The 55,876-nt window shown below is 70.2% G+C and carries 57 protein-coding genes (1 of these 57 cut by a window edge); 15 read left to right on the plus strand and 42 right to left on the minus strand.

The genetic code is table 11. The features are described 5' to 3' along the window. The first annotated feature begins 108 nt into the window (after positions 1-108). The 4 genes from ACYVJ0_RS06920 (at position 109) to ACYVJ0_RS06935 (ending at position 3,389) form a co-directional block, all read left to right on the plus strand. Positions 109-1,113, plus strand: a complete 1,005-nt coding sequence (locus tag ACYVJ0_RS06920) for a tyrosine-type recombinase/integrase (RefSeq protein ID WP_460817128.1) — start codon at positions 109-111, stop codon at positions 1,111-1,113. After that, on the plus strand, positions 1,103-1,438 hold the full coding sequence (locus ACYVJ0_RS06925; protein WP_056207187.1) for a helix-turn-helix domain-containing protein: 336 nt from the start codon (positions 1,103-1,105) through the stop codon (positions 1,436-1,438). Before ACYVJ0_RS06920 ends, ACYVJ0_RS06925 begins: the two co-directional genes overlap by 11 nt. Before the next feature lie 5 nt (positions 1,439-1,443). After that, a complete protein-coding gene (locus ACYVJ0_RS06930; RefSeq protein WP_460816888.1) occupies positions 1,444-2,583 on the plus strand; it encodes a hypothetical protein in 1,140 nt (379 codons plus the stop codon). Between the two features lie 323 nt (positions 2,584-2,906). Then, positions 2,907-3,389, plus strand: coding sequence for a hypothetical protein (locus tag ACYVJ0_RS06935; RefSeq protein ID WP_460816889.1), 483 nt, complete (start codon positions 2,907-2,909; stop codon positions 3,387-3,389). Positions 3,390-3,396: 7 nt separating this feature from the next. Here the strand turns inward: ACYVJ0_RS06935 and ACYVJ0_RS06940 are convergent, their stop codons facing one another. From ACYVJ0_RS06940 to ACYVJ0_RS06990, 11 genes are all read right to left on the minus strand, one after another. After that, a complete protein-coding gene (locus ACYVJ0_RS06940) occupies positions 3,397-3,708 on the minus strand; it encodes a DsbA family protein (protein WP_056207192.1) in 312 nt (103 codons plus the stop codon). Positions 3,709-3,718: 10 nt separating this feature from the next. Further along, positions 3,719-4,243 carry a signal peptidase II gene (locus ACYVJ0_RS06945; protein ID WP_082483053.1) on the minus strand — a complete coding sequence of 175 codons (525 nt, stop codon included), beginning with the start codon at positions 4,241-4,243 and terminating at the stop codon, positions 3,719-3,721. Beyond that, on the minus strand, positions 4,240-4,845 hold the full coding sequence (locus ACYVJ0_RS06950) for a cadmium resistance transporter (protein ID WP_460816891.1): 606 nt from the start codon (positions 4,843-4,845) through the stop codon (positions 4,240-4,242). The genes ACYVJ0_RS06945 and ACYVJ0_RS06950 overlap by 4 nt, the downstream gene beginning before the upstream one ends. Beyond that, entirely contained in the window at positions 4,845-6,761 is a 1,917-nt protein-coding gene (locus ACYVJ0_RS06955; RefSeq protein WP_460816892.1) for a heavy metal translocating P-type ATPase, read from the minus strand. The genes ACYVJ0_RS06950 and ACYVJ0_RS06955 overlap by 1 nt, the downstream gene beginning before the upstream one ends. After that, positions 6,758-7,117 (minus strand): Cd(II)/Pb(II)-sensing metalloregulatory transcriptional regulator CmtR, encoded by a 360-nt coding sequence (gene cmtR, locus ACYVJ0_RS06960; protein ID WP_056207198.1) that lies wholly within the window; start codon positions 7,115-7,117, stop codon positions 6,758-6,760. Before cmtR ends, ACYVJ0_RS06955 begins: the two co-directional genes overlap by 4 nt. A gap of 109 nt (positions 7,118-7,226) precedes the next feature. After that, positions 7,227-8,411 (minus strand): glycosyltransferase family protein, encoded by a 1,185-nt coding sequence (locus ACYVJ0_RS06965; RefSeq protein ID WP_460816894.1) that lies wholly within the window; start codon positions 8,409-8,411, stop codon positions 7,227-7,229. A 40-nt stretch (positions 8,412-8,451) separates the two neighbouring features. Beyond that, positions 8,452-9,057: a response regulator transcription factor gene (locus ACYVJ0_RS06970; protein WP_460816895.1), complete on the minus strand. Its 606-nt coding sequence runs from the start codon at positions 9,055-9,057 to the stop codon at positions 8,452-8,454. Continuing rightward, positions 9,054-10,241, minus strand: a complete 1,188-nt coding sequence (locus tag ACYVJ0_RS06975) for a sensor histidine kinase (RefSeq protein ID WP_460816896.1) — start codon at positions 10,239-10,241, stop codon at positions 9,054-9,056. The genes ACYVJ0_RS06970 and ACYVJ0_RS06975 overlap by 4 nt, the downstream gene beginning before the upstream one ends. 86 nt (positions 10,242-10,327) lie before the next feature. Continuing rightward, entirely contained in the window at positions 10,328-11,092 is a 765-nt protein-coding gene (locus tag ACYVJ0_RS06980) for an ABC transporter permease (RefSeq protein ID WP_449854872.1), read from the minus strand. After that, entirely contained in the window at positions 11,089-12,030 is a 942-nt protein-coding gene (locus tag ACYVJ0_RS06985) for an ABC transporter ATP-binding protein (protein ID WP_460816898.1), read from the minus strand. The genes ACYVJ0_RS06980 and ACYVJ0_RS06985 overlap by 4 nt, the downstream gene beginning before the upstream one ends. Before the next feature lie 462 nt (positions 12,031-12,492). Beyond that, positions 12,493-12,909 carry an ArsR/SmtB family transcription factor gene (locus ACYVJ0_RS06990; protein ID WP_449854927.1) on the minus strand — a complete coding sequence of 139 codons (417 nt, stop codon included), beginning with the start codon at positions 12,907-12,909 and terminating at the stop codon, positions 12,493-12,495. Positions 12,910-13,020: 111 nt separating this feature from the next. Here ACYVJ0_RS06990 and ACYVJ0_RS06995 point away from each other — a divergent pair, with 111 nt between their 5' ends. The 5 genes from ACYVJ0_RS06995 (at position 13,021) to proC (ending at position 17,299) form a co-directional block, all read left to right on the plus strand. Further along, positions 13,021-14,424: a TrkH family potassium uptake protein gene (locus ACYVJ0_RS06995; RefSeq protein ID WP_460817130.1), complete on the plus strand. Its 1,404-nt coding sequence runs from the start codon at positions 13,021-13,023 to the stop codon at positions 14,422-14,424. After that, positions 14,417-15,088, plus strand: coding sequence for a potassium channel family protein (locus ACYVJ0_RS07000; RefSeq protein WP_460816900.1), 672 nt, complete (start codon positions 14,417-14,419; stop codon positions 15,086-15,088). Before ACYVJ0_RS06995 ends, ACYVJ0_RS07000 begins: the two co-directional genes overlap by 8 nt. 82 nt (positions 15,089-15,170) lie before the next feature. Next, on the plus strand, positions 15,171-16,091 hold the full coding sequence (locus ACYVJ0_RS07005; protein WP_460816901.1) for a hypothetical protein: 921 nt from the start codon (positions 15,171-15,173) through the stop codon (positions 16,089-16,091). Positions 16,092-16,142: 51 nt separating this feature from the next. Continuing rightward, positions 16,143-16,319, plus strand: a complete 177-nt coding sequence (locus tag ACYVJ0_RS07010) for a CsbD family protein (protein ID WP_449854924.1) — start codon at positions 16,143-16,145, stop codon at positions 16,317-16,319. 98 nt (positions 16,320-16,417) lie between these two features. After that, positions 16,418-17,299: a pyrroline-5-carboxylate reductase gene (gene proC, locus ACYVJ0_RS07015; RefSeq protein ID WP_460816903.1), complete on the plus strand. Its 882-nt coding sequence runs from the start codon at positions 16,418-16,420 to the stop codon at positions 17,297-17,299. Between the two features lie 14 nt (positions 17,300-17,313). On the opposite strand, the gene ACYVJ0_RS07020 is transcribed toward proC, so the two are convergent. The 13 genes from ACYVJ0_RS07020 to coaA all read right to left on the minus strand — a co-directional run bounded on the left by ACYVJ0_RS07020 (position 17,314) and on the right by coaA (position 28,296). After that, complete coding sequence (locus tag ACYVJ0_RS07020; RefSeq protein ID WP_460816905.1) at positions 17,314-17,718, minus strand: hypothetical protein; 405 nt, start codon at positions 17,716-17,718, stop codon at positions 17,314-17,316. Next, positions 17,715-18,830 carry a tRNA (adenosine(37)-N6)-threonylcarbamoyltransferase complex transferase subunit TsaD gene (tsaD, locus tag ACYVJ0_RS07025; protein WP_460816907.1) on the minus strand — a complete coding sequence of 372 codons (1,116 nt, stop codon included), beginning with the start codon at positions 18,828-18,830 and terminating at the stop codon, positions 17,715-17,717. The genes ACYVJ0_RS07020 and tsaD overlap by 4 nt, the downstream gene beginning before the upstream one ends. Beyond that, complete coding sequence (rimI, locus tag ACYVJ0_RS07030; protein WP_460816909.1) at positions 18,821-19,327, minus strand: ribosomal protein S18-alanine N-acetyltransferase; 507 nt, start codon at positions 19,325-19,327, stop codon at positions 18,821-18,823. The genes tsaD and rimI overlap by 10 nt, the downstream gene beginning before the upstream one ends. Beyond that, entirely contained in the window at positions 19,324-19,980 is a 657-nt protein-coding gene (gene tsaB / locus ACYVJ0_RS07035; protein WP_460816911.1) for a tRNA (adenosine(37)-N6)-threonylcarbamoyltransferase complex dimerization subunit type 1 TsaB, read from the minus strand. The genes rimI and tsaB overlap by 4 nt, the downstream gene beginning before the upstream one ends. A 47-nt stretch (positions 19,981-20,027) precedes the next feature. After that, positions 20,028-20,621: a hypothetical protein gene (locus tag ACYVJ0_RS07040; protein WP_460816913.1), complete on the minus strand. Its 594-nt coding sequence runs from the start codon at positions 20,619-20,621 to the stop codon at positions 20,028-20,030. Then, complete coding sequence (locus tag ACYVJ0_RS07045; protein WP_449854917.1) at positions 20,605-21,435, minus strand: prolipoprotein diacylglyceryl transferase; 831 nt, start codon at positions 21,433-21,435, stop codon at positions 20,605-20,607. Before ACYVJ0_RS07045 ends, ACYVJ0_RS07040 begins: the two co-directional genes overlap by 17 nt. Positions 21,436-21,439: 4 nt before the next feature. Then, positions 21,440-21,751, minus strand: coding sequence for a hypothetical protein (locus ACYVJ0_RS07050; RefSeq protein WP_449854916.1), 312 nt, complete (start codon positions 21,749-21,751; stop codon positions 21,440-21,442). Further along, the gene (locus ACYVJ0_RS07055) at positions 21,748-23,370 is read right to left on the minus strand and encodes a radical SAM protein (RefSeq protein ID WP_460816914.1); all 1,623 of its coding nucleotides are present in this window, start codon (positions 23,368-23,370) and stop codon (positions 21,748-21,750) included. The genes ACYVJ0_RS07050 and ACYVJ0_RS07055 overlap by 4 nt, the downstream gene beginning before the upstream one ends. A 63-nt stretch (positions 23,371-23,433) precedes the next feature. Further along, the gene (gene tsaE / locus ACYVJ0_RS07060; protein WP_460817132.1) at positions 23,434-23,874 is read right to left on the minus strand and encodes a tRNA (adenosine(37)-N6)-threonylcarbamoyltransferase complex ATPase subunit type 1 TsaE; all 441 of its coding nucleotides are present in this window, start codon (positions 23,872-23,874) and stop codon (positions 23,434-23,436) included. A 47-nt stretch (positions 23,875-23,921) separates the two neighbouring features. Continuing rightward, positions 23,922-25,037, minus strand: a complete 1,116-nt coding sequence (gene alr, locus ACYVJ0_RS07065; protein WP_460816916.1) for an alanine racemase — start codon at positions 25,035-25,037, stop codon at positions 23,922-23,924. Beyond that, positions 25,030-25,431: a holo-ACP synthase gene (locus ACYVJ0_RS07070; protein ID WP_449854913.1), complete on the minus strand. Its 402-nt coding sequence runs from the start codon at positions 25,429-25,431 to the stop codon at positions 25,030-25,032. The genes alr and ACYVJ0_RS07070 overlap by 8 nt, the downstream gene beginning before the upstream one ends. 16 nt (positions 25,432-25,447) lie before the next feature. After that, positions 25,448-27,301 carry a glutamine--fructose-6-phosphate transaminase (isomerizing) gene (glmS, locus tag ACYVJ0_RS07075; RefSeq protein WP_460816918.1) on the minus strand — a complete coding sequence of 618 codons (1,854 nt, stop codon included), beginning with the start codon at positions 27,299-27,301 and terminating at the stop codon, positions 25,448-25,450. A gap of 50 nt (positions 27,302-27,351) precedes the next feature. Beyond that, positions 27,352-28,296, minus strand: a complete 945-nt coding sequence (coaA, locus tag ACYVJ0_RS07080; protein WP_460816919.1) for a type I pantothenate kinase — start codon at positions 28,294-28,296, stop codon at positions 27,352-27,354. Between the two features lie 53 nt (positions 28,297-28,349). Between coaA and ACYVJ0_RS07085 the strand changes: the two genes are divergently transcribed. Both ACYVJ0_RS07085 and ACYVJ0_RS07090 read left to right on the plus strand, forming a co-directional pair. Continuing rightward, a complete protein-coding gene (locus tag ACYVJ0_RS07085; protein WP_460816920.1) occupies positions 28,350-29,285 on the plus strand; it encodes a Ppx/GppA phosphatase family protein in 936 nt (311 codons plus the stop codon). Between the two features lie 174 nt (positions 29,286-29,459). Beyond that, the gene (locus tag ACYVJ0_RS07090; RefSeq protein ID WP_460816922.1) at positions 29,460-30,218 is read left to right on the plus strand and encodes a sugar transferase; all 759 of its coding nucleotides are present in this window, start codon (positions 29,460-29,462) and stop codon (positions 30,216-30,218) included. Positions 30,219-30,407: 189 nt separating this feature from the next. Here ACYVJ0_RS07090 and glmM read toward each other — a convergent pair whose 3' ends face one another. From glmM to ACYVJ0_RS07110, 4 genes are all read right to left on the minus strand, one after another. Continuing rightward, positions 30,408-31,766 carry a phosphoglucosamine mutase gene (gene glmM, locus ACYVJ0_RS07095; RefSeq protein ID WP_460816924.1) on the minus strand — a complete coding sequence of 453 codons (1,359 nt, stop codon included), beginning with the start codon at positions 31,764-31,766 and terminating at the stop codon, positions 30,408-30,410. A 14-nt stretch (positions 31,767-31,780) separates the two neighbouring features. Further along, positions 31,781-32,260 (minus strand): 30S ribosomal protein S9, encoded by a 480-nt coding sequence (rpsI, locus tag ACYVJ0_RS07100; protein ID WP_449854908.1) that lies wholly within the window; start codon positions 32,258-32,260, stop codon positions 31,781-31,783. Between the two features lie 26 nt (positions 32,261-32,286). After that, entirely contained in the window at positions 32,287-32,733 is a 447-nt protein-coding gene (gene rplM, locus ACYVJ0_RS07105) for a 50S ribosomal protein L13 (protein WP_449854907.1), read from the minus strand. A 495-nt stretch (positions 32,734-33,228) separates the two neighbouring features. Next, positions 33,229-34,818: an HNH endonuclease signature motif containing protein gene (locus tag ACYVJ0_RS07110; RefSeq protein ID WP_460816927.1), complete on the minus strand. Its 1,590-nt coding sequence runs from the start codon at positions 34,816-34,818 to the stop codon at positions 33,229-33,231. A gap of 238 nt (positions 34,819-35,056) precedes the next feature. Here ACYVJ0_RS07110 and ACYVJ0_RS07115 point away from each other — a divergent pair, with 238 nt between their 5' ends. Together ACYVJ0_RS07115 and ACYVJ0_RS07120 are read left to right on the plus strand one after the other, a co-directional pair. Next, positions 35,057-35,509 (plus strand): VanZ family protein, encoded by a 453-nt coding sequence (locus ACYVJ0_RS07115; protein ID WP_460816928.1) that lies wholly within the window; start codon positions 35,057-35,059, stop codon positions 35,507-35,509. A gap of 63 nt (positions 35,510-35,572) precedes the next feature. After that, entirely contained in the window at positions 35,573-37,471 is a 1,899-nt protein-coding gene (locus ACYVJ0_RS07120; protein WP_460816929.1) for a DUF4012 domain-containing protein, read from the plus strand. Between the two features lie 59 nt (positions 37,472-37,530). Here the strand turns inward: ACYVJ0_RS07120 and ACYVJ0_RS07125 are convergent, their stop codons facing one another. The 14 genes from ACYVJ0_RS07125 to ACYVJ0_RS07190 form a co-directional block, all read right to left on the minus strand. Continuing rightward, positions 37,531-38,535: a glycosyltransferase gene (locus ACYVJ0_RS07125; RefSeq protein ID WP_460816931.1), complete on the minus strand. Its 1,005-nt coding sequence runs from the start codon at positions 38,533-38,535 to the stop codon at positions 37,531-37,533. Between the two features lie 179 nt (positions 38,536-38,714). Continuing rightward, on the minus strand, positions 38,715-39,932 hold the full coding sequence (locus ACYVJ0_RS07130; protein ID WP_460816932.1) for a hypothetical protein: 1,218 nt from the start codon (positions 39,930-39,932) through the stop codon (positions 38,715-38,717). Next, complete coding sequence (locus tag ACYVJ0_RS07135; protein ID WP_460816933.1) at positions 39,878-41,047, minus strand: glycosyltransferase family 4 protein; 1,170 nt, start codon at positions 41,045-41,047, stop codon at positions 39,878-39,880. The genes ACYVJ0_RS07130 and ACYVJ0_RS07135 overlap by 55 nt, the downstream gene beginning before the upstream one ends. Before the next feature lie 10 nt (positions 41,048-41,057). After that, a complete protein-coding gene (locus ACYVJ0_RS07140) occupies positions 41,058-42,272 on the minus strand; it encodes a hypothetical protein (protein ID WP_460816935.1) in 1,215 nt (404 codons plus the stop codon). A 39-nt stretch (positions 42,273-42,311) separates the two neighbouring features. Further along, a complete protein-coding gene (wecB, locus tag ACYVJ0_RS07145) occupies positions 42,312-43,433 on the minus strand; it encodes a non-hydrolyzing UDP-N-acetylglucosamine 2-epimerase (protein WP_460816937.1) in 1,122 nt (373 codons plus the stop codon). 1 nt (position 43,434) lies between these two features. Next, complete coding sequence (locus ACYVJ0_RS07150; protein ID WP_460816938.1) at positions 43,435-44,529, minus strand: polysaccharide biosynthesis C-terminal domain-containing protein; 1,095 nt, start codon at positions 44,527-44,529, stop codon at positions 43,435-43,437. Then, the gene (locus tag ACYVJ0_RS07155; protein WP_460816940.1) at positions 44,526-45,578 is read right to left on the minus strand and encodes an SDR family NAD(P)-dependent oxidoreductase; all 1,053 of its coding nucleotides are present in this window, start codon (positions 45,576-45,578) and stop codon (positions 44,526-44,528) included. Before ACYVJ0_RS07155 ends, ACYVJ0_RS07150 begins: the two co-directional genes overlap by 4 nt. Further along, positions 45,575-46,534, minus strand: coding sequence for a DegT/DnrJ/EryC1/StrS family aminotransferase (locus ACYVJ0_RS07160; RefSeq protein ID WP_460816942.1), 960 nt, complete (start codon positions 46,532-46,534; stop codon positions 45,575-45,577). Before ACYVJ0_RS07160 ends, ACYVJ0_RS07155 begins: the two co-directional genes overlap by 4 nt. 5 nt (positions 46,535-46,539) lie before the next feature. Continuing rightward, complete coding sequence (locus ACYVJ0_RS07165; protein WP_460816943.1) at positions 46,540-47,325, minus strand: GNAT family N-acetyltransferase; 786 nt, start codon at positions 47,323-47,325, stop codon at positions 46,540-46,542. Beyond that, positions 47,322-49,190, minus strand: coding sequence for a sugar transferase (locus tag ACYVJ0_RS07170; RefSeq protein ID WP_460816945.1), 1,869 nt, complete (start codon positions 49,188-49,190; stop codon positions 47,322-47,324). Before ACYVJ0_RS07170 ends, ACYVJ0_RS07165 begins: the two co-directional genes overlap by 4 nt. Next, entirely contained in the window at positions 49,190-50,239 is a 1,050-nt protein-coding gene (locus ACYVJ0_RS07175) for a GNAT family N-acetyltransferase (RefSeq protein WP_460816946.1), read from the minus strand. The genes ACYVJ0_RS07170 and ACYVJ0_RS07175 overlap by 1 nt, the downstream gene beginning before the upstream one ends. Further along, positions 50,236-51,369: a DegT/DnrJ/EryC1/StrS family aminotransferase gene (locus ACYVJ0_RS07180; protein WP_460816948.1), complete on the minus strand. Its 1,134-nt coding sequence runs from the start codon at positions 51,367-51,369 to the stop codon at positions 50,236-50,238. The genes ACYVJ0_RS07175 and ACYVJ0_RS07180 overlap by 4 nt, the downstream gene beginning before the upstream one ends. After that, complete coding sequence (locus ACYVJ0_RS07185; protein ID WP_460816950.1) at positions 51,366-53,183, minus strand: polysaccharide biosynthesis protein; 1,818 nt, start codon at positions 53,181-53,183, stop codon at positions 51,366-51,368. Before ACYVJ0_RS07185 ends, ACYVJ0_RS07180 begins: the two co-directional genes overlap by 4 nt. A 111-nt stretch (positions 53,184-53,294) precedes the next feature. After that, positions 53,295-53,786 (minus strand): GtrA family protein, encoded by a 492-nt coding sequence (locus ACYVJ0_RS07190; protein ID WP_460816952.1) that lies wholly within the window; start codon positions 53,784-53,786, stop codon positions 53,295-53,297. A gap of 70 nt (positions 53,787-53,856) precedes the next feature. On the opposite strand from ACYVJ0_RS07190, the gene ACYVJ0_RS07195 reads away from it, so the two are divergent. Together ACYVJ0_RS07195 and ACYVJ0_RS07200 are read left to right on the plus strand one after the other, a co-directional pair. Continuing rightward, positions 53,857-54,645: a glycosyltransferase family 2 protein gene (locus ACYVJ0_RS07195; protein ID WP_460816954.1), complete on the plus strand. Its 789-nt coding sequence runs from the start codon at positions 53,857-53,859 to the stop codon at positions 54,643-54,645. Next, positions 54,642-55,876, plus strand: partial view of an ArnT family glycosyltransferase gene (locus ACYVJ0_RS07200; RefSeq protein WP_460816956.1) — the 5' portion only. Its footprint extends 346 nt past the window's final position; the window shows 1,235 of its 1,581 coding nt (coding positions 1-1,235); it begins with the start codon at positions 54,642-54,644; its stop codon lies beyond the right edge, outside the window. The genes ACYVJ0_RS07195 and ACYVJ0_RS07200 overlap by 4 nt, the downstream gene beginning before the upstream one ends.

A 55,876-nucleotide genomic window follows, 5' to 3' on the forward strand; every position in this document is an offset into this window, starting at 1 on the left:
TCGTGATGACTCCATTCGAGTGAGAAGTAGAGAGCTTTCTCGAAGGATCACACGGTGACCGCGTCTACGTCAGGAACGACGAGCCAGACCACCGCGCGCTACACCACTATGCGGGACTCCACTCGGGGGCTTCGTGATCAGACGATCCGAAATCGGACGGCGACGGTGACCCGGTTCCGTGATTTCGTGGACAAGCCGCCGTGGAAATGGACGGTGGCGGATGTGGATGAGTTCACTGCGGAGTCCGGTGGCCGGACTCGGACGCTGTCGACGATGCGCGCCAATCATGGGTCGATCCGTGGGTTCTGTGACTACCTCACGAACCCGTTGTACGACTGGATGGAGATCTGCGATCGCGAGTTCGGGGACGTCCCCTCGCAAGTGTGTCTGCCGTGGAACACAGTGGCGCACCGGTTCGAGTTCGAAGGCGATGGGAAGCGTCGCCCGTTCACGTATGACGAGGTGGAGCGCCTGTTCGACACGGCCGACGCCCGCGTTGAGCTGCTCGTGGCGTCGGGCCGCAAGGGCGCGCTCGGCGCGCTGAGGGATGCCCAGTTGCTGAAGACGGTGTACGCGTTCGGTCTGCGCCGCACCGAGGCGGTGATGCTCGATACCGTCGATCTGCACCACAACGCGAAGATGCGCCAGTGGGGGCGCTTTGGTGCGATCCATGTGCGGTGGGCGAAGGCCGCGGGCGGCGGCGCACCACGACGGCGCACGGTGCTGCTGGTGCCGGAGTTCGATTGGTGGGTGCCCGGCATGCAGCAATGGCTCGAGCAGGCCCGGGAGCGCTTCGCGCCCGGAGATGACCTCGACGCGCTCTGGGTGACCGAGCGCCGCACGCGTCTGTCCGCCGGTTATCTCGACCGAAGATTCGCGGAGCTGCGGGACGAGGCCGGCCTGTCGAAGGATCTGACGCTGCACAGCCTCCGGCATTCCTATGTGACGCACCTGCTGGAGTTCGGCTACGCCGATCGATTCGTCCAGGAGCAGGTCGGGCACATGCACGCGTCGACGACCTCGATCTACGCCTCTGTCAGTTCGGACTACAAGAACCGGGTGCTCGCCGAAGCCCTGAAGGCCCTCATCGAAGGAGAAGCTGATGACCATTGAGCTCGATACCGGATGGAATCTGCGCAGTGTGATGGCCTCGCGCGGGATCTTCCAGACCTCCAAGCTGAAGCCTCTGCTCGAGGACCGCGGCATCGACCTGTCCCGAGAGCAGGTGTATCGGCTGGTGACGCAGCCACCCCAGCGGGTGCGTCTCGACGTCCTCGCTGCTCTGTGCGATGCGCTGGAGTGTTCACTCGACGATCTCGTGACGATCACTCGCCGGGAGGCCTCGGCCCCGGTTGCCGTGGGCGAAGAAGCGACGCGCGGGTCGATTGGCGATCTCCGCCCCGTTCGCGCGACGATCCGCCGGCCGCGGACGAAGTAGCCGCGGTGGCGAAGCCTCCGCAGCAGCCGCGAGTCGCGGAAGTCGTCGACCTCGTACGCCCCCTTGTTCCCGAGATCTCGCCCGAGCGTCTCGTCGAGATCGTGCATTCAGTCGCGCCGGTGCCGCTGACGCAGCAGCTTCTTGAGCTTGCGCTGATCAAGCAGCCGGGGGTCCTCGAGGGGCGGCATGCGAACGTGCCGGTGACTGTTCGGGACCTGGCCCGTGCGCTCGTCGACGACGGAGCAGGCATGGTCGTCCTGCCGACGTGCGAGTCGTGTGGCCGCGCGGTCCGTCTGCCACACAAGACACCGAACGGTGGTCGGCACTGCTCCCGATGCGAGCGGAACGCCCGGTCGGTTTCCTGCGCTTCCTGTGGCCGGGTCCGACCCGTGCAGCGCACGATCGACGGGCAGCGCTTCTGCCGCGACTGCTGGCGAGCCGACCCTCGATCGTTCGGCGACTGCTCGCGGTGCGGTCAGCATGCGACGATCATCGTCCGCCGCCCGGAACTTGTCTGCCTGGCCTGTTACACCGCACCGATCAAGACCTGCGGTCTCTGCGGAGAGCCTGGCCGCGTCGCCTCCCACCTTGACGGGCGAGGGGTCTGCGCGCGTTGCTACTACGCGATGCGCAGACCCCAGCCCTGCCCCGAGTGCGGGCGCAGGGTGTTCCTCACCGGGTTCATGAATGATCAGAAGGTCTGTGCTGACTGCGCGGGTGCGCCGGTAACGATGGCTTGTCCTGGCTGCGGCTCGATCGAGGAGATCCGCAAGCATCACCTCTGCGTCGAGTGCCGCAGGCCCATCGCGATCCAGCAGCTGCTCGCCGACGACACGGGAGAGATTCGGACGGATCTTCACCCTCTTGCGGACTACCTGCTCACGCATCACAGCAAGGCGGCGTCGCTGGAACGCTGGCTGCACAAGAGTAAATGCGCGAGCGTACTCCGCGAGCTCGCGGACGGAGCCCTGCCGCTCACCGCCGAGGCGATCATTACCCGAGCCCAGTCAGGACAGGCCGTCGCGTTCCTCCTCTCGCTTCTGGTCCGCTCAGGAGTGCTCCCGGCGCTCGACGTCGAAGCAACACGCTTCAACCACTGGCTCAACGACTGGCTCGACGACATCGACCACCCGAGGACCGGCTGATCCTCCGCCGCTACTGCACCTGGGAGCTCCTCCGGTCCACTCGAACCCGCAGCCAATCCAGCCCCGCCGCCGGCTTCCAGAGGCAACGAGCCGCGCTGAAGTACTGTGCCGCGCTCCTTGGGGAGATCCGGGCGCAACAGGAGACACCGGCGACGTTCCCGCAGCGCCGGCTCGACGCCTATCTGACCGGTTCGCCCAGCCAACGCGACGCGCTGGCACCGTTCACTCGCTGGCTCCAAAAGCACCGGCTGAGCACCCTTCGGGTCGAATTCCGAGCCCACCGCCTCGAAGGGCGAGACTACGCCTCCGACCACCGCTGGCAGATGGCCCGCAGGTTCCTGTCCGATCCTGACCTGGACCCGAAGACCCGGGCCGCAGGTCTCCTCGTGCTGCTCTACGGAATACAACTGACCCGCATCGTCACGATCACACGGACACAGGTCGATACGAGCTCGCAGCCCGTGACACTCACCGTCGGAGCCGAGCCGATCGAGCTCCCCGAGATCCTCGGCGACGCCATCGTCGAACTTGTCGATGCTGCCCAGCACCATCCAGAAGGATGGCTGTTCCCCGGCAGGAACCCCGGCCGTCACCTCACCCCGGGCCCGCTGAGCCGTCGTCTTCGTGCGAAAGGTTTGCTTGCCGGGAGTGCTCGCACGACAGCGCTCATCGAGCTCACCCGGCAATTGCATCCCCGGATCGTCTCGGATCTCCTCGGCATCACGCCGGCGTCCGCCGCATCATGGTCGCGTCTCGCCGGCGGTGAATGGTCCGACTACCCGGCGCTTCGTTCCACCCACGCCTGAACGAGCATCACACGTCCGAGCCGGGGCCGGAAATCGCTTCGCGCAGCTGATCGACGGTCGGTGACCCTGCCAGCCCGGCAGGGGTGCGGAACACTCGACAGGCGAGCCCCACCGGCGCACCCTCCTCCGCGAAGGGGTCCACGCCGTTGACGAGGACGGTCGGAGACCCGTGAAACCCGAGGCGGGCGGCGTCCTCGGCGGTCTCGACTCGCTGATGGGCGACGCGGACATCCGCTCGACCCTCGACGACCTGAGCAAGCCGGTGATCGAGCACCTCCCAGTTCGGGCAGCCGTCGAAGTACTGCAGTGTGATCTCCATGAAGGTCCTCTCAGTTCTCGGTGCCGCGGATCATCAACAGCGCTCCGGCGATCGCGGCGGTGACGATCACGATGTCGGCGACGTTCCCGATGAACCAGTTGCCATAGGCGAGGAAGTCCACGACGTGCCCCCGAGCGAATCCTGGGGCACGGAAGAGCCTGTCGCCGGCGTGCGAGGCGGCGGCCCCGCCGAGCGCGCCGATGACGATCGCCCACCCAGGGCGTCGGACGCGGAACGCGAATACGATCGCAGTGACGGTGGCCGCGACGGCGATGAGAGCGAACACCCAGGTGGAGCCCTCGCCGAAGGAGAACGCCGCTCCGGGGTTGTACGCGAGCTGCAGGCCCAGCAGATCGCCGACCAACGGGATCCGCTCGTGCTCCGACAAGGCGGCCTCGGCCCACGCCTTCGTCCCCTGGTCGACCAGGACGACGAGGACGGCGATCAGCAGCGCCCAGGCCGTGAGCCGCCAGCGCCCTCTCTGCGACTGCTCTTCCGACGCCCGCTCAACGTCAGTTTTCGCGTCCGGGGTCATGCGAGGACCTCGAAGAGGCGGACAATGACGCCGGATTCGATCAGGATGAACAGGCCCAGGCCGATGAAGACGACGGGAACGAGCCAGTGCTCGACGCGCTCGAGCGTCTCCGTGACGGCCTTGTGGGTCCCGATCAGTCGGCCAGCGGCGCACCAGACGGCGACGAGGATCAGGAACACGACGATCATGATCGCGACGTCGCCGGGGGTGCTGGTGAGGAAGATCGGCGTGTAGAGGGAGATGTTGTCCGCCCCGTTGGCGATGGTGATCCCCGCTACGCCCCACAGCCCGACCGCAGTGATCTTCTCGTCGTCATCGTCGTCGCCTTTGCGGCGCAGGCCGCACACGAGCGTCCAGATGCCGATGCCGAGCGGGATCAGGCCGAGGAACCCGACCCATTCGTCCGGGACGATCGTCAAGCCGAGGGCGGCGACCACGCTGATCACGACCAGGGCGATGAACCCGAGGTACTGGCCCGCGACGATCTGCCAGGGTCGCGGGCTCCCGCGCCGGGAGGCGAGGAAGAGGACGGTGAGCACGACGATGTCGTCGATGTTGGTCGCCGCGAACAGGCCGATCGCGGAGCCGATGGTCGCGAGCATCAGCTCTCCAACCGTGGCGTGCGGGTGCGGGCGGCGCGCAGGCCGTTGAGGATCACGATGACCTCCGCGATCTCGTGCACCAGGACCACGGCGGCGAGACCCAGCACCCCGAACAGGGCCAGCGGGAGCAGCGCGGTGATGATCAGCAGCGACAGGATGATGTTCTGGTTGATGATCCGCCGTCCCCGCCGTGCGTGGTCGAACGCCCGCGGGATGAGGCGCAGGTCGTGGCCAGTGAAGGCGACGTCGGCGGACTCGATCGCGGCATCGGAGCCGGTCGCGCCCATCGCGATGCCGATGTCCGCGGCCGCGAGGGCCGGAGCGTCGTTGATGCCGTCGCCGATCATCGCGACCGATCCCGCCTTCGACAGCTCGCCGATCGCGGTCGCCTTGTCCTCAGGACGCAGCTCCGCGCGCACGTCACTGATCCCGGCCTGCGCAGCCAACGCACGAGCGGTGCGGGCGTTGTCGCCGGTGAGCATGGTCACCTCGACGCCCTGATCTGCGAGGGTGCGGACGACTTCGGGGACTTCTGGTCGCAGTTCATCACGGACGCCGATCGCGGCAACAGGTGCCCCGTCACGGTGCACGATCACGACGGTCATCCCTTTCTCCTCGAGAACCGCCACCCGGTCGCCGAGCTCACCGGCGTCAAGCCAGCGGGGGCTGCCGACGGTAATCCTCGCCCCGTCGACGGTGCCTTCGATGCCGTGCCCCGCCTGTTCGGTCACGCCGGCAGCCGCCGGAACACCCGGCGCGGCTGCGGTGATCGCCGCAGCGAGAGGATGCGTGCTGTGCTGTTCCAGCGCGGCCGCCCAGGCCAGCGCCTGGGTCTCGGTCACGCCGTCCACGGTAAGGACGGCGGTAACTGTCGGCTCGTTGCGGGTCAGGGTGCCGGTCTTGTCGACAGCGACGTGCCGGACAGCACCAAACCGCTCGAACACCGCACCCGACTTGATGATCACGCCGAACTTGCTCGCCGCGCCGATCGCGGCCACGACCGTCAGCGGCACCGAGATCGCCAGCGCGCAGGGAGAGGCGGCGACCAGCACGACGAGCGCGCGGGTGATCCACACCTCCGGGTCGCCCAGCAGCGACCCGATCAGCGCAACCAGCGCAGCGAGAATCAGCACGCCCGGCACCAGCGGGCGCGCGATCCGGTCCGCGAGACGCGCCCGCTCACCCTTCTCCGTCTGCGCCTGCTCCACCAACTCGACGATGGTCGTGAGCGAGTTGTCGGTGCCCGCCGCCGTCGTCTCGACCTCCAGCGCGCCGGAGCTGTTGATCGCGCCGGCCGACACCGCATCCCCGGGCCCGACCTCGACCGGGATCGATTCCCCGGTGATCGCCGACGTGTCCAGGCTGGAACGCCCCGCACGAACGATCCCGTCGGTCGCGATCCGCTCGCCCGGACGAACGACCATGACCTGGCCGACCGTCAGCTCCTTCGCCTGCACCTCCACGGACCCGCCGTCGCGCAGCACGGTCGCGGTCTCCGGAACGAGCTTCAGCAACGCCCGCAGACCCCCGCGGGCCCTGTCCATCGCCTTGTCCTCCAGGGCCTCAGCAATCGAATACAGGAACGCCAGCGCTGCGGCCTCCTCCACGTAGCCGAGGATCACCGCGCCGACAGCGCTGATCGTCATCAGGAGTCCGATGCCGAGCTTGCCCTTGAACAGCTTCCGGATCGCACCGGGCGTGAACGTCGACGCACCCAGCAGGAGACCGATCCAGAACAGCACCAGCGCCGGGATCGCGAGGCCGGACCACTCAAAGACCAGACCGGCCAGGAACGCGACACCGGAGAACACCGGCACCATGACCCTCCGGTCCCTCCACCAGGGCCGCTCGGCCTCCTCGTGTTCCTCGCCCGCCGTGGCGGCAGGCTCATGCTCGCAGCCGCACGCCGCGCTCACGCGTCAGCCCCCGCTCCGCAGCACCCCGGCACCGTGCACGCCGAGTCCACGCACGGAGCGTGCTCGTCGACAGCCAAGGTGACATCCACCAACGCGACAAGCGCGGCGGCGAGGTGCGGGTCGGCGATCTCGTAACGGGTCTGACGACCCTCCGGTTCGCCGACCACGATCCCGCAGTCACGCAAGCACGTGAGATGGTTCGACACGTTCGAGCGCGTCAGCTCCAGCTCGCGCGAGAGCACAGCCGGGTAACTCGGGCCATCGAGCAGGGACATCAGGATCCGGGAACGCGTCGGGTCTGCCATGGCCCGGCCGAGCCGGTTCATGACATCGAGGCGTGAAGCAATGGTCAGCATGCACTGAACTATACAGTATGCGCTGATCAATCACGGATCGGCCGGTGGCCAGCCACCACCCGGAAGCCAGCCGACATCTGGTCAATTCGCGACTCAACAACAATCGGCGCTACCAGTAACGTTCTCGGTGTCGTTGAAGTAGCTCAGCGCGGCCTGCACGACGACGAGCTCCTCGCCGCCGTCGCGGAAGGCGACAACGGCCTTCTTGAGCTGGTCGGGCTCGGGCCGGTCCTCGGCGTCGAAGATCGCGAGGTACTCCCCCCGTGGCCACCTCGAGCCCCACGTTGCAGGCGCGCGGCTTCGTCTGCGGCTGCCCGCGCGGGATGACGATCGTGTGGAAGTTGGGAGGCGGATCCGTGTCGAGGATCGCCTGCCGGGTCTCGTCGTCCTCCTCCTCGACGAGGATGAGCACCTCGAGCTTGTGGGTGGGGTAGTCCAGGCGCCCGAGGTTGCCGAGCAGCTGGCCCACGATGTTGGCCTCGCGGAACACCGGCACGAGCACGGTGTAGACGGGCAGGTCCTCGTCGCGCAGCGCGGCCACCTTCTCGGCGTCGATGCGCTCGACGAGGTCGTAGCGCGAGCCGCGCAGGCTGATGAAGAACTTGAACGCCGCGGCGAGCAGGAACGCCACCGACATGGCACCGATCACCCAGACGAGGGTCGGCAGCGGCCACAGGAACAGGAGCACGACGAGCGCGACGAGCGCGACGGCGACGCCGACCTTCTGCGGCGTGCTCATGGTCGTCTGCGCGGAGTGGAGCGGATCGGATCGGCCGAGCGCGTTGGCGGCGTCGGCGGCGACCTCCGGGCCGAACGCCCGCAGCACCGTCTGCCGGAAGCCCCAGCGCTCCACGGCGGTGAAGGCGATGGCCGAGGTACCGAGCTCGGTCTCGACCTCCGCGCGCAGCGCGTCGGTCGGGCGCAGGAACGTGGCGACGAGGATCGTGCCGTCCTCGTCGCGGCGCAGCGGCAGCCAGCCGCGGCTCAGATACCCGCGCCAGGCCCGGCCGCGCGACAGCTCGGGGTCGATGCGCTCGGCGCGCAGGTCCTCGCAGGAGGGCGTGCCCCACGCCTCGCCGCGCGCCCTGGCGATCTGCCCCGCGCTGACGAGGCCCTCATCGAGCAGCAGGGCCGCGGCCCTCGTGTGCTCCTCGCGCGCCCGACGCTCGGCCTCCGCCAGCTGGTCGTCCGTGACGACTCCGGCGGAGACGAGCCACGACAGGTCCTCTGCCTCGGTGGCCTGGAACTGTCGGGTGGTGGCCCACCCGTCGCCACCGCTCACCCCGCCCGCCATGGCGCCATTATGTCAGCGGCGCCGCGGGGCGCAACAGGGGTCAGAGCCAGCCGCGCTCCTGCGCCGCGCGCGCCGCCACGACGCGGCCCGACGCGCCGGTCTTCGCGATCGCCGCGCTGAGGTAGTTGCGCACGGTGCCCGCCGAGAGGTGCACGCGCGCCGCGATCGCCGCGACCGGCTGGCCGTCGAGACAGTGCCGCAGCACCTCGCGCTCGCGCTCGGTGAGCGGATTCGCCCCGCCGAGGAGCGACTCGGTCGCGAGCGCGGGGTCGACGATCCGCTCCCCCGCCTGCGCGCGGCGCACGACGTCGGCGAGCTCGTGGGCGGGCGTGTCCTTCACGACGAACGCCCATGCCCCGGCGTCGAGCGCCCGGCGCACATAGCCGGGCCGGCCGAAGGTCGTCACGATCACCGAGCGCACGGCCGGCAGCGCGTCGCGCAGCGCCGCCGTCGCCTCGATCCCGTCGGCGCCCGGCATCTCGATGTCGAGCAGGCAGATGTCGGCCGCGGACTCGCGCGCGGCGGCCACCACCTCGTCGCCGCGGTCGACCTCGGCGACGACCTCGAGGTCGGGCTCGAGGCTGAGCAGCGCCGCGAGCGCGCCGCGGACGAGGGCCTGGTCGTCGGCCAGCAGCAGCCGGATCACCAGCGCACCTCTACTCGCGTGCCGCGGGCGCCGGGGATCCTCGCGCCGCGGGCGCCGGGGGTTTCCGCCCCCGGGGTTCCCGATCCGGCGGGACCGCTCGCGTCGGCGGCGACGAGCTCGCGGGCGGCGCCGACCGTGAGGGTCGCGCCCGCGGCCTCGGCCCGCTCGCGGATGCCGCGCAGCCCGGAGGCGGCGATGTCGGAGGGGGTGCCGACCCCGTCGTCCTCCACCACGATGCCGTGCGGCTCGAGCCGCACGGTGCACCGGCTGGCGCGGGAGTGCCGCACGACGTTCGTCACGGCCTCGCGCAGCGTCCAGGCCACGACGATGCGGTGCCGCGGATCGACCGTCTCGGCGTCGTCCGCCACGTCGGCCGCGATGCCCGCGTCGGCGAGCGCGGCCCTGGCCGCCTCGAGCTCGTCGGCGAGCCGGGCGACGCGCAGCCCCGCCACGGTGGCGCGCAGCTCGGCGAGCGCCTCGCGCGTGAGGCTCCGGATCTGCGCGAGCTCCTCCCTCGCCGCCGCCGGGTCGCGCTCGACGAGGCGCTCGGCCAGCTCGGCCTTGACGGTCACCACCGTGAGGCTGTGGCCCAGCACGTCGTGCACGTCGCGGGCCACGCGCTCGCGCTCCTCGACCACGGCGAGCTGCCTGACCAGCTCGTTGTGCTCGTCCTGGGCGCCGTCGACGATCCGCACCAGCCCGCAGGTGACGAGCACGAACGCCGCCGGCAGCAGGATGCCCCAGTAGTCGGTGAGCCGCCCGCTCACCGCGAGCGCGACCACGAGGGCGACGGCGATCGCGGAGGCGAGGGCGAAGGATCCGGCCCGCGGGCCCGAGAACATCGCGATCGCCACGAGGAACGGGGCAGCGCCGAGCGCGCCGACGCCGACGAGCGCGACGGCGATGAGCATCAGCACCGTCATGACGGCGAGCGCCGGCAGACCCCGGCGGCCGGCCTGCGCCCACGACCTCGACAGCGTCAGCCAGACGAAGGAGGCGACGTACAGCGCGGCGAAGAGGACGAGCAGCACGACCGCGGCCGCCCTGACCACCGGCGGGGCGTCCGATTCCAGGGCCGACGCTATGGGGAAGAACATGCACACGACCCAGACGACGCCGAGGGTCCACGAGAAGCGCGCCCACGGCCCCACATCCGGTCTGATCGCCCGCGTCACGCGTCCCATGCTCTCAGGCTCGCGCTCCGATCCCGGTACGCCGAGGGGATCCGGCACCCCCGCGGGAGCACCGGATCCCCTCGTCGTGTGCTCCGTCACTGACGCGACCGGCCCCGCCGCGCGACGAGCATCGTCGCCGCGATGAAGATCGCCGCCCACACGCCCAGGTTGAGCGCCGGCACCCACAGCGGCTCGAGCACCGACGCGTCGTCCGGGCTCTGCCGGACCGTCCACCCGTCGGTGAGCGGGTAGCGGGCGAGCGCGACGTACCCGTACAGCGGCGTGAACCGCGCGATGTCGAGCAGGAAGCCGGTGAGCGGGAAGTACAGGTTGCCGAGGAAGGCGAAGATCACGAGCGATCCGCTCGCGGCGCTCACGGCCGCCTCGCTGCGGAACAGCAGGCCCGACAGCAGCCCGAAGAACGAGAACACGGCCGAGCCGAGCAGCACGACGAGCCCACTGATCACCCAGACGTGCGGCTCCGCCTCCGCTCCCGTGAGGGCGCCGAGCGCGTAGATGAGCCCGACGGGCACGATCGCGACGACGAAGCCGACGGCCGCGCGCGTCACCACGCGCTGCGCGTCGCTCATGGGCGTGAGGCCGAGCTGGCGACCCCAGCCCTGCATCTGCTCGACGGCGGCCGTGCCGCCGACGCCGACCGTGGCGGTGACGGCGCCGTACGCGGCCATGCCGATCATCACGTAGAACGCGACGTTGCCGTTGCCCACGCTGTTCTCGCCGTACGACTGGCTCGCGCCGAAGATGAGGTACAGCACCGCGGGCAGGATCGCCACGAAGAACATCGTCACGACGTCGCGCACGATGCGCCGCAGCTCGATGGCGAAGTAGGTGGGGTTCATCGTGCTCCTCCGATCACGGTCGCGTCGGCGCGGTGCGCGCCGGTGAGGGCCTCGAACGCGTCGTCGAGGCTGCCGGCGGCGATCTCGAGGTCGTGCGCGCCGAGCTCGTTCAGCAGCAGGCGCGCCACCCCGTCGGAGTCGCCCGTGCGCACGAGCAGCCGCCCGGCGTCGGCCTCGACCTCGGCGCCGGCCGCGCGCAGGCGCGCGACGGCGGCGTCCTGGGCCGCGGCCTCGACGTAGGCCGTCACCCGCCGTCCGGTGGCGGTGGCGCGGATCTCGGCGGTCGTGCCGTCGGCGACCACGCGCCCGCCGGCCATCAGCACGATCCGCTGCGCGAACGCGTCGGCCTCCTCCAGGTAGTGGGTGGCGAAGATGACGGTGCGACCCGCGCGCGCGTCCTCGCGCATGGTGTCCCAGAACTCGCGCCGCGCCGTCACGTCCATGCCGGCCGTCGGCTCGTCGAGGATGAGCAGGTCGGGATCGGGCAGGAGGGCGAGCGCGAAGCGCAGGCGCTGCTGCTCGCCGCCGGAGCACTTCGACACGCGGCGCCCGGCGATGGCGCCGAGGCCGGCGCGCTCGATCGCCTCGTCGACCGGCAGTGGGGCGGGGAAGGTCGAGGCGATGAGCGTGATCGTCTCGCGCACCGTGAGGTCGCGCAGCAGACCGCCCGACTGCAGCACGGCCGAGACGCGGCCGGCGTGCACGGCCGCGCGCGGGGACTGCCCGAAGACCGACACGTCGCCGTCCGTGGGTCGCGTGAGCCCGAGCACCATGTCGAGCGTGGTCGTCTTGCCCGCCCCGTTCGGGCCGAGCAGGGCGACGATCTCGCCCTGCCGGATGTCGAGGTCGACGCCATCGACGGCCCGGAACACGCTGCCGGAGCGGAACTCCTTCACGACGCGGCGCAGCGAGACCGCGGGAGGTGCCTGTGTGTCCATGCCTCCACGATGGCCGCCCTCACCGCCCGCGCGCGATCCGCCCCCGTCACCTCCTCACCATGACATCTGTCACGGCGGCAGCTTGCGCTGGTCGCTTCATCTCCGCGGCTCCGCCGCTCCGTTCAGCAACCGATGGGCGCAACCGAACGGTGAAACCCCACGGTTGCTGAATGAAGTGAGCGAAGCGAACGAAGCTGAAGCGACCGCAGCAACTCCACGACGACTGCGGTGGTCGCTTCATCTCCGCGCCTCCCGCGCTCCGTTCAGCAACCGATGGGGTGCAACCGACGCTCACACCCTTCACACCAACCGATCACTGTGCGAGCGCGAAGCGCGAGCGTGCGGCCGCCAATGCGGCCGCCCCGCGGCGCGCAGCGCCGCCTCGTCGGCGCGGGAGCGCCGGCGCGAGCACGCGAGCGGCACCCGCGAAGCGGGTGCCCGAGCGGCGCAGATCCCAGAAAACTATGCCCCAAGCCGCTTCAGCGCGGACTGCACGACGTTCTTGGCCGAGGCGGCGGCGCGGCCGACGGCCTCGGCGGCGCGGGCGGCGGGCTCCGGCAGGGCGGGCGCCTGCAGCGAGGCGACCTCGTCGATCAGGTCGGCCTCGTCGACGAAGAACGGCACGAGCCAGTCGTCGACCTCCTCGAGCGGCGCCGACGCGAGGCTGTAGTAGCGGTGCTGGCCCTCCTCGCGCACGGAGACGAGCTCGGCCTCGCGCAGCACCTTCAGGTGCTTCGACACGGTGGGCTGGCTGACGCCGAGCTCCGCGACGATCTCCGACACGCTCGTGCCGCGGTCCCCCTCCGACGAGCGACGCAGCAGCAGTTGCAGGATGTCTCGCCTCGTGCCGTCCGCGATCACGTCGAAGATGTCCGCCATGTGGTCGAGGGTAGCGGGCGCGACGCGGGAGTACCATGAGGACGTTCTGGCTCGGAGGGGGATCGGATGTCGCAGGGCGCTTTCAGCGCGCGCGTCGATGCCCTCGGCGGCATGAAGCAGGTGCGCCGCCGCGTCGGCCACTTCTTCCGAGAGTTCACGACGTCGTCGCCGGCGCGCTTCGCGATCCTCGTGTTCCTGCTGCTCGTCGCCCTGTGGACGACGCTGCTGGCGCTGCCGATCTCGTCGGCGGGGCGCGAGACGACTCCGTTCGCGGACGCGCTGTTCACGGCCGTCTCGACGATCTGCGTCACGGGCCTCGTCACGGTCGACATGGCCACGCACTGGTCGGCCTTCGGCAACGCCGTCATCTTCATCGGCGTGAACATCGGCGGCATGGGCGCGCTCACGCTCGCGTCGATGCTGGGGCTCGTCATCTCCAAGCGGCTGGGGCTGCGCGCCAAGCTCATCGCGGCGGGCGACACGAACCCGCTGCGCGCCCACGGCGGGGCCGTGAGCGAGAGCCAGGCCGTGCGGCTCGGGGAGGTCGGCCAGCTGCTGCGCACCGTCGCCCTCTCGACGCTCGTGATCGAGGCCGGCGCGGCGATCCTGCTGTACCTGCCGATCGTCGGCGCGGGCTACACGTGGCTGGAGGCGGCCTGGTACGCGCCGTACTACGCCGCCATGGCGTTCACGAACACGGGCTTCACCCCGAATCCGGGCGGGATCGCGGTCTTCGCGCACGACTACTTCTTCCTCACCGTGATGATGGGCGCCGTCTTCCTCGGCAGCATCGGCTTCCCGGTGATCTACGCGCTGTCGAAGCAGCTGCTGCGGCCGCGGCGCTGGTCGCTGCACGTCAAGCTGACGCTCGTCACGACCGTCATCCTGTTCTTCGCGGGCGCGGCGGCGTTCCTCGCCCTCGAGTACGAGAACCCCGGCACCTACGGATCGATGAACGCGTGGGACACGATCTTCCAGTCGTTCTTCATGTCGGCGATGACGCGATCCGGGGGCTTCGCCGTCGTCGACATCGGCGAGCTGTACGGCTCGAGCATGGTCGTCGGCTCGATGCTCATGTTCGTCGGCGGCGGCTCGGCGTCCACCGCCGGCGGCATCAAGGTCACCACGCTCGCGGTGCTCGCGCTGAGCGTGTGGTCGGAGGCGAAGGGCCGCCGCAGCGTCGAGGCGTTCGGCCGGCGCATCCCGAGCGACGTGCAGCGCGTCGCCGTGGCGGTGCTCGCGTGGGGCGCGACGATCTGCGCGCTGTCGACGATCGTCATCGCGCAGATCACGCACGCGCCGATCGCCGAGGTGCTGTTCGACGTGATCTCGGGCTTCGCGACGGTCGGCCTGTCGACGGGGCTGACCGAGACGCTCCCCGATCCCGCGCTGTATGTGCTCTCGGCGACGATCTTCATGGGCCGCGTTGGTACAGTCACTCTTGCCGCGGCGGTCGCCGCGACGTCCCGCTCGCAGCTCTACTCGCTCCCCGTGGAAAGGCCGATCGTTGGTTGAGCAGATCCGCAACGACGCCCCCGTGCTCGTGATCGGACTCGGACGCTTCGGCGCGGCGTGCGCCGGCGAGCTCGACCGGCTCGACCGCGACGTGCTGGCCATCGACGAGAACCTCGAGCTCGTGCAGAAGTGGTCCGAGCGCGTCACCCACGCCGTGCAGGCCGACGCGCGCAGCATCGACGCGCTCAAGCAGATCGGCGCGGCGGACTTCCAGGTGGCGGTCGTCGCGGTCGGCTCGTCGATCGAGGCGTCGGTGCTCATCACGGCCAACCTCGTCGACCTCAAGGTGCCGCAGATCTGGGCGAAGGCGGTGTCGCAGTCGCACGGCAAGATCCTCGCCCGCGTCGGCGCGAACCACGTCATCTACCCGGAGCGCGAGGCGGGGGAGCGCGTCGCGCACCTCGTGGGCGGGCGCATGCTCGACTTCATCCGCTTCGACGACGACTTCGTGCTGACGAAGATGTACCCGCCGCGGTTCATCCGCGGCATCGGCCTGAACGAGTCGGGCGTGCGCACCAAGTACAACGTGACCGTGGTGGGCGTGAAGAGCCCGGGCCGCCCGTTCCGCTACGCGGAGGCGAACACGGTGGTGACCAACCACGACCTCATCATCGTCTCGGGCACGAGCGAGGACGTCGAGCGCTTCGCCTCCCTCGACCGCTGACGGCGGCGCCACAGGGTACGACCCAGGGGCCGCTCGCGCAACGGGGGTTCGCCGGGCCCGGCTTTCGTCCTACCGTGGCGGCATGAGCCAGGGAACGCAGGACGGCAGGGACCGCGACGTCCCGCCCGTGGACCGAGGCACCGCACCGGAGGATCGGCGCGAGCAGCCGCTTGAGCGGGAGCCGCTGCGGGACGACCCGGCCTATCGCGCCGGGGTCGAGGACGCCCGCCGCGGCGACGCGGTGCGGGGCGACGACGCGGTGACGCGCGACGACGCCGAGACGCGCGTGCTGGCCCGCGACGACGCCGAGCGCGACGACACGTCGCGGAACCGGGAGGACGCGCGACGCCGCCGCGACGCGGACGAGCGGGCGGCGACGAGGTCGGACGCGGACGCGGAGCCGAGCAGGCTCGACGCCGTGCCGGGCGACCGGCGCGCGCTGCGCGAGGAGATCGTGGACCGCGAGCGCGAGCGCTTCGGCGGGATCAAGTTCGGCTCGGCCTTCTTCGGCTGGCTGGCCGCGATGGGCACCGCGGTGCTCCTGACGGCCCTCGCGGCCGCCGTCGGCGCCGGCGTCAGCTGGGGCACGGGCACGACCGTCGGCGAGGCCGGCGAGGCCGCGGCCGACAACCCGACGGGCGCGAGCATCCTCGGGGCGATCGTGCTGGCGGTGCTGCTGTTCGTGGCGTACTTCGCCGGCGGCTACGTGGCCGGCCGGATGGCGCGCTTCAACGGCGCCAAGCAGGGGTTCGCGGTGTGGCTGTGGGCGATCGTCGTCGCGGTGGTCGTCGCGGTGGTCACCGCGATCGCCGGCAGCCAGTGGGACATCCTCGCGATGTTCAACGGCTTCCCGCGCATCCCCGTCACGCCCGAGACGGCCACGACCACCGGCATCCTGACCGCCGTCGGCGCCGCGATCGTGACGCTGATCGGCGCCGTCCTCGGCGGGATGGCCGGCATGAGGTACCACCGCAGGGTCGACCGCGTCGGCCTCGGTGGCTGAGAGAGACCCACACCGGCGGCACACACGCCGCCCCGACAGGAAGGAGCGCCCATGGGCCTCGGAGACGACATCAAGCACAAGGCGGAGGAGCTCGGCGGCAAGGCCAAGGAGCACACGGGCAAGGCGACCGACGACGAGTCGCTCGAGGCCGAGGGCCAGGGCGACCAGCTCAAGGCCAAGGCCAAGAAGGTCGGCGACGACGTCAAGGACGCCTTCACCGACCGCTGAGCCCTGCACCGATCGCTGAGCATCGTGTCCGCACGACAGCGGCCCGACGGCCCGCGCGCATCATCGCGCGCGGGCCGTCGGTTGCCTACGATGGGGTCATGAGCGACACCCTGCCCTCGATCGCGTTCATCGGTGCCGGATCGATGGGGGGAGCGATCGTGCGCGGGCTCGCCGCGAGCGGCACGACGGTGGACGGCGGGATCGTCGTCACGAACCGCACGGCCGCGCGCGCCGCATCGCTCGCGGGTCTCGACGGCGTGACGAGCGTCGCGCTCGAGGAGCGGCCCGAGGGCAACGCGGAGGCGGTGGCCGGGGCGCGCGTCGTCGTGCTCGGCGTCAAGCCGCACCTCATGCCCGAGCTGCTGCTCGAGATCGCCCCGCACGTGCGCGAGGACGCGATCGTCGTCACCCTCGCGGCGGGCGTGCCGCTGGCGGCATACGAGGCGCGCCTCCCGGGAACCGCGGTGGTGCGCGCCATGCCGAACACGCCGTCCACCGTCGGCCGCGGCGTCACGGGCATCGCGGCGGGCACGCACGCGACGCCGGAGGACGCGGCGATCGTGCGGCGGCTGTTCGAGACCGTGGGCGACGTGCTCGAGGTCGACGGCGACGACGGCATCGACGCCATCTCGACGATCTCGGGATCGGGCCCCGCCTACGTCTACCTCTTCATCGAGAAGCTCGCCGAGGCCGCGCGGCACCGCGGGTTCTCGGACGCCGACGCCCGCCTGCTGGCGGCCCGCACGTTCGCGGGCGCCACGGCGCTGCTCGACGCGGAGGGCGAGGCGCCCGAAGAGCTGCGCCGCCGCGTGACGAGCCCCAAGGGCACGACCGAGCGGGCCATCGCCGTGCTGCAGGACGCCGACCTCGGCCGCGTGCTCGCCGACGCCACCGACGCGGCCTTCGCCCGCGCCAGGGAGCTCGCGGGCACGATCGCCGCCCCGCCGACCGAGGCGATCATCCTCAAGTCCTCCGACTGACGCGCCGCCGCGCGTCAGCCGACGGGCGTCGCGCGGAGCTGGTCGACGATCCAGCCGATCCAGAACGAGGCGCACGCCGAGCCGAGGATGCCCAGGCCGAGGCCCCACCACGCGTGCGCCCTGCGCTCCCACGTGCGGCGCAGCGCGACGATCGCGAGCAGCGCGCCGGCCACCGACACCGGCATGCCCCACGGCACGAACCACGACAGCACGAGGCCGATCGCCGACGCGGTGAGCGACACGCCCGAGAGCGGGCGGCGCACCCGCACGGCGGCCGCGCGGCGCGGGGCCTGGGGCGCGGGATCGGCGGGCACGTCGTGCGCGAGACTCGCGATCAGCTCGATCGGGTCGGTCACGGCGCGCTCGAGCACCTCGCGCGGCCGCTCCCCCGCCTCGTCGTGACGCAGCGGGTCGCTCATCCGTCGCTCCCGGCGCCCTGCGCCTGGGCCACGGCGGCCGGCGCCGATTCGGCGACCTGGATCTCGGTCACCGGCAGCGTCGAGTCCGCGCCGAACGCGAGCGTCGACGGCCGCCGTCCGGACGCGATGAGCTCGGCCGCCAGGCCCGCGATCATCGCCCCGTTGTCGGTGCACAGGCTCAGCGGCGGGATGCGCACGGTCACGCCCTGCGCGGCGCCCCGAGCCAGTGCCACCTCGCGCAGCCGCCGGTTGGCGATCACGCCGCCGCCCAGCAGCAGCCGCGGCACACCGTGCGCGGCACACGCGTCGAGCGCCTTGGTCACGAGCACGTCCACCACGGCCTCGCGGAAGCTCGCGGCGACGTCGGCCAGCGGCACGGCCTCGCCCGCGGCCTCGCGCTGCTCGATCCAGCGCGCCACCGCCGTCTTCAGGCCCGAGAAGGAGAAGTCCCAGCGGTGCTTCTCCCGGTCGCTCGCGCGCGAGAGCCCGCGGGGGAAGCGGATCGCGTCCGGATCGCCGCCCTCGGCCGCGCGATCGATCTGCGGGCCGCCCGGGTACGGCAAGCCCAGGATGCGCGCGACCTTGTCGAACGCCTCGCCCGCCGCGTCGTCCACGGTCTCGCCCAGCAGCTCGACGTCGCTCGTCAGGTCGCGCACGAGCAGCAGCGACGTGTGCCCGCCGCTCACGAGCAGCGCCACCGTGGGGTGCTCGAGCGGCTCGGTGCCCGCGGTGAGGATGTCGGCGGCGATGTGGCCGACGAGGTGGTTGACGGCGTAGAGGGGCGTCTCGAGCGACACGGCGAGCGCCTTCGCGGCGCCCACGCCAACCATGAGGGCGCCGGCCAGGCCCGGCCCGCTCGTCACGGCCACGGCGTCGAGGTCGCCGAGCCGCACGCCCGCCTCGTCCAGCGCCCTCTCGATCGCCGGCTGCAGCGCCTCCAGGTGGGCGCGCGCGGCGACCTCGGGCACGACGCCGCCGTAGCGCGCGTGCTCGTCCATGCTGCTGGCGATCGTGTTGCTCAGCAGCGTGCGCCCGCGCACGATGCCGATCCCGGTCTCGTCGCAGCTCGTCTCGATGCCCAGCACGAGCGGCTCGCTGCGGTTCACGTGCATGCCCCCGCCTCCTGCGCGCGCGGCGCGCGCGCCGCGCGCCACGCGCGCACGTCGAGCCTCATGACGACGGCGTCGACGCCGTCGGGCTGGTAGTACCGCGGGCGCACGCCGATCTCGGCGAAGCCCTCGGACGCGTACAGGCGCTGCGCCACGGGGTTGTCGGCGCGCACCTCGAGGAACAGCTCGCGCACCCCCCGCCGGGCGGCCTCGTCGATGAGGTGGCGCAGCAGGGTGCGCCCCTGGCCGCGCCCGCGCACCGACGCGTCGAGCGCGATGGTCTGGATGTCGCCGTCGGCGGCGTTCGGCAACGCCCGCAGGCCGGCGTAGCCGACGATGCGGCCGGCCTGCTCGACCACCACGTACGCGCCGTGCGGGCCGCGCAGCTCCTCGGCCATCATCGCCTCGCTCCAGGCGTCGGTCGGGAACGAGGCGCGCTCGATCGCCATGATGGCGCCGAGGTCGTCGGGCGTGGCGGGGCGGATGACGGCGGCGCTCATGCGCTCACCCGCTTGGGCGTGTGCCCCTCGACCACGTCGGGCGAGCGCAGGTACAGCGGCTCGGCCATCGGCTCGACGCGCTCGGCCGCGATGAGGCGAGCGGCGAGCGCGCCGAGGGCGCCGGCGGAGACGGCGGTGGTGAGCTGCGGCACGTACCCCTCCGTCCGCGCCGGCTCGAGCTCCGGCCCGCGCGTGCGCACCGGGATGCCGTCGTCGTCGAGCGCCGTGTACGACGAGACCGCCCACTCGCGGCGCCGCGCGTCGGTGACGACCGTGAACGTCGGGTCGGCGTCGGCGGGGATCATCGGGTGGCCCGCGGCCGCCTCGTCCTCGGCCCGGCGCGTGAGGTGCGCGAACGCGATCGCGTCGTGGCTGACGACGGGGATCAGGGGGATCCCGCGACCGAGCGCGAAGGCGCGCGCGGCGGCGATGCCGATCCGCAGGCCGGTGAACGGACCCGGACCCATGCCGGCGGCGACGTGCGTGATGTCGGCGGGGGCGATGCCCGCCTCGGCGAGCGCGCGCACGAGCAGGTCGCCGATGACCTCGGCGTGACCGCGCGGGCTCTCGCTCTCGGCGCGGGCGTGCACCGCGCCATCGGCCCCGACCACGGCGACGGTCGAGCCGATCGAGGTGTCGACGGCCAGGATCATCCCTCCAGGGTAATCCGGCACCCTGACGCGAAGCCGTGGGCGCCGCGTCAGAGGCCGCCCGACAGCACCACGACGCACACCCCGAAGAAGATGATCGGGGCCGCCGCGATGCTGATGAGGGCGCCGATCCCGAAGCTCCGCGTGCGCGCGAAGCAGACCATGAGGATACCGCCGAGGATGAGGAGGGCGTACACCGGCGCCTGCAGCCCGGAGGCGGATCCCACCGTGAACCCGAGCGTCATCACGACGATCTGCAGGACGATCGCCCCGATCAGGCCGATCGTCACGCCCCACCCGAACGACACCCCGCCGAGCTGCCGGGGCGCCTCGGGCGGCACCGGGTGGCCGTACGGCACCGGGGATCCGTACGGCGGCTGCCCATAGGGCTGCTGGCCGGGCGGCGGCGCGTACGGCGGCTGGCCATACGGCGGCCCGTACGGCGGCTGGCCGGCGCCGTGCTGCCCGTGCGGCGGCGGCGCTCCCGGGGCGACCCAGCCCGTGGCGGCACCGGGCGCCTGCGGGAGCGGCGGCGGCGCCTGGCCCCCGCCCGCCGGCGGGACGAACGGGCCCCCGGGCGGGAGGGCCGGATCGGTGCCCTCGGGCGGCGCGGGGTCGGCGGGCTGGTCAGGCGGGTTGCTCATTCGGCACCGTCCTCTCGGGGGTGGCGGGAAGAGGCGCGGGGCCGGGGGCGCGGAACCGCCCGGTGCGGATCATCCACACGATCCGGGCGAACAGCAGCGGCAGGGTCACGAGCAGGAACAGCTGCGGCCGTGTGAACCACAGCCAGGCCACGTCGTTGCCGCGGACGAACTCGACGAGGAAGCGGAAGACGCCGTACGCGGCGACGTACAGCGTGAGGGTCTCGCCCGGCGCGATCGGGCGATGCCGCAGCCAGAACCAGAGCAGGGCGAACGCGACCGCGTGGAACACGATCTCGTACACGAAGCTGGGGTGCAGCGGCACCCCGGCCACGCTGCCGGTGTACGCCGCCGCGGCCTCGTCGAGCACGATGCCCCAGTGCGCGTGCGTGGGCGTGCCCGGCTTCTCGGTGAGCAGGCAGCCGCAGCGGCCCACGCACATCGCGAGGGCCACGGCCGGGGCGAACAGGTCACCGGTGCGTCCCGGGTACCGCACGATGCGCTTGGCGACGTGCACGCCGAGCCACGCGCCGACCAGCGCCGAGAGCATCGACGCGTTGCCGACCGACAGCTGCTCGACCAGGCTCAGGTTCTGCGAGGGGTCGAGGTGCTGCGCCCACGTGCCCAGGCGTGCCAGGAGGGAGGCCCCGGCGAGCGCGCCGAGCACGAGGTACCAGACGCGGTAGTCGGTGACGCCTCGCCGCCGCTTCTCGATGACGAACACGAGCCCCGCCGCGAGCAGTCCGAGGGCGACGAACGCCGAGTGCGTGTCGACCGGCGGCAGCCAGTCGGCCAGGTCGTGCAGGGTCGGGAACACGGCATCACCCCAGCAGGCGGATCCAGAGGCCGATCCAGAGCGGCACGGCGGCGGCCGCGAGCACCGCGATCACCCACAGGTACGCCAGCACGAGGCGGGTGTCGCCGAGCTTGCAGCGCGAGCGGAGCAGCCCCGCCCGCCGGGCGCGCGTGTAGCCGCCGATCGCGATGAGGGCGAACACGAGCACCGCCACCGGGCCGAGCAGGCAGGCCAGGAGCGCGACGGTGGTGTAAACGCAGAGCCGCAGCGGATCGAACGGGGGCGCGGGATCGCCGACCGTCGCGTCGTACCGGTTCAGCCCGTCGTACGCGCTCACGACGCCACCACCGGAAGGGTGCGGCGCACGGGGCCGAGCTGCGGGGCGAGCTCGCGCGCGCCCGTCGCGGTGGACAGCCGCGTGCGCCCGAGCGGCGCCCACGCCTGCACGGCGCAGAACGGGGCGCACTGGTGGGCGTCGGTCGTCTCGTTGACGGTCGCCACGTGCACGCAGCACTGCAGCAGCCGCTCCTCGATCATCGTGTTCATGTCCATGAAGGGCTTGACCGTGATGCGCTTGACGCGCGCGGCGAGCATCTTCCGCAGCCGCTGGTGCTGGCCGGGCAGCCGCGATGCGGCGAGCGTGGCCAGCGTGCCGATGCCGAGGTCGCAGGCCTGGCAGATGTCGCGCCAGATGTCGATCATCGAGGGGTGCGACAGCGAGGACTGCTCGCTCAGCAGGTCGAGGAGCGAGGCCTTCACGACCTCGCGGATCTTCTTGTTCACCTGCGAGTCGGCGATCCGGTTGGCGATGAGATCCGGCTCGAGATCGAGGAACTGCTTGAGGCGCTCGTGCCCGATCAGCCCCACGAGCGACTTCCACTCCCCGGCGTCGTCCTGCAGCAGGTAGCCGACCGAGCAGCAGTGCGGGTGACTGCACGGCAGCGCGGTGAGGTCGTGCCACGTGACGAGGTCGTCGGTCTGCGGGCCGAGCCGCGCGAGCACGCCCGTGTGCGTGAGCCGGTCGTCCGGATCGATCCCGGCCGAGCGGCCCGATCCGAAGACGGGCTGGATCGTCACCCCGCCGACGAACGGGGTGTCGAGCGCGCGCCGGATGACCGCGCCGATCTCGTCGTCGTTCACGCCGAGGGCGGCCGTCATGGTGAGCGTCGTGAACACGCCCGCCTCCGAGAGCCGCTCGAGGGCGCGCTCCTTGAAGCGGCGGATGTCGGCGCCGCGGTGATAGGCGGAGGACTCCTTCGACTCGCCGTCGTACTGCAGGTAGATCTCCACCCGCTCCCTGTGCTTCTTCAGCACCTCGACGAACGCGTCGTCGCCTGCGATGCGCAGCCCGTTGGAGTTGATGAGGATGCGCACGACCGGCCGCGTGACGAGGTGATCGAGCAGCTGCTCGAGCCAGGGGTAGAGCGTGGGCTCCCCGCCCGAGAGCATGAGCACGTCGATCCGGCCGTTCTCGCGGGCCAGCCGCGCGTCCACCGACGCGAGCACCTCCGCCAGCGGCGCGACGGCCGCCTGGGCGGGGCTGGACTCGGCGAAGCACGTGGGGCAGCGCAGGTTGCAGTGGTCGGTGATGTCCTCGAGCAGGATGCACGTGTGCTGCGTCTGCATCTGCGGCAGGCCGTCCTCGTACGCGCTGGGCACGGGCTTGAAGTTGCCCCTCACGTCGGGCTCGTGCATCTTCGTCGGCGCGGTCCACTGCTCGAGGTACGACAGGATCTCGGCGGACTCGTCGTACAGCGTGCGGATGAGGCCGTGGTCGGGGCATCCGCGCTCCAGCCAGATGCGCCCGTCGCGGTTCGCGAGCCAGCCCGACAGCCGCCGCACGTCGGCGAGCGGCCGATCCGGCTCCTCCTCGTGGCACCGCGGGCAGAACGCGTTGACGTACCGGTGGATGCGGTGATCCCGCAGCGGCATCCCCGCACCCGGCTGGCTCCCCATGCCGTCAGGCTAGCGGCGATGCGCTCCCGCCATGCGCTTCTCCACAGGCCGCGCGCCGCGGCGTCACGGCCGGCGGGCGATGGTGACGACGCGGGGCGCGTCGGCGTCGAGGTCCTCCGCCGAGCGTGCGGGGCCGGCGTCCGCTCCCCCGTCGCCGACGGGCCGTTCGATCTCGACGTCCCACCACGTGTCGCGCAGGCCCTCGACCTTGCCGCGGCCCCACTCCACGATGACGACCGACGCGTCGGCGTCGATGTCGAGGTCGTCGAGCTCCATCGCGTCGCCCACCCGGTAGGCGTCCGCGTGCACCAGCGGGGCGCCGCCGGTGAGCGACGGGTGCGTGCGGGCGATGACGAACGTGGGGCTCTGGATCGGCCCGCGCACCCCGAGACCGGCCGCGATGCCGCGCGTCAGCGTGGTCTTGCCCGCGCCGAGCGGGCCGGTCAGCACGATGAGGTCGCCCGCGCCGAGGCCCGCGCCGAGCCGCCGCCCGAGCTCCTCCATCTCGGCGGCCGACGCCACGTCGTGCCGCCCGAGCAGCGCGTCCGGGATCACGATGCCTCCGTCCGCGTCACGCGGGTGCCGATGCGCGTGACGATCTCGTAGTTGATCGTGCCCGCCGCCGCGGCCCAGTCCTCGACGGAGGGGGCGCCGGAAGCCGGATCGCCGAACAGCACCGCCTCGTCGCCCACCTCGACGGGGGCGTCGCCCACGTCGACGACGAACTGGTCCATCGCGATCGTGCCGGCCACGCGGAAGCGGCGGCCGCGGATCGCCACCGGCCCCGCGTTCGACGCCTGGCGCGGGATCCCGTCGGCGTATCCGAGCGGGACGAGCGCGAACGTCGTCTCACGCTCCGCGCGGTAGCGGTAGCCGTACGAGGCGCCGTGCCCCGCGGGCACGCGGCGGACCGCGGCGACGCGGGCGCGCAGCGTCATGGCCGGCCGCAGCCGCAGGTCGGCCGAGGTCGTCCCCTCCAGCGGCGAGAGGCCGTACAGCCCGATGCCCACCCGCACGGCGTCGAACCGCGCCTCGGGCAGCGTGATCGCGGCCGCCGTCGCGGCCAGGTGCCGGATGGCCGGGCGCACGCCGCGCGCGGCGGCGAGCGCGAGCCCGCTTTCGAACGCGCGCACCTGGGCGCGGTCGTCCTCGGAGGACGTGCCGCTGAGGTGGCTGAACACGCCCTCCACGCGCACCTCGCCCCGCGCGACCAGCTCGGCGGCGAGGTCGAACAGCGCCTCCCACTCCGCGGGCGCGGCGCCGTTGCGGCCGAGGCCCGTCTCGAGCTTGAGGTGCACGGCGGCCGCGCGGCCGCCGGCGCGCGCGGCCTCGGCCACGCGCCGCAGCTGCGCCACGCCCGAGACGCCGAGCTCGATGCCCGCCGCGACCGCGGGCGCGAAGTCGGCGTCCGGCCCGTGCAGCCACGCGATCACGGGCACGTCGACGCCCGCCGCGCGCAGCGCGTGCGGATCGGCGAGGTCGGCAACGCCGAGCAGTCGGGCGCCGCCCGCGAGCGCCGCGCGCGCGGCGGTGAGCGCGCCGTGCCCGTAGCCGTCGGCCTTCACGACGGCGATGAACTCGCGCGTGTGGGCCAGCCGCCGCAGCGTGCGGGTGTTCGCCTCGATCGCGGCGGCGTCGATCAGGCCCTCGCGCAGCGGTTCAGTCATGCCCCTCACCGCCCGCGCCGGGCCCCTCGAGCGCCTCGCCTGGCCCCTCGAGCACCGCGTACGCGACGGCCAGGCCGGCATCATGCGAGAGCGAGAGGTGCGTGTGCGTCACCCCGCGCGCCGCGAGGGTGCGCGCCGTCTCCCCCGTCACCACGTACGCCGGCGCGCGGCGCTCCGCCAGGCGCGGCACCTCGATCTCTCGCCAGCTGACGCCGTCCGATCCGCCGAGCGCCTTGATGAGCGCCTCCTTGGCCGCGTACCGGGCGGCCAGCGAGCGCAGCGGCAGCTCGCGCTCGTGCGCGCTGAACAGGCGCTCGGCCAGGCGCGGCGACCCCTCGATCTGAGCCTGGAAGCGGTCGATGTCGACCACGTCCACGCCGATGCCGATGATCACGCCGCGCCCGCTGCATTCACTCGACCGTGACGGACTTCGCCAGGTTGCGGGGCTGGTCGACGTCGAGGCCCTTGGCGTTGGCCAGGCCCATCGCGAAGATGTGCAGCGGCACGACGGCCAGGATCGGCTCGAAGATCGGCCCGGCCAGCGGGATGCGCAGCACCTCGTCGGCGAACGGCAGCGCCGCGACGTCGCCCTCCTCGGCGATCGCGATGACGCGGGCGCCGCGGGCGCGGATCTCCTCGATGTTCGAGACGACCTTGGCGTGCAGCGTGGCCGCGCCGCGCGGCGAGGGCACGACGACGAACACGGGCTGACCCGGCTCGATGAGCGCGATCGGGCCGTGCTTGAGCTCGCCGGCGGCGAAGCCCTCGGCGTGGATGTACGACAGCTCCTTGAGCTTGAGCGCGCCCTCGAGGGCGATCGGGTAGCCCACGTTGCGGCCGAGGAACAGCACCGACCGCGTGTCGGCCATCCAGTGCGCGAGCTGCTCGATGTGCTCCTGCTCGTGCTCGAGGATCCAGCGGATCTTCTCGGGCAGCGCCTCGAGCTCGTGGATGCTGCGCGCGGCCTCGGCCGGCGACACGGTGCCGCGGATGCGGCCCACGTGCAGGGCGAGCAGGTAGAGCGCCGTGATCTGCGCGACGAACGCCTTCGTCGAGGCGACGGCGACCTCCGGGCCGGCGTGCGTGTAGACGACCGCGTCGGACTCGCGCGGGATCGTCGCGCCCTGCGTGTTGCAGATCGACAGCGTCTTGGCGCCGAGGCGCGCGGCCTCCTTGACCGCCATGAGCGTGTCCATCGTCTCGCCCGACTGGCTGATCGACACGACGAGCGTCTCGGGGTCGACGATCGGGTCGCGGTAGCGGAACTCGTGCGCCAGCTCGACGTCGACCGGGATGCGGGCCCACTTCTCGAGCGCGTACTTGCCGACCGTGCCGGCGTACGCGGCCGTGCCGCACGCGATGACGATGATCCGCTGGATGCCGGCGAACAGCTCGTCCATGCCGTCGAGCTCGGGGATGACGACCTGGCCGTCCTTCGCGCGGCCGAGGATCGTGTTGGCGACGGCCTCGGGCTCCTCGGAGATCTCCTTCGCCATGAAGCTGGGCCAGCCGCCCTTCTCGGCGGCGGACGCGTCCCACATCACCTCGAACGGCGAGGCCTCGACGACGTTCCCGTCGAAGTCGGTCACGGTGACGGTCTCGGGCGTGATCGCCACGATCTGGTCCTGGCCGATCGCGAGCGCGCGGCGGGTGTGCTCGACGAACGCCGCGACGTCGGAGCCGAGGAAGTTCTCGCCCTCGCCCAGGCCGATCACCAGCGGCGAGTTGCGGCGCGCGCCGACGACGAGGCCCGGCTGGTCCTTGTGCATCGCGAGCAGCGTGAACGCGCCCTCGAGGCGCTTCGCGACGCTGCGGAACGCCGCGACGAGGTCGCCGTCGTGCGCCTGGTACTCGCGGCCCAGCATGACGGCGGCCACCTCGGTGTCCGTCTCGCTGCGGAAGGCGTAGCCCTGGGCGAGCAGCTCCGAGCGCAGCTCGGCGAAGTTCTCGATGATGCCGTTGTGGATGACCGCGAGGCGGTCGTCGTCGGCCAGGTGCGGGTGCGCGTTCTGGTCGGTGGGGCCGCCGTGCGTGGCCCAGCGGGTATGGCCGATGCCCGTGGTGCCCGCGGGGATCGGCGCCGCGTCGAGCTGCTCGCGCAGGCGGGCGAGCTTGCCCGCCTTCTTGGCGGCGTGCAGGTCGCCGGCGCCGTCGATCACGGCGATGCCCGCGGAGTCGTAGCCGCGGTACTCGAGACGGGCGAGGCCTGAAAGAAGGATGTCCTGGCTCTCACGGGGCCCGACATAGCCGACGATTCCACACATGCGAACGATTCTAGGTTCGCGCGCCTGGGAAACCGGACCGCGCGCGCGGATCAGACCTTGCGCAGCAGCACCGTGTCGACCGCGTGCGAGGCGCCCTTGCGCAGCACGAGCGTGGCGCGGTGCTTGGTGGGCAGCACGTTCTCGATGAGGTTCGGCATGTTGATGTCGTTCCAGTAGCCGAGCGCCGTCTGCACCGCCTCGTCGTCGCTGAGGTTCGCGAACACGTTGAAGTACGACGAGGGGTTGGAGAACGCGCCCTCGCGCAGCGCGAGGAAGCGGTCGACGTACCAGGAGGCGATGTGGTCGGTCTCGGCGTCGACGTAGATGGAGAAGTCGAACAGGTCGCTCACCGACACCCCGTTGGGCGACGGCGGCGGCTGCAGCACGTTGAGCCCCTCGACGATGACGACGTCGGGGCGCCGCACGGTCACCTGCGCGTCGGGCACGATGTCGTAGCGCACGTGCGAGTAGAACGGCGCGTGCACCACCTCGGCGCCGCTCTTGACGTCGGTGAGGAACTTCACGAGCGCGCGGCGGTCGTACGACTCGGGGAACCCCTTGCGGTCCATCAGGCCGCGCCGCTCGAGCTCGGCGTTCGGGTACAGGAAGCCGTCGGTCGTGACGAGCTCGACGCGCGGGGTGTCGGACCACCGGCTCATCAGCTCGCGCAGCAGGCGCGCGATCGTCGACTTGCCGACGGCGACCGACCCGGCCACGCCCACGACGAACGGCGTCGTCTGGTCCTCCTCCCCGAGGAAGCTCGTCACGTCGGCGCCGATCCGGCGGTGCGCCTTGGCCCAGATGCTCAGCAGCCGGCTGAGGGGCAGGTAGACCTCGCGCACCTCGTTCAGGTCGAGCCGGTCGCCGATGCCGCGGATCTGCACGATCTCCTGCTCGGTGAGCGGCTGATCCATTCCGGCCGCCAGCCGCGCCCAGTCGGCGCGCGCGATCTCCCGGTACCGGGAGTGCGGGAGGGAATCGACTGCGGCGCTCATCCGCATCATCGTAGCCGCGGGCGCGGCCGCCACCGGCGCGCTAGCGTTCTCCCATGCGTCTCGGCGTCCTCGACATCGGCTCGAACACCGTCCACCTTCTCGTCGCCGATGCCCACGCCGGCGGCCGACCGCTCGCCACGACGAGCGAGAAGTCGGTGCTGCGGCTCATGCGGTACCTCGACGAGAACGGCGCCATCACGCGCGAGGGCGTCAGGGCCCTGCTGCGCGCGGTGCACAAGGCGAAGGAGGTCGCCGAGAAGGAGGGCGTGGCCGAGCTGCTCGCCACGGCGACGTCGGCGGTGCGCGAGGCCAGGAACGGGCGCGACGTGATCGCCGCGATCGAGGACGCGCTGGGGCAGCCGCTGCTCGTGCTCGGCGGCGACGACGAGGCGCGGATGACGTTCCTCGCGGTGCGCCGCTGGTTCGGCTGGTCGGCGGGGCGGATCCTGCTGTTCGACATCGGCGGCGGCTCGCTCGAGATCGCCAGCGGCAGCGAGGAGCTGCCGCACGCCGCCCACTCCGTGCCGCTGGGCGCGGGCCGCATGACGGTGCGCTTCCTGCCGAAGGACCCTCCCGGCGAGGGCGCGCTCGCGAAGCTGCGCGAGCACGCCGCCGAGTCGCTCGCGCCGATCGCCCGGAAGTATCGGCGCCTGCCGCGCCCCGATCACGTCGTCGGCTCGTCGAAGACGATCCGCTCCCTGGCGCGGCTGGCGGGGTACCGCCGGCCCGGCTGGTCGGGCACCGAGCGCTGGATGCTGCCGCGCGAGTCGCTGGCCTCCTGGATCCCGGTGCTCGCGCGCATCCCGGCATCCGCGCGCCAGGAGCTGCCCGGCATCACGGCCGACCGTACCTTCCAGATCACGGCGGGGGCCGTCGTGCTGCACGAGGCGATGGCGGCGCTCGACGTCGAGGAGCTCGAGATCAGCCCGTGGGCCCTGCGCGAGGGCGTCATGCTGCGCCGGATCGAGGATCTCGCGAGCCGCCCCTGACGCGACCGTTCGCCGGCACGCGGGCGTTCTGATCCCGCCGCCGCGCGCCGCGCCGCCGCCGTGCCGGTCGCGTGCCTCCCCGGGCACCCGGCGCCGCCCGGTATCAGCGCGTGCGCATCCGCCTCTCCCCCTGTCAGCGGAATGATCCCGGACCGGTGAGGAGGGCGCAGCGTCATGCACGCCATGTACACCGGCGCGGTCCCAGGGGAGATCGCGCCCTTCGATGGCCTCGCCTCGCCCGCGCCCGCCGGGGTGCCGGGCGGCGCGGCGCGGCTTCGGGCGGCGCCGCCCGGCACCCCGCTCGTCGTCGCGCGGGGTGCCCGGCGCGTGGAGGCGGCCCTCAAGCGCGCCGTCGACGTGTCGCTGGCGATGACACTGATCGTCGTGCTCAGCCCGCTGCTGGCGGCGCTCGCGCTCGTGGTGCGGGCGAGCTCGCCCGGCCCGGCGCTGTTCCGGCAGGAGCGCGTTGGCCACCTCGGGCGCACGTTCGAGATGCTGAAGTTCCGCTCGATGGTGGTCGACGCCGAGGAGCGCCTCGACGAGGTGCGGGCGCTGCAGGACACGGGCAACATCGTCATGTTCAAGCTGCGCGAAGATCCGCGCGTGACGCGGGTCGGCGCCGTGATGCGCCGCTACAGCCTGGACGAGCTGCCGCAGCTGTTCAACGTGCTCGCGGGCGACATGAGCCTCGTCGGGCCGCGGCCGCCGCTGCCGCGCGAGGTCGCGGCCTACGAGCCGCACGTGCACCGCCGGTTCCTCGTGAAGCCGGGGATCACGGGGCTGTGGCAGGTGAGCGGGCGGTCGACGCTGTCGTGGGACGAGACCGTGCGGCTCGACCTGTCGTACGTGGAGAACTGGAGCGTGATCGGCGACCTGCGGCTGCTGCTGCGCACGGTGAAGGTGGTGGTGGCCCCCGGCGACACCGTGGCCTGACAGCGCGACGCTGCGGTGGTCGCTTCATCTCCGGCGCTTCGCGCCTCCGTTCAGCAACCGATGGGTGCAACCGATCGGTGCGACCCCACGGTTGCTGAACGAAGTGAGCGTCAGCGAACGAAGATGAAGCGACCACAGCAAGATCGCTCGTCGGCCGGACGAGCGAAGCGAATCGAGGCCGTGCGGCGTCTACAGCGCGAGGCGGTCGCGGACGACGGCGGCGAGCTCGTCGGCGTGGCGCTGTGCCGTCGCCTCGTCGGCGGCCTCGACCATGACGCGCACGAGCTGCTCGGTGCCCGAGGCCCGCAGCAGCACGCGCCCGGTGGAGCCGAGCTCGGCCTCCACCGCGCGCACGGCGGCCTGCACGCCCTCGTCGTCGGCGCAGCGCGCCTTGTCGACGTCGCGCACGTTCACGAGCACCTGCGGGTACACGGTCATGATCGACGCGAGCTCGGCCAGCGAGCGGCCCGTGCGCGCCATCTCGGCCACCAGGTGCAGGCCGGTGAGCACGCCGTCGCCGGTGGTGGCGAACTCGCTCATGATGACGTGGCCGGACTGCTCGCCGCCCAGGGCGTGCCCGCCCTCGCTCATCGCCTCGAGCACGTAGCGGTCGCCGACTGCGGTCTGCACCACGGTGATCCCGCGCTCGCGCATCGCGACGTGCAGGCCGAGGTTGCTCATGACGGTGGCGACGAGCGTGTCGTTCGTCAGCTCGCCGCGCTCGTGCATGGATGCGGCGAGGATCGCCATGATCTGGTCGCCGTCCACGACGCGACCGTTCGCGTCGACGGCGAGGCAGCGATCCGCGTCGCCGTCGTGCGCGATGCCGACGTCGGCGCCGAGGCGCACGACGGCGTCGGCGAGGGGCTCGAGGTGCGTCGATCCGACGCCGTCGTTGATGTTGAGCCCGTCGGGGTCGGCGCCGATGACCGTGACGCGGGCGCCGGCGTCGCGGAAGACGTCGGGCGAGACGCCCGAGGCCGCGCCGTGGGCGCAGTCGAGCACCACGTGGATGCCGTCGAGCCGGTTGGGCAGCGACGCGAGCAGGTGCATGAGGTAGCGGTCCTCGGCGTCGGAGAAGCGCCGGATCCGCCCCACGTCGGCGCCCGTGGGCAGCCACCGCTCGCGGTCGAGGTAGCGCTCGATGCGCTGCTCGACGACGTCGGGCAACTTGACGCCGCCGCGCGCGAACACCTTGATGCCGTTGTCGGGCGCGGGGTTGTGGGACGCGGAGATCATGATCCCGAAGTCGGCGTCGAAGTCGCCGATGAGGAACGCGAGCGCGGGGGTCGGGATCACGCCGGCGTCGTAGACGTCGACGCCCGACGAGGCCAGGCCCGCCGACACGGCGGCCGAGAGGAACTCGCCCGAGACGCGGGGGTCGCGCGCGATGACGGCGCGTGCGCGGCGGCCGGCGGCGCGACGCGCCTCGGCCGACCGCCCCTGGCCCAGGACGACCGCGGTCGCCTGGGCCAGGGAGAGAGCAAGGTCGGCGGTGAGGGTGCCGTTGGCAAGCCCTCGCACGCCGTCCGTGCCGAAGAGCGGCATCGGAGCCGGTCCGATCAGCGCTTCGAGAACTGCGAGGCCTTGCGGGCCTTCTTGAGGCCGGCCTTCTTGCGCTCGATGACGCGGGCGTCGCGCGTGAGGAACCCGGCCTTCTTCAGGGTCGGTCGGTTGTTCTCGCGGTCGATCTCGTTCAGCGCACGGGCGATGGCGAGGCGCAGCGCGCCGGCCTGGCCCGAGGGGCCGCCGCCCGAGATGCGGGCGATCACGTCGTACGCGCCCGTGAGGTTGAGCACGGTGAACGGGTCGGTGATCAGCTGCTGGTGCAGCTTGTTCGGGAAGTAGTCCTCGAACGTGCGGCCGTTGATCGTGAGGGTGCCCGATCCGGGGACCAGGCGCACGCGCGCGATGGCCTCCTTGCGGCGGCCCACGGCCGCGCCGGGGACGCTGACGACCGGACGGGGAGCCTCGGCGGCGACCTCGGCGTCCGGGGTCTCGGTCGAGTAGTTCTGCGGGAAGTCGGTGGTGTCGTTCGCCACGATGAAGTCCTTAGCTGCGGCGGCGCTTACTGCGCGACCTGGTCGAGGGTGTACGTCTTGGGCTGCTGGGCGGCGTGCGGGTGCTCGGCACCGGCGTACACCTTCAGCTTGGCGAGCTGCTGACGACCGAGGGTGTTCTTCGGCAGCATGCCGCGGATCGCCTTCTCGACGGCGCGGACGGGGTTCTTCTCCAGGAGCTCGGCGTACGAGACGGACTTGAGGCCGCCCGGGTAGCCGGAGTGGCGGTAGGCCAGCTTCTTCTGCAGCTTCTGACCCGTGAGCGCGACCTTCTCGGCGTTCACGATGATCACGAAGTCGCCCATGTCCATGTGGGGGGCGAAGGTCGCCTTGTGCTTTCCTCGCAGGAGCGCGGCGGCGTGCGAGGCGAGGCGGCCGAGGACGACGTCGGTGGCGTCGATCACGAGCCACTCACGCTGGGCCTCACCGGCCTTCGGGGTGTAAGTGCGCGTCACAGTAGTGCTGCTTTCTGTTCGAACGGAGACGTTCGTGAATCCCGCTCCTGTGGCTGTTCCGGACCGGATGGATCCGGAACCCGCACGGTGGAGGGCTCACGTTCGCGGTGCCCGCAGTGGACACCAAAGAGTCATCCTATCGCACGAGGGCCCGATCCGCGAACCGTCCCCGCGATGCCCTGGCGCTTCGCCCCGCGCCCGTGTCCGCCCCCGGGACGCGCGCCCCGCACCGAAGACCCCGCCCGCCCGCGCCGGCACCCGCCCGCGCGCCCGCGCCCGCACTCTGCGCGCCCGCCCCGGAGACACCGGCACCCGCCCCAGAGCCCGACCCCCTGCCCGTCCGCGCGCCGGCCCGACGCGGCGCCCCGCCCCCGGGCCGATGCGCGCGGCGCCCGCACCCGCGCCCGCACCCGCGCCGGAAACCGCGCCCGGGTTGCTGACCCGCGGCGGTCACGCGGCCCGCGTCGGCGCCTCACGCGGCCCGCCCCCGGCGCCTCACGCGGCCCGCGTCGGCGGTCCCCATCGCCACCGCAGGGGCGACTGGGGGCGCAGCTCGATACCCGGCCCGTCGGGCGGATGCAGCATCAGCGGACCGGTGCCATCCCGCCGGATGCGATAGCCACGGTGATGCAGGTTCATGTGGTGGTATCTGCACAGCAGCACGCCCCGCTCGACATCGGTGCGCCCCTCGTGAGCCGCCCATTCGTCGATGTGATGGGCTTCGCAGTACGACGCGCGCATCACGCAGCCCGGCCACAGGCACCCACCGTCGCGCACGGCCAGCGCGATCCGCTGCCTCGGGGTGAACAGCCGCTGCTCGCGCCCCACGTCGAGCGGCTTGCCGCAGCTGTCGACGGTCACCGGCACGGTGCCGGCGCTGCAGATCGCCTGCTCGACCGCCGCCGCCGGCACGGTCTCGCCGCCGTCCTCGAGGTGCCCCACGCCGGCCGGCCGGCCGGAGGCGTCGCGCGCGGCGAGCTCGTCCTTCACCACGACGAGCCGCACGCCGGGCTGCCGCGCGCCGAAGACCTTCTCGGCCTCGGCCGTGGCGCCCGCCTGGAGCACGTCGATCAGCAGGTCGTAGGCGAGCTGCTCGTTCGAGCGGGGGTCGTCGACCAGGGCGCGGGCCTTCTCGGCCTCGGCGGCGTCGACGAACCGCGGCCCGCCGCGCCGCGGCCGCAGGGCGGAGTCCATCATCGCCCGCATCCACGCGCCGCCGTGGTCGTCGAAGCGCAGCTTCGCGTGGTGGATGCCGTCGCCGTCGGTCCACATGCGGAACGAGCGCGCCTCGTGTCGCGCAAGGTACCGCGCCTGCGCTCCCGATGGGTCGAGCCGGTCGCGCATCTGCCGCCCGGCCGCCGCGAGGTCTTCCACCGTGCGGATCGCCGCCTCGTCGAGGAGCTGCTCGGCCGCGACGCGCCACGCCTCGATGGTTCCCGCCGTGGCACCGTCGGCACCCGGCTCGACGGGCGGCTCGCCCAGCCCGCGCAGGATCGCATCGGCCTGCGCCGTCGTCACCCGCCCGCCGAGCAGCGCCGCGTCCACGGGCGCGTGCCAGGGCAGCTCCATCCCCGCTCCCGCAGAACCGCCCTCTCCCGCCGAACCGCCCGGCCCTTCCGCCCCATCCCCGAACACACCGGGCTCGCCGGCACCCGCACCCGCCGATCCCGCACCCGCAGCACCCGCCGATCCCGCCGCACCCGCATCCCCCGCACCCGCCGATCCCACCGCCGAGGCGAGACGCGGGTCGTCGGCCGCCGCCGTCTGCAGCAGCGACTCGCCCACCCGCACCCGCTTCGCCGCGTCGGCGCGGGACGACCCCGACACCTCCTGCAGCAGCGCCACGGCGTTCCGATGCCCGCGCGCCTGCGCGAGGCCGCCGTGCCCCGCGTCGCGCGTCGACCTCGACGCCGCCACGCCCGCCGCGATCGTCTGCAGCCGCTCGCCCACGCGCATCAGCTCGGCTCCGAGCTCGGCCAGGCGCACCACCACCTCGTCCGACTGCCGCGCGGCATCGGCGACGTCGATCGCGGCGAGCGCCGCCACGGCGTCGATCCGCTGCTCGAGGTCGGTGAGGAAGTTCATGCTCCGATTCTTCCCCGGACCTCCGACATTCGAAGCCGGATATCCCCACGCCAGAGCGGAAATCGAAGATCCGTGGATAACTCATCCCGATCCGCCCCTGTGGACGAACCCCGACCCCTCACGGCGCCCGACCCCAGCCATCCGAGCGCACCCCCGCCGCACACCGCGATCCGCTCCCGCGGTCGACACCCGGAAGCCCCCACCGAACGATCCGCCCGGCGCGGCTACCCTGACCGGGATGCCCTCCCGACTCGCCCGAACCCGCATGCTCACGCTGACCGCGCGCGCGGCGCTCGCCCCGTACCTCGTCGCGCTCGCGCTGATCGTGTGGCTGCCCGCCGACCAGGCCGGCCGGGTCACCGGCGTCGTCGCCGAGGCCGCCCGGGTGCTCGTTCCCCTCGGCGTGCCGTTCGACGTCGGCTACACCGTGCTCGAGATCCTGGCGAACATCGCGCTGTTCGTGCCGTTCGGGGCGCTGCTCGTGTGGAGCTGGCCGCGTCTGCGGCCCTGGCACGTGCTCGTGCTCGGCCTGGGCACGAGCGTGGTGATCGAGCTCGTGCAGTTCGCGATCCCCTCCCGGTTCCCCACGCTCAGCGACGTCGTCGCGAACGGCACGGGCGCCCTCGTCGGCGCCGTCCTGGCCCGCCTGCTCACCCGCACCGCGCCTGCCCACACCACCCCCGGCCGGTAACGGGCAGCCCCCGCGCGCACCCACCGGCGGCGTCCGCCGAGGCGGGCGTGCTTGAATACCCCGGTGGACAGCGAGAACCGCCCCGTAAGCCGCCGCGAAGCACGCCAGCAGCGTCGGGACGTCGAGCCCGCCCCGGCCCCGCGAGACGACGACGCCGAGACGACCGCGCTCCCCGCCGAGCACGACGCATCCGCCGCCGACGCATCCCCCGACGCATCCGCCGACCGCCCGGAGCGATCCCGCCGTCGCCTGTGGATCTGGCTCACGGTCGTCGTCGTCATCGTGGCCCTTCTCGTGGCCGGCGGCCTCGCGGCCAAGCGCCTGTACGACCAGGCGATGGGCGTGCGCGCGCAGCTCGAGTCGGCGATGACGGATGTCGCCGAGGCGCAGCGGGCGGTGCTCGCGGGCGAGTCGGATGCGGCCACGGCCGCGGCCAGCCAGCTGAGCACGAAGACGCGCGCCGCGGTCGCGGGCTCCAGCGGCACGCTGTGGGGCCTGGCCGAGGCCGTGCCCTTCATCGGCGACGACCTCGCCGCCGTCCGCCTGGTCGCCGAGGCGACGGATCACCTGGCCGCCGAGGTGGTCACGCCCGCGGCGTCGATCAGCCTCGACACCTTCCGCCCGCAGGACGGCCGGATCGACGTGCAGGCGGTCGCGGATCTCGTCCCCCTCATCGACCGGATCGACGCCGGCGTGAACGACGCGGTCGACACGCTCGAGCCGATCGACCGATCCGCCCTCATCTCGCAGGTCGCGGGCGGCGTGAAGCAGCTGGACGACGCCCTCTCGGAGATCCAGCCGATGATCCAGCCGGTGCGCGACGTGGCGAGCGTGCTGCCGAACGCGCTGGGCGCCAATGGGCCGCGGAACTACCTGCTGATGTTCCAGGGCAACTCGGAGGCACGGAGCCTGGGTGGGAACGCGGCCGTCTTCACCGTGATGCGAGCCGACAACGGCGTCATCAGCACGACCGCGAATATCACCAGCCAGGACTTCCATAACGTGCTCGCTGAGCCGGTGGTCCCGCTGGATCCCGAAGCGGTCAACATCTACGGCGACAAGATCGGCCGCTATACGGCGGACTTCACCATGGTCCCCGACTTTCCGACGGCGGTCGGGATCCTCGACGGCTGGTGGGACCGGGAGGGCTTCCCCGACACCAGCGCCGTCGTCTCGTTCGACCCCGTCGCGCTGTCGTACATCCTCGCCGCGACGGGGCCCATCGAGCTGCCCACCGGAGACGTGCTGACGCCGGAGAATACGGCCTCGCTGCTCCTCAACGAGGTGTACTTCAGGTACACCGACCCGCAGGAGCAGGACGCTTTCTTCACCGCCACGGCGGATGCGGTCTTCGCGAAGGTCACGAGCGGAGACTTCGCGCCGCCGGCGTTCTTCGCGGCGCTTGGCCGAGCCGTGGAAGAAGGCCGACTGATGTACCACAGCGACGATCCGACCGAGATGAAACTCGTCGCGCAGACACGGATGCACGGTGTCATGCCCGAGGACACGGCCGATCGCACGATCCTCGGCGTGTACCCCAACGACAACACCGGGTCGAAGATGAGCTACTACCTCGATATGGGCGTCAACTCCTGTGTCTCGGGTACCAGCCTGCGGGGCGACGTCACGCTGACCTCGAGCATCTCCCCCGAGGAGGCGGCCACGCTGCCGCGCTACATCTCTGGCCCCTACTTCACCCCTGGAGAGATCAGCACGTACGTGACCATCTACGGCCCGCAGGGTGCCGAACTATCCAGCATCACCGTCGACGGAGGGCCCGCCGCGGTCCTCAGCTCAGGCCAGCACCTGGGCAGGCCTGCGTTCAAGGTCGAGGTTCTGAATCGCTTCGCTGACTCGCACGTCGTGTCATTCGAGTTCACCGGATCAACCGAACTCGGACCAGTGGAGGTCTGGCACACACCGATGGTGCGGGACACGGAAGTCGATTCATCCTGCGAATAGCGGGCACGTCCTGCCTCCGACGCGCTCGCATGGCCTGCGACGGAATCGACTACGAGCCCCTAGCCCACTCCCTTCACGGGAGGCGTCATGTCGCGGAGCAAGTCAAACACGTGGGCCCCACCGGCCTGCGAACGCCAACTCTCGTACGCGGCGGCCGCGGCGCGACGCCGGTCCAATCTCTGGGCAGGCGACATCGCAGCAATACGGACGACGACAGCACGCCAGTCACCCACTGACGGCGAGGGCACGACCACGCCGGCACCTGCGTGCAGCAACTCGGTCCACGGCGTAGTGTCATTCGTGACGACCGGACATGCAGCTGACAGAGACTCAGCGATGACATGCCCGAAGTTCTCTCCGGCGGTCGGGAAGAGCATCGCGTCATAGTCGTGCAGCGTGGCTCGGACGGCCTCCGGCCGGAGCGCTCCGCGGAATCGGACCGTGACCGTCTCGGCGATCCTCTCAGCGGCGGCCCGACATTCAGCCACGTATCGCGCGTCCTCTACCGGACCGTACACATCGAACTCCATCGGGATGTCCACGTCCCGCATCGCTTGCAAGGCCGTGAGCAGCCCCTTCTTCGGAGACAGCCGGCTCACAAAAACCGCGCGCAGCGGACCACCACGCAGACTCGGCGACAAGGCTCGCTCGGGAAGCAACGTCTCGTTCTCCCGCACCACAACAGCCGCATCCGCGCCATGCACGGAACGGATATGACGCTCCTCGCGCGTAGACGATGCGTGCCACGTCACTCGCGCGGCGAGGCGCAGCACACGATCTGCCGCATTGAATACACGCTTTTTGAGTGCCCGAATCTGAAGAGCCCCGGGATCGAGTTCTCCTCGGGGTGCGAGAAGCACCTTCATACCGCGACCCCAGAACCCGGAGGCGACGAGCAGCCGAGGGAGAACGGAAAATGGCACGTTGTACAGGCTGTTGAGGTAGACGACGTCGGGCCGAATACGTCGGATCTCAACGTACATCGCCCAGAGGTCGGATAGCCTATCGACCGACGCGTAATAGACCTCAAGGCCGAATCTCTTCGACCACTCATTACTCTGCACTGGGAGCCTCAGGGCATCACCTGCGTCTCGGTCGGGCGCAAAGACCCTCACGTCGTACCCAGACGGCGCCGATCTGGTAAGTGCGTCCAAAGTTCTCGCTGGACCGCCGCCGCGAAAGGCGGGGGGAAAGGACGGAGCGAGGACCGCGACGACAACGTCGCCTCCGCGTGGCGAGAGTTTCATCGATACGCCCCCCCGCGATCAGACGAATCAGCGGGCAGTCCCATCGTTCTTTTTCGGTCGTCTCCGCCGCGCGCATTACGCGGATTCCGCCAAGCGGAGCCCGTTTCACCCGTGACATGTCGATCCTCGGCGTCCATCTTCACTGCCGCAACAATCGACACAAAGAACACCAGGAGCATCGGCGCTGAGAACGAGAGAATCCAGCTCTCGAATACCGAGTGAACCGCCGCAGCCAGCACGAGCGAGATCCCACGCGGACGCGACGAGGAGAAGTTCACAATAAGGCCGAGGTACATAACAATCAAGCCAGCAAGCCCGATGAATCCGCCCATGATCCCAGCTGCGAACGGAGATCCCGCGATCTGAATATCGAGAGGCAACTGACCGACTCCGGTCCAGAAGGAGGTGTCCAGTGTCTGGGACATGACATCGAATCCCACTGATCTGGTGTCCGTCGTACGGAACAACGCGACGTTCGCCAGAAAACCGGGGTTGATGATCCACATGAGGGCGCCGAGCACGAGTCCGACCAGCACGCACCAGCGAGCCCTTCGGACGCCAGCCACTGCCAGGGCGATAACCGCAACACCCAAAGCGAGAAGACTCGCCCGACTTGCACTTAGCAAGAGACAGAGAGAAACTACTACGACGCCTATCACCCACGTGCGCGTCCTGGTGATCAGCAATGCAACGCCAAGCGCAAACGCTACATATCCTAGTCCGTTCGCATTCTCCATTACACCACGTAGCCGATCATGCTCGATCGTCACCGCGGGCGCAACGTAATAGCCCACAAGCGAAGCTATGCATATCGCGTACAGCGCCAGGACGAGGCCCTGACTCACTTGAGTGACGCTGTAGTAGCCGAGGAGAACGACGACGAGAGCCGCGACCAGAGCGAAGGAGACCAGCCCATAGAAGAAGCCAGCAATTTGGCCATGCGCGAACTCGGCGCCAATGAGGTAGACGAAGTAGCCTATACCGACAGTCAGCATCGCCCTTGCGGGCCCAGGGAACGAGGCGCGCGCGGCAAGGCGCTTTCTCCACAGAACCGGGACGAGCACGACAACCAACCCAGCGACCCGGAACGGGATACTCAGCGTTTCAGACCCCGGAATGCTACTGCTCGCCAGCAGGAAGAGAACCGTCGCAAGGGCGACTACGAACACGATGTACCTCCGCCAGCACCGTTGTGCCCGCTCGTCTGCAGCCACGGAGCGACGTCGCTGGGGACGCCTTCCCCGGCGTAGCTAGACGAAAGTAGTCTGAGCAGGTACTTTCCCGCGCGCTCGGACGCGATCGACTCCGAGTAGCGCGCCGCCCGTTCGCTCCATGTCTCGACGGCCTGCGGACGGTCGATCACACGTTGCATTGCGCGCGCTAACGCCCGCGCGGAGCGCCCTGCGACGACTTCGCCCGCGCCGCTGGCTTCAACCAGTTCATGGCTTACGGCTTCGTCCGTCGCTATGACACCCCTCCCCGCCGACAGTGCCTCGTTGACGACCACGTTCCAGCCATCGAAGCGGCTCGGCACGACCACGACGTCGTGTTGCACGATCGCAGACCATACCTCGTCAGGACTGGCAGATCCGGGCGCGTCCACCCGCTCCTGCCGTCGCGCCCATTCGTTCACAGCAGACACCAGATCGCCGTGCCCGCCGACGAGCGTGAGATGCCAGTCTCCGCGCAGTCGCCTAGTGGCGTCCATGAGGATATCCGTCCCCTTGGTGTAGCGCGACAAACGGCCGACGTACAGGAACCGAACCGGTCGTCCGCCCCCATGCGGGGGCCTCGCTGGACGTCCTCTCGCAACCGGCACGTACATGAAGGGGGCCATCGCCCGTTCCGGCCAGCCGTAGCGAGCAAAGGACAGCACGCCGCGCTTTCCCAACGGCAATAGCAGACCGACGCGTCGCCTGTACCGCCGAACGAGCCACCAGTACTTGAGCGGGACAAAGAACCGTCCAGCAGTCCGTTTCAGGAGAGGCCCGTAGGCGCCTGGACGCTCCGTGAACACAGCGACACGCTCAGGCGGGACCGCGCGCACCACACGCTCCAGCGCTCGCCCAGTCGAGCTCGAGAGGCCCGCGACCAAGTGCATCGCGTTAGGTGTCGCGCGGATGATCTCGTCAGCGAACTCCGCGATCACCCGCTCGCCTCGGAACCACACGTGGCGGGCATCATCGTCCGCCGGCGTGTTCCATCCCATTGCGACTCGTTCCTGGCGCAGGGAGCCCAGGACCGCATAGCGCACGCCGGTGGGCCAGTGGGATTCGAGATACGCGAAGGCGCCCTTCTCGACGAACGGCGGCGAGTTGACCCAGATCACGAGTGGTCCATCAGGCATTGCAGTCCGCCCTCCTACGCTCGAGTAGCCGCGCCGATGCTGACGTCAGCACACTCGTGACCTCGGCCCCGAGAAGACCCCAAGCCAGTACCTCGATCGAACCATTCGCCAGCGCAACGATGCCCCCAACAATCCCGACCGCAGTCGCCGCGGTGCGCGACAGCATTGCGTGCTTTGTCTGGCCGGCCGCCATGAACTGGAACTCGAACATCCTGGACGCCACAGCGGCCGGGATCAACGCAGCCAATGCTACCCAGTACGCCTCCGGCCGGGACATCGCCGCCAGGCCTAGGAAACTGGTCAACGGCTCTCGCCACACCACCATCACCACGGCGGCGAACAGGGCAGCAGCCAGAAGCAACGCGTCCACACGACTCGCCCACTTTAGGTTGAGCCGGTGCTGCGCACGCACCGCGAGAGTGGTCTGCAGCCCGCTGACTAACGCTCCAGAAGCGTTCTGCTGAGAGCTCAGGACGGCTTGAAATCCTCCCGCAACCGGAATGGGAGCGACGAGAGGACCAATAAGCGACCCGAGCCGGTCGCATGCCGAGTACAAGATCGATGTGCTTGTCAGTTTGGTCTCGTACGCAAGAGTGAGGACCTTCTTATGAAGGAGCTTTGGCCCGGGGCGCGCCGGGTCGTTACGCGCCGCGAAGTACAGCATCCCGGCCCGCAGAATTGCGCCTCCCGCCATCGCGTACGCGAAATCGACCCCACCCACAACAATGACGAGAGACATGAGACGCCCCGCGATGTCCGCCGCCAGCAGGTGCCAGGTGCGCAAGTGGCGCCGCAAGTATGCTGCGTCAAGCTCTGCGCCCACGCTCGCCAACGTGGACAGCCCTCCGGCTAGCACGCCAAGCAGATGCAGCGCGCCTAGTCCGGCGTATAGCCCAGCCGCTGCGCCACTCGCGAGGACGACCGCGGGGAGCACGACCAGCGCGCGAACTACCCGGACTGCATGCTGCTGTTCGACGCCGCCCGTCATATAGGCAAACGTCGTTCCACCGCCGACGAGCACGGATGTCAGCGCTGCTACTCCAGCGCCGGCCGCGAATGAGGTAATGCTCGCGAACTGCCCCTGATTCGTGGCAACCACCAGCACGCCCAGCGCGATCACCGCCGCGATGACGGAGCCCACAGGCTGGAGCAGCGCGCGAAACGCTGGTCGGCGCGGCGATCGATCGGGGAAATCGGTGGTGCTCAAGGCAGTCTGTGATCGTGTCCGAATCCGAGAGCGCGAGCCTCAGACATTCAAATACCCTAACCTCCGGCGATGCGAATGGACAGTACCGAGCAGAAAGGAAGCCACCCGATACGAGGTATCCCGGACCGCATACTCGCTCGGGATCGAGTCCGGTGTCCGAGCGAGAGCAGCTCTCACCCCGCTCTTCAACGACTCGATACCAAGCCCGGCCGTGAGCATGACAGCGGTGTCCAGCGCCTCGGGTCGCTCGATGAAGTCACGCAGCGTCACCGCCGGGAATCCGAGGATCGACGACTCCTCGCTGATCGTGCCGCTGTCCGAAAGCACGAGCTTCGCCTCGAGCTGAAGCTTGATGTAGTCGTGGAACCCGAACGGCGGGTGGAAGACGATACCCTCCTTCGCGGCCTCGTCCAGCGCCTCGAGCCGTCGCCGCGTACGCGGATGCGTCGATACCAGCACCGGCAGCCCGTACTCCGAACGCAGCGCTTGCAGGGACTCGATCGCCTGTCGCAGCCGGTCGGGGTTGTCGACGTTCTCCTCGCGATGCAGGCTGACGAGGAAGTAGCCCTGCGGCTCGAGCCCCTGGCGGGCCAGCACGTCGCTCGCGTCGATCTGCGCGCGATTCTGCTCCAGCACCTCGCGCATCGGCGACCCGGTGAGCAGGATGCGCGAGGGATGGATGCCCTCCGCAAGCAGGTTGCGGCGTGCGTGCTCGGTGTAGACGAGGTTGTAGTCCGACACGTGGTCCACGAGCCGCCGGTTCGTCTCCTCGGGCACGTTCTCATCGAACGAGCGGTTGCCCGCCTCCATGTGGAACACCGGGATCTTCATACGCTTGGCGATGACAGCGGAGATGCAGCTGTTGGTGTCGCCGAGCACCAGGAAGGCGTCCGGCCGCTCCTTGACGATCACTTCCTCGGTCTTCGCGAGGATCGATCCCAGGGCGGCTCCCAGCGAGGAGGTGTCGGCGTTGAGGAAATGGTCGGGCCGGCGAAGTCCCAGATCTTCGAAGAAGACCTCGTTGAGCTCGTAGTCGTAGTTCTGCCCCGTGTGCACCAGGATCTGCTCGGTGTGCTCATCGAGCAGCTTGATCGTGGCGGACAGGCGGATGATCTCAGGACGGGTGCCGACGACCGTCATCACCTTGAGCTTGTCGCGCATGTCACACCACCTCGGCAATCGTGTCGGGGTTCTCGGGGTCGAAGATGTCGTTCGTCCAGAACGAGGTGTAGAGCACGTCATCACCGATGTTCGTGATGTTGTGCGCCCACATCGTGGGCATGTCGATCGCGCCAGGCGCATCTCCCGACACCTCGAAGGAGAAGATCTCTTCAGAGTACAGACGCCGCAGCGAGATCCGTGCCCGCCCCTGCAGGACGGTGAAACGCTCGATCTTGCGTCGGTGGAAGTGGTCGCCTCGCGTCACCCCGGGCACCGTTGTCGAGAACGACGACTGGCCGGGGCCGCCATGCGATCGGATGATCTCGAAGAACGATCCGCGGGCGTCGGCATGGCGCGTGAGCGGAAGAGGAGCGCGCGCCGGGAACGTGTAGGACCGGTAGGTATTGAACAGGTCCCGGTCGAACGCGTCAGCGACATCCGGGATCTCGCCTCGACGGTAGACGGCGTCGTACCCCTTCAAGCGCCCGAGCAGACCCGACACGGTCTCGACGCGAGCCCGGACCGCGAGCGATTCGAGCGGGGCGAAACCAGCGAGCACATCCGCGGCGTTCTGCGCGTGCAGCAGGGTGAGCTCTTTGTCGTTCTCCACGACCGGGCTCTCGCCTGCGGCGATCAGGTGGCTGAAGGTCGCCGTCACAGCGTTGTAGAACGGCCGGCCGTGCTCACCGAAGAGATTCGGCAGTCGTACATCGACGAACTCAGCGCCGACGTCGTGCGCTGCCGCCGCCAGAATCGTCGCCGCCTCGGCCTTCGCCTCGCCGTAGACGCTGCCGTTGCCCGCCTGCGTGGAGTTCGCATAGACGACGACCGGCGGCGGCGTCGAGGCTGCGCGCAGCGCCGCGGCCAGCTGCTCGGCGAAGCCGAGATTGCCGGACGCGATCTCCTCCTCGGCGGCGCGGTTGACGCCAGCGAGGTGAATGACGCGCGCCGCCCCATCGACAGCGTGGGTTGCCGCCGCCAAGTCGAACGCCTCTCCCATCGGGACCATGTCGGTCGAGACTCCCTTTTCCTGCAGGGCCGACCGGAGATGCCACCCCAGGAACCCCCGGGCTCCGGTGACCGCGAAGCGGCTCATGCGGTCGACTCGGCCGTCTCGGGAAGCCCCGCCTGCCGCAGCTCCATCCGTACCTCCGGCAGCGTGAGCAGCAGCTCCTCGACCTCGCCCACAGACATCTGCTCCACGGTGTGGGAGTCGTAGTCCTCGTAGCGGCCCTGAGCGGTATCGCCCTCTTCGAAGTAGACGCTGTAGTTCAAGTCACGCTTGTCGGCAACCACCCGGAAGTAGTCGCCCATGTCGCGGGCTCGAGAGAGTTCCTCTCGCGTGGCCAGCGCCTCCGACAGCTTCTCGGCGTGGCGGGTACCGATGACTTCTATCTCTGCGTCGGAGCGGAAAAGGTTGAGCACGGCCTGCGCCAGCGTGCCGATCGACGTGGCCTTCGCCTTGCGCACGAACAGATCACCCTGCTGCGCGTTCTGGAACGCGAACTCCACGAGGTCCACCGAATGCGCCAGAGACATCATGAACCGCGTCATGCCGGGGTTCGTCACGGTGATGTTGCGCCCCGCCTTGAGCTGATTGATGAACAGCGGGATCACCGAACCGCGCGAGTACATCACGTTGCCGTAGCGCACGAGCGACACGGTCGTGTCGGTGTTCGGGTTGTTCAGGCCATATGACTGCACGACCTTCTCCATGAGCGCCTTGGACATGCCCATCGCGTTGACGGGGTACACCGCCTTGTCTGTGCTCAACGCGACGACCGAGCGCACGCCGTTCCGGTCAGCCGCGCGCACCACGTTTTCGCTCCCGTGGACGTTCGTCCGCACCGCCTCCATGGGGAAGAACTCGCACGACGGGACCTGCTTGAGCGCGGCTGCGTGGAAGATGTAGTCCACGTCGCGACTCGCACGCTCGACGCTGTCGTAATCCCGCACATCTCCGACATAGAACCGAAGACGCGCATCTCTTATCTCGTGTCGCATGAGATCCTGCTTCGCCTCGTCTCGGCTGAAGATTCGGATCTCGGCGACATCTCGTTCAAGCAGCTTCTTGGCGACGGTGTGGCCGAAGGATCCCGTTCCTCCCGTGACCAGGATCTTTCTCCCGGCATAGGATGTGGTCATGCGTCTCCTCCTGAGTTTCGTCTGACGGCGGTCACAAATCGCTCTACCATGGCGCCGATCCGGGCGGTGTCGACGTCCTGGTGGACGGGGAAGTTGATGATCGTCTTCGCAATGCGGTCGCTTCTCTCGTCAAATCCACGCAGCTCTGGAATAAGAGTGTGGTAGAGGCTCACCATTCCGAACCCGTGCTCATTCATTTCCGCATACACTCGGTCGCGGTCCGCGGTGTCGAGCAGAACTGGCATCGTTTGGGGAACATCGAGAGGATGCAGTTCTGGCCACATCAGTCTCACGCCGAGGCCCGGCGCTTCGGGCGCCAGTGCGGCGGATATCTCTTCGAAATTGGTGCGGCGTCGACGTCCGATCTCATGCCAATCATACGAAAGCACTTCGCCCGCCAAATCACTATGCGTGCTCTTCTGGCCAGCAATCAAATCGCTTCGGCGATAGATCACCATTCCCCCACACGGCACGGCGAACTGCTTGTGGAGCGAGTACATGGCCACGTGGGAAGGCGACCACTCTTCGACCGACCGCATGGCGCTGAAGAAACCGTGTGCGAGATCGTCGACGAGTATGACCCCCGCTGCATCGGCGATCTTCCTCAGATCGGCCATCCGCCGCTCGAGCCGACCGAAATAATGGATGACCACCAGGTACTGGTACTCGCCGCTCGCCAGCTGGCGCTCCACATCGGCCAAGTCGGCCGAGAGATCGCCCGTGAGACGATAGAACCCGTAGCGTCGACCGGACTCGTGGACCGGGTCGAATACTCCGCTTCCCTCGCGCGCCGACCACCCGATGTAGGCCGGCAGAAGCACTCCGCCCCGACCCGAAGCGGGCTCGGGCCCGCGCATGAGAAGGTCGCGCATGCCCGCGCGTGCCGACTCGTAGAAGAAGGCGGGCGTCCGAGCAACGTCGGAATCCGTGGCGCCCTTAGCGATCACTGTCTCCACGCGTCCTACCTCCAACTTTCGTTGAGCGGACTCTGCATCTTGACACTGTCCGCCAACCTAGTCCAGGTTCCCTTACGAAGAGCGCCGTTCACGTCCTTCGCTGAAATAAGGAGCACCGATTCGGTGCCCGGAAAAGCGTTGCGAACGGCGGCCAAGAACGCATCGTTCGCGAACGCTTCTTCCGACGGCACTCGGACGCGTGTGTCGCCGAGACGGCCAAGCGGAACGAGGTGTCCCTCGTGGACCACATTCAGCATCGAGAATCCGAACGCTTCGTGAACGGCGAGACTCTGTGGGAGATCCTCTACCTCGAGCAGCGCATCAGACGCCGGTGGCAGCGAGCGCACGTTCCATTCCGAGTGTCCAACCACGCGGAATCCCAAGCGCTCATAGAGGCTCCGGGCGGATTTGTTGTCCGCGAAGACGTCCAGAGTCATCGCTCGAGCGGCTGGCTTCGAATCGACGAATCGTTTGATCAGGCGCGAAGCAAGTCCTCGGCCGCGCTCAGACGGCGCGACGCAGATGTAGGCGAGGTGGGGCACGGCTTCGCGTCGCACGTCGAACTCCGCATACCCCACCACCCCTTGATGGTCCGGAGAGACGGCCACCAATGCCTCACGCGTCGGCACGACGCGCTCACGGAGAAGTGCATGTCTCAGGAAGCGATGAACGCCGCCTTGTCCGTAGATCATGTAGGGCAACAGTGCCGTACTGAACGACGACCGCACCAGGTTCACGACGCCGTCGAGGTCCGCTTCGACGAGCGGGCGAATCTCGGAATCGACGCTCACCGGGTCATCTCATTCGTGTCCGCTCGTTCGTCATCAAGGTTGAGCATGATCGACTCGGGATCAACAACCACTCCTTCAGAACGCACGACACGCGAGAGGGTCTTCAGCAGAATCCTCAGGTCGAGCCCCAGCGACTGGTTCTCCACGTACCAGACATCGTTGGCCAGGCGGGAGTCCCAGGTGGCGGTGTTACGTCCGTTCACCTGCGCCCAACCGGTGATCCCCGGACGTACGCGAAGTCTGAGCCGCTCGCGGCGCGTGAAGAACTTCGTGTAGCGCATCAACAGCGGACGTGGCCCGACGAAAGACATCTCCCCCCTCAGCACATTCCACAGTTCCGGAAGCTCGTCCAGACTGGTGGACCTGAGGAAGCGTCCAAAGCGGGTCAGCCGGTCGCCGTCGGGCAGCAGGTTGCCGTCCGCGTCGGTTGCATTGGTCATCGTGCGGAACTTCACCATCCTGAAGGGGACCGCGTCACGACCGGGACGTTCGTGAAGGAACAGCACAGGACTGCCGATACGCCAGCGAACCAGCGCGGCCAGGACCGCCATAGGCACGGCCGCAATCACCAGACCGATCCCCGCGCCGACGATGTCGATAACGCGCTTCACGAACTGGTATCGAGGGCGCTGAGCCGCCGCTTCCCTGAGAACCACGTCGAACCGTGCGGCGCCCACATCGAGTGAGAGCTGTTCTTCGTAGAAGGACCGGCCGCGCGCTCCCATCGCCTCACGCTGCGCAACGGGAGTCGACACGAGCCGCCGCACGGATGCGGCCAGACCGGCTGCATCCTCTGGCGGGAACACGATGCCGGCACCCGCCTGCTCGATGAGATCTGCCGCGTCGCCGCGAACTCCCATGAGGATCGGACGGCCGGCCCGCAGGTAGGCCTGAGTCTTGGAGGGAATCGTGATGGCGAACAGCGGCTCGTCTCGCAGGTGGACGAGTAGCGCGTCTGCTTGGTCGAATATCTCGTCCATTTCTGCCGCGGGTCTTCTGTCAACGAAACGGACGTTCGTCAGGCCCGCGCGCTCTGCTTTATCCCGCAAGCCGCCGAGCCGCAGACCGTCGCCGACGATGTCGAACCTGACAGGTTCATCGGCGAGTCTCGCCGCAGCTTCGACGACCACCTCCAGGTTCTGGGCGGCGCCGACGTTACCCGCATACACGACGACAAACTCGCTGCTTGGCTCATCTTCCGCTGGCCTCGAGACACGAACTGGTTCGTAAGTCCAGTTCGGGATCATCTCGATCCTCGCCTCGGGCACGCCGCGTGCCATCAGCGCCTGTTTGAATCCCGGTGAGAGCACGACGACATGCGAGGCGGCTCGATAGATCGCCTTCATGTAGCGCCCCACCGCACCGAGGAGGCGGGTCCCGTTCACCATGCCGGTCGCGCCGAGAGTGTCGGGCCAGAGGTCCTGCACGTCGTATACGAAGGGAACTCCGCGCAAGTACTTGAGCACCAGTGCGACCAAACCTACCGTTGCGGGCGGGTGGTACACATACGCAACGGCCGGTCGCCGGATAACGAGCGCCGCGATGGAAGCGGCAATGGCGTAGCTTAGGTAATTGAGCGCGCGGCGCACGCCCGATCCATCGTGGCTTGGATACAACGGAACGCGCATCACGGGGATGCCGTCGATGACGTCTCGCTGGAAGGCCCTGATCCGGTACCCGTCGTAAACGCGCCCCCCAGGATAGTTGGGGAAACCCGTCAATACCTGGACGTCATACCCGCGGTCGCGCAATGCCTTCGCGAACATGAGTCCCTTGAACGTCGGCTCCGGGTCAAACCACTGGGTGACCAGCAGCACCCTTCGATTCCGCCTCGCGGTGATCGGCGTCTCGGTCTCGTCTGTCATCACGCTCGGTACCCCGGGAAGAAATTCTCAGGAACATCCGTATTCCCGCGACGCCTCTCGATGAGACTCTCATACACTTCGCCGAGCAGAACGCGCTCGCCGGTCTGAAACGCCGTCGAGTGACCCGGCGCGAATGCTCTTTTGTACCGTTCGATCCCATCGCCCGCCGTCACACCACCACCGAGCACAAAGGCGCGCTTCCCCTGGTCCCGGGTCCAGCGCATGATCTCGTACTTCAGTAGATCGTTAGGCCGAAACGGGAAAGAGTCGGCTTCTGTACCGCCCAAGTACGAGTACGCCGCCTCCTCCGAGAGCAACACAAGTTCGGTCGAGATCACGCGCCCCTCACGATATGCGTGGAAATATGCGAACTGCCCACTCAGCTCCGCGTGGATGCGATTGAAGAAGCGACGCTCGAAGTAATAGCGTTCCGCCGCATCGCGTCGGTCCATTGTCGACTGGTAAACCTCGAGGAACTCGCCGATCCTCTCACCCTCGGTATCCACCACGACCTCAACGCCGGACGAGCGCGCGCGCTTCACGTTCTTGCGGACCTTGTGTTCAAATCGGGACCAGAGCACATCGTCGTCCGCGTCGATCGGCACGATCACGTTTGGCTGGCGCTCGACGACTCGCCCGGGGTATCCGATATGCGGCGCCCCGAATAGGCCAAACCGAATGAACTCGCTCACGACGTCGTGCGAAGCGGCCCACTCATCGAACAACGGCCAGAACTCCACCGCGGTATTCTGTCGCGAATCGGTGCCCCAGTAGGCTGGCCCACCATAGCCGTACGCACTCGTAATGTCGTTGAACCCTGGGAGCCCGAGGTCGCTGGGGACCGGACGAAGAAGGAATGGGTAGAGGACATGCCCTCCAGATTCGTCGCGCAGAACGGCTGCGAGCGCTCGCTCGCCATCGCGGCGGAAGAGCTCGAGGTAGCCGGGGTGGGCACTGACCTCACGCGAGGGCCACTGGTTCCAGGTCGCGATCCATTCATCTCGATCATGCGGAACATCGGCGTCCAGGACCGAGAACTCAGCCATCATGCGCGCTCCAGAAAGCTGTTGATCCCGGCGACCACGCGTTCGCGCTGCGCCTGGGTCAGCGCCGAGCCGCTCGGCAGGGTGAGGCCGCGCGTGAAGAGCGACTCGGACGCTCCCGTGATGATGCCGCGTGCGCCGGCGAACACAGGCTGCAGGTGCATCGGCTTCCACAGCGGGCGGCTCTCGATGTCGTCCTCGGCGAGCGCGGCCGCGAGCTGCGCCGGCTCCCAGCCGGTCACCGCGGAGTCGACGAGGATCGACGTGAGCCACACGTTGTCCTCGTCGTCGCCGGCGGCGCCGAAGACCTCGACGCCGTCGACCGGCGCGAACAGCTGCTTGTAGAGCTCGCGCATCTCGCGGCGGCGGGCGATCATCTCGTCCAGCCGGCTGAGCTGGGCGCGGCCCAGGGCGGCCAGCAGGTTGCTCATGCGGTAGTTGTAGCCGATGTCGGTGTGCTCGTAGTGCACCACCGGCTGGCGCGCCTGCGTGGCGAGGTAGCGCACCCGCTGCGCGAGGTCGGCGTCGTCGGTGAGCAGCATGCCGCCGCCCGACGTGGTCATGATCTTGTTGCCGTTGAACGACACGATCGAGGCCCGGCCGAAGCTGCCGGCCGGGCGTCCTCGGTGCGTCGCGCCGAGCGACTCGGCCGCGTCGGCGACGACGGGCACGCCGAACTCCCCGGCCACCGCGAGGATGCGCGTGTAGTCGACGGCCTTGCCCAGCAGGTCGACGGGCACGACGGCCGCGACGCGTTCGCCCGCGTCGCGCAGCGCGGTCAGCGCCTCGCGCAGCAGCGCCGGGTCCATGTTGCCTGTCACCGGGTCGGCGTCGACGAAGTACGGCTCGGCGCCGGTGTAGACGATGGCGTTGGCCGTGGCGGCGAAGGTCATCGTCGAGGTCACCACGACGTCGCCGCGGCCCACGCCAAGCGTGAGCAGTGCCAGGTGCAGCGCGGCGGTGCCCGAGCTGAGGGCCACCGCGTGCGCCGCCCCGAGGCGCTGCGCCAGCTCGCGCTCGAAGGCGTCGACGTCCGGCCCCAGCGGCGCGATCCAGCCCGACCGCATGGCGGCGACGACGGCGTCCTCCTCGAGCTGCGTGACGTCGGGAGACGACATGTAGATGCGCCCGCTCACCGGTCGACCTCCGCGGACAGCGCCACGATCGCCGTGTCGTTGATCCTCGGCTCCGCGAACATCCGGTCCATCCATCCCTGGTAGTCGAGCCGCTCGGGCGTGATCACGTCGGCCCGCGTGTGCGCCACCTTGGGGTGGAACGGCCGCTCCAGGTTCTCCCTGGCGCCCACGAGCTCCTCGTGCAGTTTCTCGCCCGGGCGCAGGCCCGTGAAGACGATCTCGATGTTCTTGCCCGACATCGCGATCATGCGCTCGGCCACCTCGAGGATCGACACCGGCTCGCCCATGTCGAGGATCAGCACCTCGCCGGCGCGGCCGATCGCACCGGCCTGGATGACGAGCTGGCACGCCTCCGGGATCGTCATGAAGTAGCGCGTCGCCTCGGGGTGCGTGACGGTGAGCGGCTTGCCCTCGCGGATCAGCTGCTGGAACGTGGGCAGCATCGATCCGCGGCTGCCGATGACGTTGCCGAAGCGCACCGAGAGGTAGCGCATGCCCGATTCCTCGCCCGCCCAGGCCGTGAGCTTCTCGGCCACGCGCTTGGAGTGCCCCAGCACGCTCGTGGGGTTGGCCGCCTTGTCGGTCGAGATGTTGACGAAGGTCGTCACCCCCACCCGGCGCGAGGCGTTGATGACGTTGAGCGTGCCCATCACGTTGGTCTTCCACGCCTCGTCCGGGTACTGCTCGAGCATCGGCAGGTGCTTCAGCGCCGCGGCGTGGAAGACCACCTCGGGCCGGCGGTCGTCGAAGATCCCGTGCAGCACCTCGGCGTCGCGGATGTCGGCGAGGATGACCTCGCGCGTGTGGAGCAGGCCGTGCCCGGTGGTTCCGAGCTGCGCCAGCTGCAGGCCCGTCTCGTCGCGGTCGAGCATCATCAGCTCGCTCGGGCCGAACTTGGCCAGCTGCCGGCACAGCTCCGATCCGATCGACCCGCCGGCGCCGGTCACGAGCACGCGCTTGCCGGTGACGTAGCCGGCGATCAGCTCGACGTTGGTGTCGACCGGGTGGCGGCCGATGAGGTCCTCGATGCTGATGTCGCGGATGTCGGAGGGCGACTCCTCGCCGGAGATCATCTTGTTCAGCGGCGGGGTCACGACCACGCGCAGGCCCGCCTGCTCGGCCAGGTCGTTGAGCTCGCGCAGCATGGTGCTGTCGGCCTGCCCGATCGCGATCGCGACGGTGGTCGCGCCGGTGATGCGCGCGGCGTGCACGATGTCGCGCGTGCGGCCGATCACGGGCACGCCGCGCAGCCGCAGGTTCTTCTTCGCGGGATCGTCGTCGAGCAGCCCCACGACGCGGATCGGGGAGGTCGGGTCGGTGTTGACCATGCTGAGCAGCTTGTCGGCGATGAACCCGGCCCCGACGATCAGGGTCGGCTCCGCGTCGGCGAGCGGGCGGCGCCGGGTCTCGAGGTACAGGCGCGCGAGGTAGCGCACGCCGAACATCAGCAGCAGCGCGATGGGCGCGCCCAGCAGCGGCGTCGCGCGCGGCACGCCCACCAGCGCCCCGAACGCGAGCGTGAGCAGCAGCAGGACGAGGGTCTCGGCCAGCACCGAGGCGGCCAGCAGCCGCACCTCGTCGAACGATCCGTACGTGTGGCGGCCGCGATACAGCGCCGTGGCGTACCCGACGAGCATCTGCAGGATGCCCGCGAGCACGCCGAGCAGCACGGTGGCCAGCCACGCGCGGGGCGACATCTGGAACTCGAAGCGCAGCGCGACGGCCAGGACGATTCCGACGAGCCAGGCACCGGCGTCGACGACCGACGCGGCGACGCGACGGCGCCGCTGCGCGATGCGCGCGGACTCCGCCATGACGACCTCGTCTCTCCCGTCTGCCGGCGCGTCCTCGCGCCTCATCCGTTCACTCCGACCACCGAATCCCCCCATAGCTGCGGGCACAGTATCCCACAGCCAGGGAAACGGTCAGTTTCCCCCGCTCGGTGAGCCGTCGTCCCCGGCGGTACTCGGGGCGGCCGGGCGCCGCGGCGCGCGGAACACCACGCGGTGGTAGAAGACGAAGCGCACGAGCACGACGACCGCGATGCTCACGAGGTTGACGAGGTTGACGACGACCACGCCGGGCTCGCGCGCGAGCACGACCTGCGCGGCCTCGACGCCGAGCCACACGAGCGCCACGCCCAGCACGGTGCACACGCCGTTGGCGAGCAGGAAGAGGACCAGCTCGTTGGCCCTGCCGCGCCGGTCGCGGTGCCCGAACGTCCACTCGCGGTTGCCCACGTAGGCGTTGACGAGCGCGATGAGCGAGGCGACGACCTTCGCCCACACCACGTGCCAGCCCACCTGGTACACGAGCAGGTTGAAGATGCCGATCTCGATGAGCGTGCTGATGCCGCCCACCACGAGGAACCGACCGCCGAGAGAGACGAGCCGGCGAAGTCGGGTTCGCTGTTCCATGCCGCCGACTAGGCTACTTGCCGCGAGGCGCTCGGCCCGCCACGACCGATCCGCAGTGAGGAACGCCACAGTGCCCGTTGACCACCTCGCCGTCGTGATGCCCGCGTACAACGAGGCCGAGGGCATCCGGCAGTTCGTCGATGAGATCCGCGAGCACGTCGCCCCGCTCGCGCGCCGCGTGAGCTTCGTGGTGGCCGACGACGTCTCCACCGACGCCACGGCGACATCGCTGGACGGCCTCGACGACGTGCGGGTGCTCACGCAGCCGGCCAACCGCGGGCACGGCCCCACGGCCCTGGCCGCCTACCGCGCGGGCCTGGATCTCGAGCCCGACGTGATCGTGCACGTCGACGGCGACGGGCAGTTCCTGGGCGAGGACTTCCCGCGGCTCATCCGGGCGCTCGAGGCCGAGGGCGCCGACGTCGTGCACGGCGTGCGCGGCGGGCGCACCGACCCCTGGTACCGCAAGGCGCTCACCGCCGGGCTCGGCACGCTCATCGCCGTGGCGGCGGGGCGGCGGATCCCCGACGTCAACACGCCGCTGCGCGCCTACCGCCCGCGCGCCCTGGCCGCGCTGGTCGACGCCGTCCCGCCGCACGCGGCGGTGCCCCACGTGCACTTCTCGCTCGCCGAGGCGCGCGGGGGCTTCGCCGTGCGCTACGTGCGGGTGCGCAGCATCCCCCGCCGCGGCGCGTCCGACACCGGCACCATGTGGGGCGCCCGGCAGCGGCTGTCGCTGCCGCCCAAGCGGCTGCGCCGCTTCGCGGCGAGCGCCGCGCGCGAGGTGTGGGCGCAGTCGCTGCGCCCCGGCGCCCCGATGCGCGCCGTGCGCCTCGACCGGGAGGCCGCACCGCGATGACGGCGCAGGGCGACACGGCCGACGCGGGCCGGGGCGACAGGGTTCGGGGCGACAGGGTTCGGGGCGACAGGGTTCGGGGCGACAGGGTTCGGGGCGACGCGGCCGCGCGGCTGCGCGCGATCGCGTTCTGGATCCTCGCGGCCGCTCTGGCCGTGTGCCACGTGCTCGTCGCGTGGCAGAGCCTCGTGGTGAACCGGGTGTGGGAGGACGAGGCGTTCAACCTCACGGTGCCGCTCAACCTGCTGGCCGGCCTGGGCTACACGAGCGACGGCACGCTCTCGGGATCGGAGCTCACGCCGTTCGATCCGCGCATCTCCACCGGCCCGACCGTGCTGCTGCCCATCGCGGCCGTGCTGGCGACCGGCGCCGACCCCGTCATCGGCGCGCGCCTCGTGCCGCTGCTGTACTGGGGGCTGCTGCTCGCCGGGCTGTGGATCCTCGGCCGGCGCCTCGCGGGGCGGTGGGCAGGGCTCGCCGCCGTCGCCGCGCCGCTGGTGTTCGATCCCACCCGCGGGGACTCCCCGATCCAGGGCCCCGCCGACATCCTGGGAGAGATCCCCGCCGCCGCGCTGCTCGTGTGGGCGCTCGTCGTGCTGCCGCGCCGGCGCTGGCTCTCGGGACTGCTCGTCGGCCTGGCGATCCAGACCAAGCTCATCGCGCTGCTCGCGCTGCCGGCCTTCGCCGTGGCGCTGTGGGCGCTCGCCCCGGGCCGCGGCTGGCGGCGCCTCGGCACCACCGCCCGGCGCGCGTGGCTGCCGCTGCTGCTCGCGGGTGCGCCCACGGCGCTGTTCGAGCTCGCGGCGCTGCTGCAGCTCGGCGTGCCGGGGTTCCTCGACCATCTGCGCACGCTCAAGTGGTTCGTGCTGAGCAACGGCCAGACGGCTGCGACGACGCCGCTCGAGAAGCTCGCCACCCTCGCCGAGTCGTGGTTCGTGCCCAGCTGGCTGCTGCTGCCCGCCGCCGCGGCGCTGATCGCGCTCATCGCGTGGGCGGCGTGGACCGCGCGCCGGGCCGAGGGTGGCCTGCCGCCCCTCGTCCTCGCCGTGCTGTCGGCCGCCGTGGTGGGCCTGCTCGCCTACGTCGGCTGGTGGTCCACGGCCACGCACACGCCGCTGTGGGTGCGGCACCCCGCCGTGGGCGTGTACGCCTTCGCCCCGCTGCTCGTCGCGCTCGCCGTCTGGGCGGCGCGCGCGCTGCACGAGACGCGCGACGCCCGCGAGCGCGCCGGCGC

Source organism: Microbacterium petrolearium, assembly GCF_054782875.1.

Excerpts from the sequence above, each read along its gene's own strand:
- ACYVJ0_RS06975 (WP_460816896.1), bottom strand. The coding sequence starts at position 10,241 with ATGGGACGCGTGACGCGGGCGATCAGACCGGATGTGGGGCCGTGGGCG.
- ACYVJ0_RS07115 (WP_460816928.1), top strand. The coding sequence starts at position 35,057 with ATGCCCTCCCGACTCGCCCGAACCCGCATGCTCACGCTGACCGCGCGC.
- ACYVJ0_RS07040 (WP_460816913.1), bottom strand. The coding sequence starts at position 20,621 with ATGAGCAACCCGCCTGACCAGCCCGCCGACCCCGCGCCGCCCGAGGGC.
- ACYVJ0_RS07010 (WP_449854924.1), top strand. The coding sequence starts at position 16,143 with ATGGGCCTCGGAGACGACATCAAGCACAAGGCGGAGGAGCTCGGCGGC.
- proC (WP_460816903.1), top strand. The coding sequence starts at position 16,418 with ATGAGCGACACCCTGCCCTCGATCGCGTTCATCGGTGCCGGATCGATG.
- rimI (WP_460816909.1), bottom strand. The coding sequence starts at position 19,327 with ATGAGCGCCGCCGTCATCCGCCCCGCCACGCCCGACGACCTCGGCGCC.
- ACYVJ0_RS07155 (WP_460816940.1), bottom strand. The coding sequence starts at position 45,578 with ATGACCACATCCTATGCCGGGAGAAAGATCCTGGTCACGGGAGGAACG.
- ACYVJ0_RS07085 (WP_460816920.1), top strand. The coding sequence starts at position 28,350 with ATGCGTCTCGGCGTCCTCGACATCGGCTCGAACACCGTCCACCTTCTC.
- ACYVJ0_RS06990 (WP_449854927.1), bottom strand. The coding sequence starts at position 12,909 with ATGGCGGACATCTTCGACGTGATCGCGGACGGCACGAGGCGAGACATC.
- ACYVJ0_RS06950 (WP_460816891.1), bottom strand. The coding sequence starts at position 4,845 with ATGCTCGCGACCATCGGCTCCGCGATCGGCCTGTTCGCGGCGACCAAC.
- tsaB (WP_460816911.1), bottom strand. The coding sequence starts at position 19,980 with ATGATCCTGGCCGTCGACACCTCGATCGGCTCGACCGTCGCCGTGGTC.
- tsaE (WP_460817132.1), bottom strand. The coding sequence starts at position 23,874 with ATGGAGGAGCTCGGGCGGCGGCTCGGCGCGGGCCTCGGCGCGGGCGAC.
- glmM (WP_460816924.1), bottom strand. The coding sequence starts at position 31,766 with ATGCCGCTCTTCGGCACGGACGGCGTGCGAGGGCTTGCCAACGGCACC.
- ACYVJ0_RS07150 (WP_460816938.1), bottom strand. The coding sequence starts at position 44,529 with ATGAGCCGCTTCGCGGTCACCGGAGCCCGGGGGTTCCTGGGGTGGCAT.
- ACYVJ0_RS07170 (WP_460816945.1), bottom strand. The coding sequence starts at position 49,190 with ATGACAGACGAGACCGAGACGCCGATCACCGCGAGGCGGAATCGAAGG.
- coaA (WP_460816919.1), bottom strand. The coding sequence starts at position 28,296 with ATGAGCGCCGCAGTCGATTCCCTCCCGCACTCCCGGTACCGGGAGATC.
- ACYVJ0_RS06995 (WP_460817130.1), top strand. The coding sequence starts at position 13,021 with ATGAAGCAGGTGCGCCGCCGCGTCGGCCACTTCTTCCGAGAGTTCACG.
- ACYVJ0_RS06980 (WP_449854872.1), bottom strand. The coding sequence starts at position 11,092 with ATGAACCCCACCTACTTCGCCATCGAGCTGCGGCGCATCGTGCGCGAC.
- alr (WP_460816916.1), bottom strand. The coding sequence starts at position 25,037 with ATGACTGAACCGCTGCGCGAGGGCCTGATCGACGCCGCCGCGATCGAG.
- ACYVJ0_RS07090 (WP_460816922.1), top strand. The coding sequence starts at position 29,460 with ATGCACGCCATGTACACCGGCGCGGTCCCAGGGGAGATCGCGCCCTTC.
- ACYVJ0_RS06920 (WP_460817128.1), top strand. The coding sequence starts at position 109 with ATGCGGGACTCCACTCGGGGGCTTCGTGATCAGACGATCCGAAATCGG.
- tsaD (WP_460816907.1), bottom strand. The coding sequence starts at position 18,830 with ATGCACGTGAACCGCAGCGAGCCGCTCGTGCTGGGCATCGAGACGAGC.
- ACYVJ0_RS07055 (WP_460816914.1), bottom strand. The coding sequence starts at position 23,370 with ATGGGGAGCCAGCCGGGTGCGGGGATGCCGCTGCGGGATCACCGCATC.
- ACYVJ0_RS06965 (WP_460816894.1), bottom strand. The coding sequence starts at position 8,411 with ATGGCGGGCGGGGTGAGCGGTGGCGACGGGTGGGCCACCACCCGACAG.
- cmtR (WP_056207198.1), bottom strand. The coding sequence starts at position 7,117 with ATGCTGACCATTGCTTCACGCCTCGATGTCATGAACCGGCTCGGCCGG.
- ACYVJ0_RS07175 (WP_460816946.1), bottom strand. The coding sequence starts at position 50,239 with ATGATGGCTGAGTTCTCGGTCCTGGACGCCGATGTTCCGCATGATCGA.
- ACYVJ0_RS06940 (WP_056207192.1), bottom strand. The coding sequence starts at position 3,708 with ATGGAGATCACACTGCAGTACTTCGACGGCTGCCCGAACTGGGAGGTG.
- ACYVJ0_RS06935 (WP_460816889.1), top strand. The coding sequence starts at position 2,907 with ATGGCCCGCAGGTTCCTGTCCGATCCTGACCTGGACCCGAAGACCCGG.
- ACYVJ0_RS06925 (WP_056207187.1), top strand. The coding sequence starts at position 1,103 with ATGACCATTGAGCTCGATACCGGATGGAATCTGCGCAGTGTGATGGCC.
- ACYVJ0_RS06945 (WP_082483053.1), bottom strand. The coding sequence starts at position 4,243 with ATGACCCCGGACGCGAAAACTGACGTTGAGCGGGCGTCGGAAGAGCAG.
- ACYVJ0_RS07190 (WP_460816952.1), bottom strand. The coding sequence starts at position 53,786 with ATGGAACAGCGAACCCGACTTCGCCGGCTCGTCTCTCTCGGCGGTCGG.
- ACYVJ0_RS07005 (WP_460816901.1), top strand. The coding sequence starts at position 15,171 with ATGAGCCAGGGAACGCAGGACGGCAGGGACCGCGACGTCCCGCCCGTG.
- ACYVJ0_RS07185 (WP_460816950.1), bottom strand. The coding sequence starts at position 53,183 with ATGGCGGAGTCCGCGCGCATCGCGCAGCGGCGCCGTCGCGTCGCCGCG.
- glmS (WP_460816918.1), bottom strand. The coding sequence starts at position 27,301 with ATGTGTGGAATCGTCGGCTATGTCGGGCCCCGTGAGAGCCAGGACATC.
- ACYVJ0_RS07110 (WP_460816927.1), bottom strand. The coding sequence starts at position 34,818 with ATGAACTTCCTCACCGACCTCGAGCAGCGGATCGACGCCGTGGCGGCG.
- ACYVJ0_RS07020 (WP_460816905.1), bottom strand. The coding sequence starts at position 17,718 with ATGAGCGACCCGCTGCGTCACGACGAGGCGGGGGAGCGGCCGCGCGAG.
- ACYVJ0_RS06985 (WP_460816898.1), bottom strand. The coding sequence starts at position 12,030 with ATGGACACACAGGCACCTCCCGCGGTCTCGCTGCGCCGCGTCGTGAAG.
- wecB (WP_460816937.1), bottom strand. The coding sequence starts at position 43,433 with ATGCGCGACAAGCTCAAGGTGATGACGGTCGTCGGCACCCGTCCTGAG.